Here is a 57,671-nt window from a genome sequence, read left to right on the forward strand (position 1 = left end):
AAAAAATAGGTGACGGACGATAGAACTTATAGCCCCTCTTTTCACAAGCCTTAGTCATGGCTTCTCTCAAAGCTCCGTTGGACGCAACCCCGCCTGCAATAGCAATCTTATCCATGTGATAATCTTTGGCAGCAAGCATTGTGTGCTCCACAAGTACGTCTACCACGGACTTCTGGAAAGAAGCCGCAAGGTCAGCACGATTGATCTCTTCGCCCTTCATCTGGGCATTGTTAATATAGTTCAATACAGCAGATTTCACGCCACTGAAACTAAAATCATAAGGACAATCTCCTAATTTTCCTTTCGGGAAAACAATGGCGTCCGGATTTCCCTCTCTTGCCAATTTATCTACCTTTGGTCCACCTGGATAACCTAATCCGATTGCACGGGCAACTTTATCAAAAGCTTCTCCCGCTGCATCATCTCTGGTGCGTCCCAGGATTTCAAATTCTCCATAGTCTTTTACGATTACAAGATGTGTGTGTCCGCCGGACACGATCAGACAAAGAAACGGCGGTTCCAGGTCCGGGTGTTCAATATAGTTGGCAGAAACATGTCCTTCTATATGATGCACTCCAACAAGAGGGAGCTTCTTCGCATATGCAATGGCCTTTGCCTCAGCTACGCCCACAAGAAGAGCCCCTACCAGTCCAGGACCGTAAGTAACGCCAATTGCATCCAGATCATCCAGGGTCACATTTGCCTCGGAAAGTGCCTCTTCGATCACCTGATTAATCTTCTCAATATGTTTACGTGAAGCGATTTCCGGCACAACACCTCCATACAGAGTGTGAAGCGCAATCTGGGAAGAAATCACATTTGATAATATAGTCCTGCCGTTTTTTACTACAGAAGCCGCAGTTTCATCACAGGAACTTTCTATTGCAAGAATGAATGTATCTTTCATTTTTTAATCCTCTTCGAAATTCATTTCCATTGTTTTTCCGTCTTTGCCTGGATAAGCTTTTGGGAAAATATCCCGCACCATGTCCATATATTCATCTGGACGGATCAGAGACGGACTGTAATGAGTCAGCCACATTTCTCCTACATCAGCCTGCTTGGCCAGAGTAGCAGCTTCACGGAACGTCATGTGCTTATAGCCTTTTGCCTTCTCCAGCTTGTCATCCTCGCCGTACATCCCTTCGCAGATAAAAAGGTCTGAGCCAGACGCATTTTTCATAATTGACTCGGTGGGTCTGGTATCTGTAGTGTAAGTAACCTTCAGTCCCTTTCGAGCAGGTCCCAGAACCATATCCGGAGTATATGTCACATCATCGGCTTCAATAGTCTGGCCTTTCTGCAGAGGATTCCAGTATTTCAGCGGGATTCCCTGCTCACGGGCACGCTCCGGGGAAAATTTCCCCTGACGGAGTATCTCCAGTGAATATCCATAACAGAGTACATTGTGGTTTACCTTAAAAGCCGTGATCCGATAACCATTGATCTCAAATACCTGTTCAGGTCCGTTAATCTCGATAAATTTCAGTTCAAAGGGAAGCTCCGGTGCGATCACACGAAGTGCGTTTACTACCCGCTCAAGACCTTTCGGACCAATCAAGGTAAGCGGTTCGGTGCGCTCTGCATTCCCCATTGTAAGAAGAAGGCCAGGAAGTCCGCTGATGTGATCTCCGTGATAATGGGTAAAACAGATCACGTCAACAGGCTTAAAGCTCCATCCTTTTTCCTTAATTGCCACCTGAGTTCCTTCGCCGCAGTCAATAAGAAGACTGTGGCCGTTATACCGGGTCATCAGAGCAGTAAGCCATCTTCTTGGAAGTGGCATCATACCTCCGGTTCCCAGCAGACAAACATCTAACATATATTAAAATATCCTCTTTTCTTTATTCTCCAAAACGTGTTTTCCAAATGCCTTCCGAAGCAAACTTATAACAGCATTTTTCAAACATGTTCCAGGAAAGTTTAACACAAGCAGTTTCCTAAAACAAGAGTCAGGTCTTCCCAATATGGAAAATCATTCAGAAATTATTAAGATGAAGCTGCTTGACAAACCGCTTACAATGTGCTTTCATAATTTGAACTTAACATTTGTTGCTGTTTTTAAGCTCAGCAACAGAAAGGAATTATTATGATTTTCTGCAGCAAGCCTCAAAAATTCACCTGGCGAAACGCCATTACTCTGCTGCTTCTTCTGACAGCTGGCAGCATTCTCATCTTACTTCTGATACCTTCCGGTTCCTGGTTTGGCTCCGAGACAGACTGGTATTCCCAGCATGTAACCATTGCTGATTATATGAGAAAAAATTTTTATGCAACAGGAAGCCTGTTTCCGGACTTCACCGGACTTGGAGGCGGAACCAATTTCTTTTCCCTCTCCTACTACGGATTTATGCGCCCGGATGTACTGATTTCCTATCTTTTTCCCCATGTGGAAATGGAATGGTTTATTCAGGGATATGCAATATTTGAAATCCTGCTTGGAGGCGGACTTCTTTATTACTGGCTGCACAGGAAGGGTTTTTCGGATTTTACCAGCTTTGCATGCGGCTTTTTTTATCTTAGTGCAAACTGTTTTTTCCAGGCGCACAGGCAGATCATGTTTGTGAATTATCTGCCATTTCTTTTACTGGCTTTCCTCTGCCTGGACCGGATTTTTGAGCACCAGGAACAGGACGTGTACCACATTCGTCCTCATATCGGACTGATTCTTTCCCTGTTTTTCTGCATTTTGCATAGCTTTTACTTTTTCCCATCCAGCTTCCTGGCATGCATCCTTTATATCGGACATCTGCTGCCGGATCATCTGAAAACTGTACCTGCCAGGATGCAGAAGAAACGGAAATGCAAAATATGGTGGAACTATATTGTGGACGTGTCTTTTGCCGTATCCATGAATCTCTTTCTCCTGCTTCCCACTGGTCTTGCCATCCTTGGAAATAAAAAGGATACCGGTGATTCCACTTCCCTGTTAAAAATCCTGGGAGTGAACCCCACACTGGACAGCATCCTTTACAGCCCTTACGGCTGCGGACTCACTCTTTTTTGTCTGTATGCATTGTTTCTGTGCATACGGGAAAAGAAAACCCGCAAGCTGGCAATTGCTGTTTTTACACTGCTGTTTTTTGACATTTTTTACTGGATTTTAAACGCCACTTTATATGTAAGGCCCAAATGCCTGATCCCATTTCTGCCTTTGATTCTTTACCTGACTGCACAGGCTCTTGAAGGACTCAGACAGAAAAAAATACGGCACAGTCTGCCACTGGCTTTGCTTTGTGCAATTCCGGTTATCGTACAGCTTATTTTCTTTTTACATAATCAGCAGGTCCGGCACCTGGTCACAGCTGATCTTGTGCTGCTTCTTGTCTGTGCTTCCCTTGGCGCTTTTCTGGAAGAAAAAGAGATCATGATACCATTCAGCTGCTGGTGGATAAATCTTGGAGGACTTGTACTTTTGCTTGCGATTCCTTCTATGCTTTATCTGACAAAAGGGCAGGAAGAGCATTACGCCACCGTTGCCGACGAGTCCAGAGACTATTTTTCCAGAGAGGATCTGGAGGCGTGCTGCGAAAATCCGCAGGCACGGTTCGATGTGATCGAACACCCATCCAACAATTCAAACTACGTGACCACCGGGGATCAGAATAAAAGTACCTTGTATTCTTCTATTTCTAACAGCACTTACAATACATTGGTGTACGATATCCTGCAAATGCCCATCAGCATCCGCAACCGTGTTGCCATGACAGCTGATGTAAATCCTTTTCAGGAATATCTGATGGGCGTCCGATATATTCAGACAAAAGCAGATAAAGTTCCCGCGGGCTATAAGACCCTTCTGGAAAAAGACGGGCATATACTGGCAGAAAACAGCAATGTGCTGCCTATTGCTTATGGAAGTACGGCTCTGATGACAGAAAGTGAATATGATAAGCTTTCTTATCCGCAGACACTGGATACCATTACTAATCGCACAATAGTGCCGGATTCTCCTGACAATTCAGAGAATGCCAGTGATCTTTCTGCCGCTTTTTTGCCATACGCTTCTCAAATGAAGGAATATTCCTTGCCAGCCGATTTTCTTGATCACAAGACTTCAAAAAAAAGTGAAACCGTCCGCCGGGAACTGCCGGAAACACTGCCGGCATCCACTATTCTGCTGCTCTCTTTTGACGTAAAATACAATGGGGAAAAGGATATGTCCATTACCATAAATGGCATACGAAACCGGCTTTCCGGCTCTGAGGCTCCTTATCCCAACAATAATGATACCTTTTATTATATGATTTCTTCTAATGAGGATATGGATGCTCTGGACATTATGTTTTCCAAAGGAGAATATAAGCTCACAAATATAAAAGCCTACACCCTTCCATTAAGCCTGCTTTTCCATCCGGGGCTGGTAGCTTTTCAGGAAAAAGAAGTTTCCGGGAAAGAGATTCTAAACGGTAGTATTGATATGCCCAAGGATGGATATTTCGTAACATCCTATACATTCTCCAAAGGATACATTGTTTGTGTGGATGGGAAAGAAGTTGCACCGGTACAGGTTAACAAGGCGTTTCTTGGTTTTCCGTTACAAAAAGGGGCGCATGAAATCCAGATTGAATTCCATGCGCCCGGTAAGTCACTTGGGGCTGCACTCAGCCTTGTGGCATTTGTGCTTTTGATTTTCTACAATACAGCGTATGGGCTCAGGCATAAAATCATGCGATAGACCATGCCTGAAGCATGTTTGAAAAAGTCTTTCTGCAAGATGTGCGTCACATTTTACGAGAATGAGAGGTTCTCACTTATCCACGCGGATGCCTGGTCATAAGCAGAGCATCTTCCACGGGATCCGTATAATATTTCTTGCGGATCCCGTCTTTTGTAAATCCCATTCTTTCATAAAGACGGATGGCAGTCCCGTTGCCTGTACGAACCTCAAGATGGATCGTGGTAACTCCCTGCTGTTCGGCAAGCCGGATCAGACTGTCCATAAGGAAATGCCCAATCCCCTCTTTCTGCCTGTCCGGGCGCACTGCAACATTGGTAATGTCGCCTTCATCCAAAACCATGATCAGGCCACAGTAAGCCAGGATTTCTCCTTTCTCTTCCACTACGAGAAACATGGCATCCTTGCGGGTCAGATAAGTAAAAAATCCCTCTTTCGTCCATGGCGGGGAAAATAATTCGTTTTCAATCTTCATGACCTGATCCAGGTCATCTACCAGCATTTCACGAAGAATCATACTCTGACTTCTCCTTTTCTTCTCAGCTGTTTTTTTCAGAAGCTTTCTCTTCCTGCAGCTTCTGGGCGCGCTCACGCTCTGCCTGGGAAACTCTCAGGTATTCCGGAACATGCTCCATAGCAGTCACTATTTTTCCCTCTTTCACATAAATCTCGCCAAGGGCTGCCACTGCAGCTGCTCTTTGCTTATTCACATGGGCAGGGGCAAAAGAATATGGAACCTTCAGGTTCTCCTGGATCATTTTTCCAAAGACAGGCACGCCATCGCCAAGGAATACTACCTCTTCCCCTCTCGCATTCAATTTCTCAATCATCTCAGCCATTGGAACTGCCATCTGAGCTTCTACCGTTACTAGCTTATGCTCCTGAAAGCGGTAAATTCCTGTATAAACCTGACTTCTTCTTGCATCCATAATCGGACAGATCAATGCTCTGGAATCATACAAATTATATGCCAGTGCATCCACAGTGGGAATTTCCACCAGAGGCTTTTTCAACGCAAGACCAAGTCCCTTGGCTGTAGCAGAACCGATACGAAGTCCTGTAAAAGAGCCTGGTCCGGCTGCCACTGCAATGGCATCAATGGTATCCAGATCCAGCTCTGTCATCTTCACCAGCTCGTCCAGCATAGGAAGAAGTGTCTGGGAATGTGTCTTTTTATAATTAACTGTATATTCTGCAATCAGGTTCTCGTCCTCCACTATTGCAACAGAAGCGACGATTCCTGAGCTGTCAAGACCTAAAATCTTCATTTTTTCTCCTTACTCTCCCCACTTTTGGAGATTTTCTAATTTTTCTGCCACTTAATCTGCTCTGGTAATCCGGTTACTGTGATCTTACGATAATCAAACCCTTTTTCCAGATTTTTCTCAATGGTAATCTCAATGATCTGCTCTGGCAGGATTTCTTCAATCAGATTGGCCCACTCGATGAGGCAAATTCCATTTCCGTAGAAATAGTCATCATAGCCGATCTCTTCCATCTCCTCAATGTCCCCGATCCGGTACACATCAAAGTGATAAAATGGCATACGACCGCTTTCATATTCCTGAATAATGGTAAAAGTCGGACTGTTTACAGGCTCTGTGATTCCCAGTCCTTCTGCCACTCCCTGGGTAAAAACGGTCTTACCTACCCCAAGATCTCCTACCAGTGTGTATACCTGCCCGGGAAGAGCATTTTCCCCGATCCATTTGCCGAAAGCGAAGGTCTCTTCTGGGCTGAATGTTTCTTTTATCATAACTTTACAACTCCTTTTTACTTGCAGAATTGCTCTTTGCATATTATAATAGAACGAATAACGAAATACAATACTTTTTGAAAAAGGAGATCAAACTATGGCAAATCCAGTTGTTACCATTACTATGGATAACGGAGATGTGATCAAAGCAGAGTTATATCCGGAGATTGCACCAAATACTGTAAATAACTTTATCAGCCTTGTTAAAAAGGGATTTTATGACGGACTTATTTTCCACCGTGTTATCAACGGCTTCATGATCCAGGGCGGCTGCCCGGACGGAACCGGAATGGGCGGTCCTGGATACAGCATCAAGGGTGAATTTGCTCAGAACGGTGTGAAGAATGAGTTAAAACATACCGAGGGCGTTCTTTCCATGGCAAGAGCCATGCATCCGGATTCAGCAGGAAGCCAGTTCTTCATCATGCACAAAAATGCTCCACACCTTGATGGTGCTTACGCTGCTTTTGGTAAAGTGACCGAGGGCATGGATGTGGTAAACCAGATTGCTGAGACCGACACTGACTACAGCGACAGACCACTTGACGAACAGAAGATCAAATCCATGACAGTTGACACCTTCGGCGTAGATTATCCAGAGCCAGAGAAGTGCTGATCCTTCATGCTCTGCAGGCAGACTGATCCAGAGCATGTTTAAAAAGCTTTCAAAAGAACTTTATCCCCTGCATCTGTGGAATGTTTATTTTCACAGATGCAGGGGGTTTTGTTCTCTTTTAATGGTCAAACACCTTTATTTTGCCTTCCACATCTGCGAAATAAAGCTCCTTCTCTTTCTCCATCTTTATACGTCCGCTGGTGGCTTCTGTGATCACCTTCTGGATTCTTCCAATCTGGTCATTTGGCACAAGAAGATGCATGATCACCTTGTCTGTGTACTCCGTGTCAAGGACCGGAAGCTGATTCTCTGCTGCAATATACTGCAGCTTGCCGATAGCCGTGTAATCTGCAGTCAGTGCCAATGAAATCCCATGGTGCTTCTCTATCACCGTACTCTCCCCCAGGCCAGCCTGCACTGCTCCGGAATAGGCTCGCACAAGTCCGCCGGTACCAAGGAGCACACCGCCAAAATATCTGGTCACAACTACCGCCACATTATAAATATCTTCCCCCAAGATCACATCCAGCATAGGCCGTCCTGCAGTTCCTGACGGCTCCCCGTCATCGCTGCACCTTGTAAACTCCCGATGTTCTCCAATAGAATAAGCATAGCAATTATGTCTGGCATCCCAGTATTTCTTCTTCATTTCCTCTATGAAAGCAAGAGCGTCCTCCTCTTTTTCCACCAGGCGCACCGTCGCAATAAACCGGGATTTCTTCTCCGTAATCTCCCCCTCGCCTCCTGCATAGATGGTCTTATAATTTTCCCGCATACGGAAACCTCCAAAAACTCATAATAAAATAAAGATAACAGCTTGTTCTTCCTCATTTGCTATAGTGTAACATGAATTGGCTTTTCTTTCCAGTCTTGTAAAAGGATGCTGTTCACCTTACTATTCACTGATACCGTTCCGCGAGGTGTTTTTTGTGAACAAAGTTCACAGAAATATTCGATTTTAGGGTTTATTTACGAACCTGGATTTGATATAATAGAACGGATTATAAAGGAGGTTTATCATGAACTACGGAAAAAAATCGGCCTCTAAGAAACGGAATTCTCTTATTTCCCGCTCGTCCATGATGGGAAAAAGGGCACATGTTTCGTTTATCAGAGTCCTTTTCATCGGCCTGATCGCCCTGTGCGTTGCAGTGTCCAGTCTTGGAATTGGTTCCATTCGTGGAATACTTGCAAATACGCCGGACGTAAATGAAGTGGATATCATGCCTCTTGGTTATGCCACTTTCCTCTATGACTGCAATGGTAATCAGATTCGTAAGCTGGCAGCACCTAATGCCAACCGACTTCCGGTTTCCATTGACCAGATTCCGGAGGATCTGCAGCATGCAGTAGTGGCTATCGAGGATGAGCGTTTTTATGAGCATAATGGAATTGATGTAAGAGGTATTCTTCGTGCTGGTGTGAAAGCACTTACTACCGGAAGCTTTTCCGAGGGTGCAAGTACCATTACCCAGCAGCTTCTGAAGAACAACGTTTTCACCAACTGGACCAACGAATCTACACAGGTGGAGCGATTTACACGTAAGCTTCAGGAGCAGTTCCTTGCCGTTGAGATTGAGAAAAAGATCAGCGACAAGAACGTGATCCTTGAGAATTACCTGAATACCATCAACCTTGGTGCAGGTGCATACGGTGTACAGGCTGCTGCCCGTCAGTATTTTAATAAAGATGTGTGGGATCTGAATCTTTCCGAGTGTGCAACTCTGGCAGGTATCACCCAGGCTCCTACCAAATACAACCCTATCGAGAATCCCAAGGAAAATGCAAAGAGACGTAAAGAGGTTCTTGACCATATGCTGGATCAGGGTTACATCACTCAGGAGCAGTATGACGATGCTATTAATGATGACGTTTACACCCGCATTCAGGAGGCACAGGCTTCTAATACACAGTCTTCAAGCAAGACATACTCTTACTTTGAGGACGAGGTTACCAAGCAGGTTATCAATGATCTGATGAATATCAAGGGATACACCAAGACACAGGCACAGAACCTTCTGTATAGCGGTGGTCTGAAGATCATGACTACCCAGGATCCGGACATTCAGAACATTGTGGATGAGGAATATTCCGATCCATCCAACTATCCGGATTACGTACAGTACGCACTTGATTATGCCCTTACCGTGAAACAGCCGGATGGACAGGAAGTAAACTACAGCAAGGAAATGATGAAGCTTTACTTCCAGAATGAGGATCCGTCTTTTGATCTTTTGTTTGATTCCCAGGACGAGGGACAGACTTATGTAGACCGTTATAAAGCGAATATTCTTGCAGACGGAAGCACGGTTGTTGCAGAGCGTGTAAGCTTTGCCCCCCAGCCTCAGTCAGCAATGACGATTATCGACCAGCATACCGGATATGTGAAGGCGATCATTGGCGGACGTGGAACCAAGACTGCCAGCCTTACCCTGAACCGTGCTACAGACAGTACCCGTCAGCCAGGTTCTACATTTAAGATCGTATCCACCTATGCTGCGGCCCTTAATGAGAAAGGCATGACACTGGCTACCACTTACGAAGACCAGCCAATCACCTATGACAACGGTGCACCAGTCAATAATGCAAGCGGCAGCTTTAATGGTACCACTACGATCCGTACAGCGATCCGTAATTCTGTCAATACCGTTGCCGTTCAGTGTTTTGAGGATGTAACCCCTGAGCTTGGCCTGAAATACCTGGACAACTTTGGATTTACCACACTGGCACATGGTACAGAAGCGGATACCGATGCCAATGGCAATGTTTATACAGATGCCAACCTGCCTACAGCAATTGGCGGTCTGACCTACGGTGTTAAGAACGTAGAGCTTTGTGCCGCATACGCAGCCATTGCGAACGGCGGTAATTATATCAAACCGGTTTACTACACCAAGATTCTTGATCACAACGGAAACGTACTGATTGAGAACAACTCTGTAGGACGCTCCGTCATTAAGGAAACAACAGCTTATCTTCTTACAAGCGCCCTTGAGGATGTAGTTCAGAATGGTACCGGTACAGCCTGCCAGCTTGATAATATGGCAGTTGCAGGTAAGACAGGTACTACAGACGCATACAATGATCTCTGGTTCGTAGGATATACACCATATTACACATGTGCAGTATGGTCCGGTTACGACGGCAACCAGAAGATACCGGAAGGTGACGCACGTAATTTCCACAAGACATTATGGCGTAAGGTCATGAACCGGATCCATCAGGGAATGGAATACAAAGATTTCGAAGTTCCGGATGGTATTGAACAGATCAGTATCTGTGCTGATACAGGACTTCTTCCGAGAGTTGGCTGCCCGGTTACAGAGGAGTACTTTGATGTAGGAACCATGCCTACAGAGTACTGTGACCAGCATTTCTACGAATATGACGAAAGTCAGGATGAAGATATGGAAATCAGCGATGAAAATGCCACTCCGACTCCAGATCCGGAAAATCCGGACGGCACAGACAATGCAGATGGCAGTGGCGGTGACGGCACTGGCGGCGATGGTACTGGTGGTGACGGTATTGGCGGTGACGGTACTGGCGGTGACGGTACCGGCGGCGGTGATATCCAGTATCCAGATGAAAGCGGCGGAGATTCTGGTAATGATGATATTTATTATTACTAAAAAGCTTTCAGCTGACAACCAGTAATAAACAATTAGAGAACTGCAGTTTTCGTTTCCGGAAAGCTGCAGTTTTTTTCTGCCAAAATAATAGCTGTTCAATGCCGGAAGCGATAAACTATATATACAAAGAAACGCCTTGCACAGAGTCTGCTGGATTCAGCAATCCTCTGCACAAGGCGTTTCCTGATTTTATGTATTATGAAATTCTCTGGATGATCTGAAATCAGTCTTTGATCACCATACGGGCTGCGCCATAGATACCGGCATCATTTCCAAGGCTTGCAAGAATGATCGGAGTACTCTTGCAGGATGGAAATGCATATTTCTGATAGTACTTCTGGATACAGTCTGTAAGAGGTTTACCTGCTTTGGATACACCGCCTCCAATTACAATTGCTTCCGGGTCTGTTACACATGCAAACACGGCAAGTGTGCTTCCCAGAATGTCGCCTACCTTCTCCATAGTCTTAACAGCCAGAGCATCGCCCTCCTTGTAGAAGTCAAGAACATTCTTAGCAGAAAGCTTCTCTACATGACGCATCTTGCTGTCCTCCTTGCTCTCCTCCAGAATGTCATTTGCCACACGTACAATTCCGGTTGCAGATGCATACTGCTCCAGACATCCGTGATTACCGCAGTTACAGGGGCGAACTTCATTGTGATTGACACATGCATGTCCAATCTCTCCACCGGCACCGTGATAACCTGCGATGATCTTGCTGTCGATGATGATGCCGCCGCCAACACCGGTTCCAAGTGTTACCAGGATTACGTTCTTGGCCCCCTCTGCAGCACCCTTCCATGCCTCACCAAGAGCTGCGATATTGGCATCATTGGCTGCCTTTGCCGGAAGACCTGTAAGTGCGCTTAATTCGCTTGCTACGGCCTTAAAGCCCCAGTGCAGGTTAACTGCCATAGGAACTTCACCATTCTCATTAACAGGTCCTGGAATGCCGATTCCAACACCGTCTACATTATCCTTTGTGATTCCTCTCTCATCCAGCTTCGTCTTGATTGCATCTGCAACATCCGGCAGGATTGAAGAACCGTTATTCTCCAGTCTTGTTGGAATCTCCCACTGCTCAACCAAAGTTCCATTCGTAAGAAACAGACCGCATTTTACAGAAGTTCCTCCTACGTCAATACCAAAACAATACATACCCATTGTAAATTTCCATCCTTTCTGATCTATGAATTACTATTCTATGCATTACTGTTCTATGCATTACTGTTCTATGCATTACTGTTCTATGCATTACCGTTCTATGCATTACTGTGCCTTAAAGCCTATTAAAAAAGTATTCCCGCAATCTGCACACTCTGATTTTTATTCTTCTCTTTTTTTGGCAATATTCGCCTGAACACGCTTGTACAGCTCCTCAGCTGCATTGTAGCCCATCTTCTTCTGTCTGTGGTTAACGGCTGCAGACTCAACAATAACAGCCAGATTACGTCCTGGACGAATCGGAAGGGAATGGCATACGATCTTGTTTCCAAGATACTCCGTATACTCCTCATGAAGTCCCAGACGGTCGTACTCCTTGTCACGGTCCCACTCTTCCAGCTTGATAACAAGATCGACAGACTGGGTATCCTTAACACTCTCAACACCAAACAGGGTCTTCACATCAATAATACCAATACCACGAAGCTCAATAAAGTGACGTGTGATATCCGGTGCGGAACCAACTAAAGTAACATCGCTCACCTTGCGAAGCTCAACAACGTCATCACTGACAAGACGGTGACCACGCTTGATCAGCTCAAGGGCTGCCTCGCTCTTACCAATACCGCTCTCGCCTGTGATCAGGACACCCTCGCCATAAACATCCACAAGCACACCGTGAATGGAAATACAGGGAGCCAGCTGGACGCCAAGCCAACGGATGATCTCTGCCATCAGACTGGACGTAGTTCTCTCTGTCACAAATGTAGGTACATTATATTTGTATGCAAGATCGATCATATCCTGTGACGGTCTTGTCATAGTGCTGAAGATGACACATGGGATCTTGCTGGAGATAAAACGCTCGTACTTGAATGTGCGCTCCTCATCGCTTAACTGCATCAGATAAGTATACTCTACATATCCGATGATCTGAACACGCTCGTTTGCAAAATGCTCCAGATATCCTGTAAGCTGCAAAGCCGGACGATTTATTTCTGCTGTCTTCACATAAATCTCTGTAAGGTCAATATCAGGCGTCAGGTTGGTCAGATTCAGTTCCTGCGCCAGCTTGGTAAGCTGTACACCCTTCATGCTTTTATCTCCTTTTTCTCTAATGAAGTCCTTCCCGCATAAGCAGTTCCCTGCAGTTACAAGATTCCTCATAATAGGTGAAAACTGTTATGCAGTCTGTGCAGGTTTCTTTGCACTGCACATAGAAATTATATACATTGCCAAAAATCCACACTTATCTGTATTATACACAATTTTTTCTGTAACTTCAATGTCGAATCTTGTTAAAACTGTTACTGTTCGCTCTATTCACAGTAACACGCTTCGCGATGCACAGAAATCATGCATTCGTATGATTTGGCGCTCTATGAAAAAACTGATAGACAGCCTCCGCGCTCTGTACATTCATAGACTCTGTCTGACTTAATTCTTCCACAGAAGCATCCCGGATATTCTCAACAGACCGGAATCTTCTCATAAGAGCCTTTCGCCTGGTCTCGCCAATTCCCGGAATATCATCCAGAACGGAATGTACCTGTTCTTTGCTTCTAAGGGAGCGGTGATACTCAATGGCAAAACGGTGAGCCTCATCCTGGATCCTGGTTACCAGATGGAAACCCTCACCAGAAGTATCAATGGGAATTTCAACATTATTGAAATACACCCCTCTGGTTCGGTGGTTGTCATCCTTTACCATACCACATACCGGAATATCAATTCCAAGCTCTCCAAGAACCTTCCGTGCAATGTTTACCTGGCCACGTCCGCCATCCATAAGGATCAGATCCGGAAGAATGGAAAAGCTGTCGTATTCGCCCTTGGATTCATGGGTAAAACGCCTTGTAAGCACCTCTTCCATGCTGGCGTAATCGTTAGGTCCCTGCACCCATTTGATCTTGAATTTTCGATAATCGCTTCGCTTCGGCTTGCCCTTTTCGTAAACCACCATGGAACCAACGGACTCAAACCCACTGATATTGGATATATCGTAGGCCTCCATACGCACAATATCCTTAAGCCCCAGCCAGTCCTCAATCTCCTTCACCGCGCCGATCGTACGTCCTTCTTCACGCTTGATCCGTTCTCTGTCTTTGGAAAGGACCATCCAGGCGTTTTCCTTGGCAAGCTCCACCAGCTTCTCCTTTGTTCCCTTTTTCGGTACACGGATGTGAACACGCTGTTTACGCCTTGCCGTCAGCCAGTCTTCAATGATTTCCCCATCTTCTATCTCCGTCTGCATCATGATTTCCGCCGGAATAAAAGGCGTTCCTGCATAAAACTGCTTCAGAAAGCTTGACAAAACCTGTGCTTTGGTATCGCCTCTTGCCACACGGAGAAAAAAGTGATCTCTGCCGATCAGCCTGCCGCCACGCATAAAAAACACCTGCACAACTGCATCCTGCTCCCGGAGATCTTCACTTTCATCCATGGCAACTGCAATAATATCCCTGTCCTCTTCCCCATAGGTAGTAATCTTCTGTCGTTCTCCGATCCGCCGGATACTATTGATTAAATCACGATATCCTGCAGCATCCTCAAAACGCATATCCTCTGAAGCAGCCATCATTTTTTCAGTCAGCTGATCAATGGTCTCCTGGAAATTTCCATTGAGAAAATGAAGTACCTGTCCAATGTTCTGCTTATACACTTCCTCACTTACATTTCCCTGGCAGGGGGCCGTACACTGCTTCATATGATAATACAGACATGGACGGTCTTTGCCGCAGTCACGGGGCAGATTACGGTTGCAGGACCGTACCATATAAATCTTGCGGACCAGCTCGATCACGTCCTTCACAGCTGTGGAGCTGGTATAGGGTCCGAAATATTTCGCCTTGTCCTTTTTCATGGTGCGGGAAAAAAGAACTCTGGGATAGGGCTCATTTACCGTCACTTTAATGAATGGATAAGTCTTATCATCCTTCAACATGGTGTTGTATTTCGGGCGGTGCTCCTTGATCAGGTTGCACTCCAGTACCAGCGCCTCCAATTCAGAATCGGTGACAATATACTCAAATCTGGTAATGTGAGTGACCATCTGCTCAATCTTTGCGCCTTTATTGCGGCTGCTCTGGAAATACTGGCGGACACGGTTCTTCAGACTGACCGCCTTTCCCACATAAATGATCTCATCTTTTTCCCCATGCATAATGTAGACACCAGGCTTACCGGGCAGCTTTTTTAATTCTTCTTCAATCAGGAACATAAAAACTCTCCTTTGTTGAAAAGAACCGGGAAAACATGTCTCCCGGTTCTGATGTTTTATCCTATATTATCTGTATCGTCCAATTGCAGGAACGGCAATAGCAGATTCCGCTGTCTCTGTGTCCGCATTTGCCTCATCCGTCTTATCCTCTGCTTTCACAGCCTCATCCAGCGCCTTCAGCCCTTCTGCATCCAACACATCTGAAACTTCCATTCCCTTCTCCACTGCGCGGAAAATGATCATAAATTCCTTACCGGTAATGGTCTCCTTGCGGATCAGATAAGCAGCGATCTTGTCCAAAGCCTTTCTGTGGCTGCTGATCAGGCGCTTCGCCTCCTCATAAGAAACACGAAGCAGCTCCATAACCTCATGGTCGACTTCTGTAGCTGTATTGTCACCGCAATTAAGCACTGCACGACCATTCAGATACTGATTTTCCTGAGTTGCAAGACCCATCAGACCAAACTTCTTGGACATACCATACTGGGTGATCATAGCACGGGCGACCTTGGTGGCCTGCTCAATATCATTGGAAGCACCAGTTGTCACGCTGTCAAAAACGATCTCTTCAGCAGCACGTCCGCCAAGATATCCGACCAGCATAGCTTCCAGTTCTTTCTGGGTATTCAGATATTTCTCTTCTTCCGGAACCTGCATAACGTAACCAAGTGCGCCCATAGTACGAGGCACAATGGTGATCTTCTGTACCGGCTCGGAGTCCTTCTGAAGGGCACTTACCAGTGCATGTCCTACCTCATGATAGGATACGATACGGCGCTCCTGGGCACTTAAAATACGGTCTTTCTTCTCTTTTCCAACAAGAACCACCTCAACAGACTCCAGAAGATCCTTCTGGGAAACTGCGTGACGGCCATTCTTAACAGCCAGGATGGCGGCCTCATTGACCATATTTGCAAGATCAGAACCAACGGCACCGGACGTGGCAAGGGCAATTGCCTCGAAATCAACGGTATCGTCAAGCCTTACATTCTTCGCATGAACCTTCAGGATATCAATACGTCCTTTCAGATCCGGACGGTCAACGATAACACGGCGGTCAAAACGTCCCGGACGAAGAAGTGCCGGATCCAGTACCTCCGGACGGTTGGTAGCTGCCAGGATCAGAAGTCCCTTGGAAGTATCAAAACCATCCATCTCAGCAAGCAGCTGGTTCAAAGTCTGCTCACGCTCGTCATTACCTCCGCCGTAATGGGAATCACGGCTCTTTCCAATGGCATCAATCTCATCAATAAATACGATACACGGCGCATTCTTCTTGGCTTCCTCAAAAAGATCACGGACACGGGAAGCACCTACACCAACGAACATCTCCACAAATTCTGATCCGGAAAGGGAAAAGAACGGTACATGTGCCTCCCCTGCAACAGCCTTGGCAAGAAGGGTTTTACCTGTACCCGGAGGTCCTACAAGCAGGGCGCCCTTCGGCAGTTTAGCACCAATTTCCACGTATTTGCCTGGATTGTGAAGAAATTCCACAACCTCCTGCAAGGATTCCTTGGCCTCATCCTGTCCGGCAACATCCTTAAATGTGATTCCGGTCTCTTTCTGTACATACGCCTTGGCGCGGCTTTTCCCAACGCCCATCATACCACCGCCGCCTTTGTTCATGCGGCGCATAAAGAACATAAGAAGCACAAACAGAAGCACAGACGGTAAAAGTACGCTAAGCATCATTGCCATAAATTCTCCGAAAGCATCCGGCGGCTCAGATTTAAAAATAATACCGGTTCCTTCCAGACGTTTGGTAAGGGCAGTCTCATCTTCTGTCAGATTGGTGTAATAACTGATTTCCTGATAAGGATTCACCTGCTTCTTCGGCACGATAGTCAGGTTATCAGACTGAAGTGTAACGGATTTCACTTCATCATTATTCACCATATCAATAAACTTATCATACGTAATCTCACTGGAATTATCCTGCAGCATATTGGTAAACAGGCTGAAACACACCAGAGTAACCAAAAGACATATCAGAAAAGCCAGAATGGACTGATGATTTTTCTTATTGCGGTTGGGATCCTGATCTCTTCTTGGATCCCCTTTATCAGGGCGGCGTCCGCCTTGATTGTTATCCAGATTATTATCCATTTCATTCCTCCTTACTATCTTTTCTATTATAAAGATAAAACGCAGATAAATCAACCTGGATATTGTGAAAACCCTCTGAATTTTTGAGAAAAAAAGGTCAAAAAAATTCACATCAGAAAAAAAATAGATACTTTTTTTACGGCGTAAACTGTAGTATACTAGAGCGTGTTTGAAAAAAGCTTTCTGCAGGATGTGCGTACAATTTGCAGGAATGATTTTTCTAATACAGTCCAGGAACATATTTTTTAAGGTAGGTGCAGAACGCATCTGCTGTATCCTTTTTACCTGTAACTTTACAGTAAGAAACAACATAATGGATGAGGAACTAAAAGATTACTATGTGCCGCAAATATTCCGCAAGGTGTTTTGTGAACATAGTAAAGAACAGCCCAGAGAAAGAGGGAGGAAAGACAGAATGAAAAAAATTGGGTTCGATAATGACAAATATCTGAAAATGCAGTCCGAGCACATTCGTGAACGAATCAGCAAATTTGACAACAAACTTTATCTGGAATTTGGAGGCAAGTTATTTGATGACTACCACGCTTCCCGTGTTCTTCCAGGATTTGAGCCGGACAGCAAGCTGCGCATGCTGATGCAGCTTTCCGACCAGGCAGAGATCGTAATCGTAATCGGTGCACCTGATATTGAAAAGAATAAGGTCCGCGGTGACCTTGGCATCACATATGATGAGGACGTGCTCCGTCTGATGAACGAATTTACAAGCAGAGGACTTTATGTAGGAAGCGTCTGCATCACACGTTACTCCGGACAGAACAGTGCTGATGCGTTCAAGAAGCGTCTGGAGAAGCTTGGAATCAAGGTTTATGTCCTTTATAATATCCCAGGTTATCCAAGCAATACTTCCCTGATCGTAAGTGACGAGGGATACGGCAAGAATGACTATATCGAAACCACCCGCCCGCTGGTTGTTATCACAGCGCCTGGACCTGGAAGCGGAAAAATGGCTACCTGTCTTTCCCAGCTTTATCATGAATACAAGAGAGGAATCAGCGCAGGCTATGCCAAGTTCGAGACTTTCCCAATCTGGAATATCCCGCTGAAGCACCCGGTAAACCTGGCTTATGAGGCAGCTACCGCTGATCTGAATGATGTCAACATGATCGACCCATTCCATCTGGAAGCTTATGGTAAGACCACTGTCAACTATAACCGTGACGTAGAGATTTTCCCTGTTGTACAGGCTATGTTTGAGAAAATCATGGGTGAGTGCCCATACAAATCTCCTACAGATATGGGCGTTAATATGGCAGGAAACTGTATTGTGGATGATGAGGTTTGCCAGGAGGCTTCCCGTCAGGAGATCATCCGCAGATATTATAAAAGTATGGATGCGCTTATGTCCGGTACTGGCACAGAGGAGGAGGTTTACAAGATCGAGCTTCTTCTGAAGCAGGCACATGCCACACTGGAGGACCGCAAGGTTGTTCCTGCTGCCCTGGAAAGAGAGAAAGAAACTGGTGCTCCGGCTGCTGCCATGGAGCTGGAGGACGGAAGGATCATCACAGGTAAGACCTCTGATCTGCTTGGTGCTTCCTCCGCCCTTCTTCTGAATGTGTTGAAGGAGCTTGCCGGAATTGATCACCAGAAGCATGTGATCTCCCCGGATGCTATTCACCCTATTCAGGAGCTGAAGACAGATTATCTTGGAAGTAAGAATCCTCGTCTTCATATGGATGAGACCATGATTGCCCTTTCCATCAGTGCTGCTACGAATCCAGAAGCACGTCTTGCCCTGGAGCAGTTTCCGAAGCTGAAAGGCTGCCAGGCACATACTTCTGTTATGCTGTCTTCTGTGGATGTCCTCTCCTTCCGTAAACTGGGCGTGGAGCTGACCTGTGAGCCGAAATTTGAGCAGGGGAAGAAACTGCAGGGATAAGCAGGCATAGATTTTGTTTTGTTGCTACGTAATTAAAAGCTCTGACAAATGATATTAAAAAAATTATCATTTGTCAGAGCTTTTCTTTTGTATCTCATTCCCCACCCATCTTCTTCGCAATCTCTTCAGGAACTTCGATCAGTCCAAATTTCCAGAACAATGGGTAAATATAAGAAATCCCTCTAATATCCCCTAATGCCTTGGGACGTTTCACAATGCCGGATATCTGCCGGCAATTTTGGAATGCCATTTTTATGCTGCTCCAGGACAAGGTTTTGCTGTTTTCCCGGCGGTCGATGAGAAGCTCTTTGTTGTAGGTTCCGTCTTTGCCGATTTTCAGCTTGTACTGGTATGGGAGTCCAGAGGATGTGCGAAATGGGTAGTTTTGGAAGGCTGCAATTGCTGACCAAAGAGTCTCTTCCACACAGTTCTGTCTAAGAGTAGCAAGAACTTTCTGCTGCTCATCTGTCAATTCCAGCTTGTCATATGCCTTTATTTTTCTACCTGTAAATCCGGCTCCGGCTTTGTCCTCATCATTTTGTTCCTTTACTTTATCCCAATTGCCGTTTTCTTTCTCCAGCATTACTTTCAACAACCTTATAATTCCTTTGATTTCCTGCACAATCTGAACACTCAATACATGAAAATCTATTTTCTTTTCCCTGGAACTGTATTTTTCTTCCAGAAGCTTTGCCTTTTCCTCATCATGATCCTTGTATCTGGCTTTCCCGGACATGTAAGCATAAGAGTTGGCAGTTCCCGGATATTCAATATTTTCCTGCAGATAGAAGGGAGATGGATTCTCTTCCAGATCATGCTCCAGGCAATTCAGTTTCTCTATAAACTTTCCGGTAACTTCCGGGTAATGCTCTTTTATATACACAAGATTCTTATGCAGACAAACGGCACTTTTTTCCATCATCTGCCGTTCTTTTGGGTTCTTCAGACAGTCATATTCATAATCCTGAACTTCATGTCCTTCCATGGAACGGATCAACTCACTGTACCAGTACATATGCTGCGCAGAATTGTCCGGAAACATAAAGTAAGTGGAGAATTCATGGTCGATCATCGGCGCCAGCCTCAGAATTTCTCCTTTTTTATTACAAACGAATGCAATATTCTCATAGTGATAATTCTGATCGCCTTTCAGCACAGAAACCAGGATCTGCATGGCAAACTGCTCTGCCAGGTCTTTATAATTCTGGAAATAGGAAGCCTCCAGAATATCCGCATAGTCATAAAACATCATACAGTAATTCTCATACTGGTCTATATCTACCTTTTTATCCGGATACTTCCGAAAGAATTCCAGAAGATTCAAAAGCTGCTCATCTTCATTGTAAATCCTTGGAACCACAGTCCCATAATCATAGTATTTCTGTGTCTCTTCTTCATAACCATGGCAAAACGCCAGCTGATATAAAGGTGCCGATACAAAATATTCATTTATCACATTCGACCAGAACACTTCCGCATAAGCGAACAAAGGCGTAGAAAATGGCTTGGATTTACTCAATGGCTTAAAAATCTGATTTCCACTGTAAACCGGAAAATGTTTCTCTCCCTTTACTACGCCGACTGCTTCCGCGGTCAGATTGCCTATTCTGTCTGCATAATTGAAGTGGACAGTTTCATAATTTATTTTCAAAGGTCTCACATCCTTTTTGTTTAAAAAAATTCAATCTGACAACTTTCTTTTCAGAAAAAGCCTGCCTTCCTTACTCAAACTCCTTCTTCAGCGCATCCTCCATCACATCTACCGGCGCTTCCACGCCTGTCCAGAGGGTGAAATTCAGTGCGGCCTGCTGTACCAGCATTCCAAGACCGGTGATGGTTTTTGCACCATTTTCTGCTGCAGTCTTTAGAAAAATTGTTTCCGCAGGATTAAATATGACATCGCATACACACATTTCCGGTGTGATGCTAGTATAATCAATGTCTGGCTTGTCTGTCACATTTGGAGAAAAACCTATTGAAGTGGCATTGATTAAAATATCTGTATCAGATGGAATTGCCATATTGTTTTTCCAGTTAAGATACTTTGCACTGCTGTCTGTTTTCATCTGAATAAGAGATGCCAGTTCCTCACCTTTTTCAATGCTACGGTTGATAATATTGATATAAGCAGCCCCATTTAATGCACATTCAACAGCTATCGCCCTGGCTGCTCCGCCAGCGCCAAGAATAGTCACATTTTTCTTATCCAGAGTCTCACCAGAATTCTTCAACGCGGTTACAAACCCTTTTCCATCCGTATTCTCACCGAATAGTTTTCCCTCTTTCTGGATAACCGTATTCACTGCTCCGATAATCTCTGCTGCCGGACTCAGTTCATCCAGATAAGGGAGAACCTTGATCTTGTGGGGCATGGTAAGATTGATTCCCTTCATATCAAAAATTTTCACACTGTCCATTGCCTTTCCAAGATCCTCTGGAAGCACTTTAATGGTCAGATAACGGTAATTCAAATTCTTCGCTGCAAATGCAGCCTCCTCAACTACACCAGTAGGATTATCATCCACTGGATCACCGAAAACGCCAGTTAATTCTGCGCGATAATTTTTCATGTTTGAATGCCCCTTTCTATTTTTTTCAAAATCATCCTTAATATCGAATCCAAACCCGCTTTCACAATGCATCCGAATAAATACCACTCACTCCCATAGCCCTGTATTTCTCCCACTGTCCTCGGTAATTCACAGTATCACTATTTCCTGTTTTACAATGATACCATGAAAGCTTTGGAGTCTCAATAATTTTGTAGGCAACGGCAACCATCAAAAATAAAAATCGCCTGAGAAAGACATTAGAATTTCCAAAACACCAAGCCAAACAGGGTAGCAAGCTCGTGTAAGCTTCAGCTACCCTGTAAAAATATAACTAATCCGCAATTTTCATTTTAATTAATCTAAAAACCTGTTCACAAGTCCTTTGCAAACTGATAGCAGCATTTTGCTTATCCATAGCCTCTTCATACGAAACTATGCTTCTAAGAATTGGAAAATATGCATCTATTCCATATTCATTACATGCTTGAGCTCCATCTTTAACACAGCCTGAAAATGCAATAACCGGTTTTTTATATTTTTTTGCAAATCTAGCAACTCCTATTGGAGCTTTTCCCATAACGGTCTGTCCATCCAGACAGCCCTCTCCGGTAATGACTAAATCAGAATTTTTTATATACTCCTCAAGTCTGGTTTTTCTAAGAATAAACTCAGCCCCAGGCATCAACTTGGCGTTCAAAAAAGTAAGGAAACAAAATCCTAAACCACCAGCAGCTCCACATCCCGGATAATTCTCATCTGCTAACGGATTTATTTTTTTTGCAATCTCCACATAATTCTGCATCCAAACATCCATTTGCCTTATTTCAGCGTCTGATGCTCCTTTTTGCCTGGCATACACATAACTGCTACCATTTTTCCCTGTTAATGTATTTCCTACATCACAGATTATACTAAATTCACATTCTTTCAACTCTGGCATAAATTTTTCCACTGTCATATGTTTTAATTGCTTCAATCCATAAGCTCCATACGCAACTTGCAGTCCATTTTCAGCTATGCACTCAGCGCCCAGGGCTTGCAACATACCAAGTCCACCATCATTTGTTGCGCTTCCGCCAACTCCTATCCAGAATTTTCGACAACCTTTTTTTAATGCTACTTTTATTATTTCACCTACGCCATATGTAGTTGTTATTAAGGGATTTAGCTTTTCTTTTGGAATTAGTGTAATTCCAGCTGCCTCAGCAATTTCTATTACTGCCGTTACTCCATCATTTAAAATTCCAAACTCAGCGTTAACCTTTTTTCCTAAAGGACCTGTAACTTCTACACTATGGAGCTTTCCCCCTACTCCATAGATCAAAGCTTTCGTAAATCCCTCTCCTCCATCTGCTAATGGACTAATATGAATTTCTGCATCAGCATAGCAGCTAAGTATCCCATCACGAACTGCACATCCTGCCTCTACCGATGAAAGACTTCCTTTAAATGAATCAATAGCGATCGTAATTTTCATTTTTCTTAAAATGTTATGCTCTTAAATTTGCGGATATGTTCAGTAATAGCAACTTCAACCGGCATTCTCTCAGCACTTGAAGCACCATAAAAACCATGTACTCCTTTCGTATGTGAAAGAATATACTGCGCATCTTCAGGACTTGAAATCGGACCACCATGACACAATACAATCACGTCACTACGTTCAGCCGTAGCAGCATCATGAATGTCCTGTACAACTTTAACTGCTGCATCCAATTCCATAATCGTTTCTGCACCTATAGATCCACCTATAGTGCAACCACAATGAGCTACAATAACATCAGCACCTGCTTTTGTCATTTTTACAGCCTCTTCCGGATTAAAAGCATAAGGAGAAGCAAATAAATCCATTTCATGTGCAATATGAACCATTTCAACTTCTAGATTATAACTCATACCAGTTTCTTCAAAAGTATGGCGCATTCTTCCTTCAAACAAACCTACTGTAGGAAAATTTTGTACTCCTGAGTATCCAATTTCTTTTACGTTTTTTAAGAAATAATGCATATCCTTAAACGGATCTGTACCATTAACACCTGCTAAAACAGGGGTATCCTTTACTACCGGAAGAATTTCCCCAGCCATATCCATTACAATCTGATTTGCATCACCATAAGCTAAAAGACCTGCACTTGAACCTCTTCCTGCCATTCTGTATCGTCCAGAATTATAGACAATAATTAAATCGGTTCCTCCTGCCTCTTCAAATTTTGCACTGATTCCAGTTCCAGCACCTGTACCAATAATAGGTTTTCCCTCACTAATATTTTTACGAAGTCTTCTAATAATTTCTTCTCGCTTAATTGCCATTTTTTTCTCCTCTTATCATTTATTCATTAGTTCCAACAAATTTTCAACTGCTGCTTCTGCGAACAAATCATCATTAAGATTTGCTTCTACACTTTTAATTGGAATACCTTCTTTTACATTTTTCCTGATTGACTCAAATAAAATTTTATCTGTTTTCCAATCACAAAATGGTTGGTTTACGCCATCAAGAATTGAAATTCCCTCTAATGGAAACAAAAACGCAACAGGAGATAAAGATTCGTTTGCCTTTTCCGCTAATATTTTTCCTAATATCTCATTTTCTTTTTCATTGGTTCTCATTAAAGTTACCATTGGATTCCAATTATAAAATTTTCGTTCTGCTATTACATACTTTTCCGGAACTGTATCCATCGTTCCAAAATTGACCATATCAAGACAACCGGGAACAATCAAATGGGGAATATGAGCTTTTCCTGGTCCATCTAGTCTTGTGCTGCCAGCTGATAAGATTCCTCCACAAATTTCATCAGCCCATTCTGTGGTTGTAATATCCAGGCACGCTATGCAATTTCCCTCAACAATAAAATCTTCCATTGCTTTTCCACCAGATCCTGTAGCATGAAAAATCACCGTGGCAAAACCCTTTTCATTTAGAATTTTTGAACATTTTTCTACACACGGAGTGGAATTTCCAAACATAGAAATTGCAATTACTGGTTTATCATTCTGACTTATTATTGGATCTAGTTCTACCATTCCACAAACAGCTCCGGCAGCTCTTGACATAATCATTCTCGAGAAACGATTGATTCCGCATATATCAACAATAGATGGAAAAAGAACTATATCTTTTGTACCCACATACTCCTGTGTATTTCCAGACGCTAATGTACTGATACATACTTTTGGAAATCCCAATGGCAATCCCTGCATCGCCGTAGCTGCCACCGAAGTTCCTCCTCCACCGCCCATGCTGATTATACCTTGGATTATTCCTTTTTTCTGCAAACTCAGGGCAATACTTCTGGCTCCCAGGCTCATGTACTTCATAGCCTCGCCTCGATCACCGCGCGCTCTTATGTCTTTCAACAGCCTCCCACCGCTCTCGGCAACTTCTTCTGAGGTAATATCTACATGAAAATGTCCCTGTGGTTTGAACACACCTACATCCATAGTCATTACAGCCACACCTCTACGAAGCAATTCTTCATATAAATATTGAAATTCATTTCCCTTTGAGTCAAAAGTTCCCAGCATCAAAATCGTTTTTTTCTCAGGTTCCATTGCAGCTCCTATTTTTATATGGGTAATTAATAGTTGTCACTATGACTTGCTCTGTACTCTTCCAAATTATCTTTCGTAACCAAGAGAGGATCTACATAAATTTCTTTTTCCTCTATCTTTTCTCCTGCAATAAGATTTGCCATTGCATCCAAAGCTGCAGTACACTGTGCTTCAGCATTCATGTCAAAGGAACCACTCTGCTCACCAGCTTCAATAGCCTGCAAAGTGTTCTCCTCACAATCGTTTGAATAAATCGGTATTGTTCCTAAAACTCCATTATCTCGCATTACCTGACGCACACCAGTTGCCATACCATCATTCATGCAAACGATTCCATCGATCTTTTCTCCTGATGAAAACCAGGTTTCAGTAAGTGCCATAGCATCTTCTGCATTCCAGTTTCCAGCTCCGTCAAAAACAACATTTATATCTGGATATTCTTCAAGTGCTTTGTCATATCCCTTTCTGATTGCAACAGTCGCACCATGACCTTCAGAACCATTAACAATTGCAAGATTAAAATTGTCACCTAATTCTTCTACTTCCAGTGAGATAGCTTCGTATCCAGTCTCAGCAAGGCTACATGCAACAATACAGTCTACATATGTATTGTCCTCTACCCCCTCATGCAATGTCATTACATATAATCCAGCCTCTTTTGCCTCTTTAAATCCCTGAGTTACGCCTTCGCCTGTGCAATCACAGATAATTCCAACATATTCGCCACTTGAAATCCCCTGTTCAATCTGAGAAAGCTGCTTCCCCTCATCCGAATCGGCTGTTAAATGATCTACTTCAAACCCTTTTTCCTCAGCAAGTTTCACAAAAACCTCTCCCATATAGGACATAAAAGAATTATTGTTGTGAGTCTGTAAAAATAAAATTTTGCCAAGATTATCTGCTGTTTCCCCTTCTGCGCCTACTGAAACACAGCTTCCAATCATTAAACCCACACATAATGCCCCTGCAAGACCTCTCGATAAAGTTTTTTTCATGTTACACTTCCTCCTTTATGATATTTTATTTATTTTTTCGATTTACTTTTCCATCAATATATACAGCTACCAAAATTATTACAGCCTGTAATATTTGCTGAAAATATGTATTTATTCCAAGAATATCCATACCATTTCGAATTACACCAACAATTAATACGCCGATCATGGCACCATACATAGAACCGACCCCACCTGATAAAGAAACGCCTCCAATCACGGCTGCTGAAATTACAGTCATTTCATAACCGTCCGCTGAGTTCGCATTACCAGATGAAATACGAGATGCCATCAGAAACCCGCAAATTCCAGAACATAATCCGCTAAGAACATAAACAGAACACTCAACCAGCTTAGTATTAATCCCAGAATATCTAGCTGCAACTTTATTACCACCAATGGCATAAATACGTCTTCCATATGTAGTAAAATGCAATATAACAATGCCAATCAATACAGCTGCTGCAAAATAAAATACCATATATGGAATTCCATAATTTTCAATTAACTTCTCTTCTGTATATGTCCTTCCAAGAAATCCATTTGAAATATTTACAAAATCAGGATTTAAATTGAAAATTGCTTTTGCATTTGTATACACATATGCTGCCCCTCTGGCCGCCAACATCATACACATTGTCATAATAAATGGTGGAATATTTCCATAAGCAATGCATATACCGTTTATCAACCCACATCCCAATCCAATAAAAACTGCAATAGCAATTGGAACAATAAGTGGTGTTTCCAAATAATCACCTGAGCAGTAATGAGCAGCAAAAACAGCTGCAAATGCAACTATAGATCCGACAGACAAATCAATTCCACCTGTTATTAAAACAAATGTCATACCAACACATAAAATACTATACATACTTACCTGTTTCACAATAAGCAGCATATTATTAACTGTAAAAAAAGCACTGGACAAACACGACCATAAAATAACCAATGCGATCAAAACAAACACAATACCTAATTTTGAAACAAAGCCCGGAATTTTTAATTTTTTTACATTCTTATCATCCACTTTTATTTACCTCATTATCTTTTATTGTTCACCCACAATTACAGACATAACTTTCTCTTGCGTAGCTTCTGCAACATCCATTTCGCCTGCAATCTCTCCGTTTCTCATTACTAAGACCCTGTCACAGATTCCAAGCAATTCCGGCATTTCTGAGGATATCATTATGATTGCTTTTCCCTCTTTAGCCAGTTTCTGAATAAGCTGGTAAATTTCGTATTTTGCACCCACATCAATTCCTCTTGTAGGTTCATCAAGAAAAACAATCTCCGGCTCAGTCAATAACCATTTTCCCACTACAATTTTCTGTTGATTTCCTCCTGATAATGAGCCTGCTTCCTGTTCTGATCCAGTCGCTTTAATATGCATTTTATCCATCATCAACCTAGTATAATTATATTCTGCTTTAGAATCCGATAATGCTCCATGAAACTTTGATGTCTTATTCAATATAGTAGTACACATATTTGACCGAATGGTTGCACCCAGATTCAAACCACATCTGGCTCTGTCCTCTGGTACTAAAGCGATATGGTTTTGAATCGCAGATTTAGGACTATAAATATCAACCTTTTTACCATTCAAAAATATTTCTCCTGATTGGTATTTATCAATTCCAAAAATTGAAGTAACAACTTCTGTTCTACCAGCACCAACCATTCCTGCAATTCCAAGTATTTCGCCCTTTTTCAAATGAAAACTTATATTATGAAAAATACCTTGACGTTTTAAATTTCTCACTTCCAACACAGGCTCTCCAATTTTCTTTTCTACAGTAGGATAAATATTATCAATCTTTCTTCCTACCATCTCACTTATCATGACATCCCGATCAACTAACTCTATTGGATGCGTACTAATCATCTGACCATCTCTTAAAACACTAATCACATCAGCAATTTCAAACAATTCATCCAGTTTATGACTGATATATATAATTGCAACCCCCTGTTTCTTTAATTTTGCAATCATATCAAACAGAATTCTTACCTCAGAATCTGTCAGTGCTGATGTCGGTTCATCCATGATTACAATCTGTGATTGATATGACACGGCCTTTGCAATCTCCAAAAGTTGCATTTCAGATACGGTCAAATTTTTTACAGGAGTATCTATATTCAGTGAAATATTTAGTTTTTTTAACTGTGCTTTTGCTTTTTCTCGAAGCTCTTTTTTTTTCAGAAAGTGTAATTTATGTGGTTCTCTACCTATATACATATTTTCAGCAACTGTAAGATTCGGAAAAGGCGACATTTCCTGAAAAATCATTGATATTCCATTTGAAAGTGCCTGATGGGAATCTGTAAAATGAACTTCTTTCCCATTCAGTTCTATAGTACCAGCATCAGAGTCATATTCTCCCATAAGTATCTTCATAAAAGTCGATTTTCCTGCGCCATTTTCCCCAACCAAGGCTGTTACTTTACCTGCTTCGGCTATAAAATCGATAGAATGAAGAACCTCAACACCACCAAAACTTTTCTTAAGTCCACATACTTTCAATAATGGCTTGTCCATTTTAGCTCCTTTCATTTTTATAGCATTCCTTTTTCTATTGTCATATTAGCATAATTTTATTTTGTTGTCAACTTTTTATTAGCCTAATTTTATTTATAATTATGTTATTTATTATGTTTTGTTTTTAAAAATCCCTGTGGTAAAAACCACAGGGTAACTGAATCATTGAACTTTTTAAATTTTTCTTGCTGTTTCACCTTGACTAAACTGTGGGATTATAGAAATTCTTCTAACCGGAATCCATGGATTTTCCATTTTTTCCATTAGATAATGTACTGCAAGTCTTCCATATTCTCTTTTGCTAAAACCTATACTGGTAAGAGGAATCGTTTCTGTCTCATCAAGATCACTATTATATCCAGTTACTGAAATGTCTTTAGGGACCTCCAGTCCCAAACGGTTTAAGGTAAAAATCAGAGACTGTGCCTTTGCATCTGAACTACACATGATCAAAGTAGGTAAACTACCTTCTTCTTTCATCCGCTTTAGATCCTCATACACTTGTTCAGATTCTATTGAATCACTCTGATCCCAAACTTTAATCAATTCCACACCATATTCACTAATAGCCTCCTTGACACCAGCAAATCTTTTCTTAGTTGAAGGTCTTTCAGCACTTCCTAAGTATGCAATTCTCTTATGCCCCATTTTAAGCATTCGTTCACATAAGGCATATGCTCCCTCACGATCTGCAAAATACATTGTATCGTATGGGAATAAATTATATGGAGGATATGTCAGCACCAGATTGGGGCGATTATACTTCTGAAGCATATCAATATATTCCAAACTCTTATGTCCTGCAAAAATAACTCCAGCAGCCCCATCCAGTTCTCTTTCTGCTACGCCATTTTCCGATTGATCTGTCACCTTCAAATGTAATGAATATCCTCGCAATGTCAAGTCACTTTCCACGCCTAAAATTACTTTCATCCAAAACGTAGTATCCTTGGCATCAATCTTTGGAATTACAAAAAGAACATATTTCTTTTCATTTCCAGAGGGACTTCCTTTCTTTACATAGCCCAGCCTTTCACATGCTTCCAATACAACTTTTCTGGTTTCCTCACTAATCCCACTTTTTCCAGCAATTGCTCTTGAAACTGAAAATTTCGATAAATTTGTTGCCGCAGCAATATCATCCAGTGTAACTTTTTTCGCCATATTGTCTCTCCCTATCAAATATATTCCTGATTATTTTTATTCATTATATAATATTAGGCTAATTTTTGCAATATATACAGATATTTATTTGTTTTTTACCAAGCAATTATTGTCAGTCTATCTTCATATGAATTTATCCCTGAATTTTTCTAATTTACAGAATAAAATTTAAAAGATATATATTTTTCATAATCCTTTTCAATTTTATTTTCATATTCTTATTTTCCCTAGAACTTGCACTACAAAACGAACCAAGAAAAGAGCTAAAAACGGATCACTCCATTTCCAGCCCCTTCTCTCAGTTACATATGCAACAAAACAAAACTTTCAAAATACGTCTTGCCTCGTCTCCAAACTATGATTGCAAAATTCCGGCAGCGCGAAGATTTGCCAGAAGTGTATTTAACTGTGTCACAGCATCCTCTGTACCAGTAGCATCTGCTACTGCCGCTGCCGGAGTTGGCGCTGGGCCAGTAGGACCAATCGGGCCGTCTGCTCCGACAGGACCGGTTGGGCCTGTCGCTCCGGCGGGTCCGGTTGAGCCTGTTGCTCCGGCTGGACCGGTTGGACCTGCTTCTCCAGCGGGACCGGCGGGGCCTGTTGCTCCGGCTGGACCGGTTGGGCCTGTTGCTCCGGCGGAACCGGTTGGACCGACTTCTCCGACAGGACCGGTTGGGCCTGTCGCTCCGGCTGGACCGGTTGGGCCTGTTGCTCCGGCGGGGCCGGTTGGGCCTGTCGCTCCGGCTGGGCCGGTTGAGCCTGTCGCTCCGGCTGGGCCGGTTGGGCCGGTTGAGCCTGTCGCTCCGGCAGGGCCGGCTTCCCCGGCTGGGCCCATAACTCCTGGCATGCCAGGCTCTCCCTGCGGACCCATAGGACCTGCAGGGTCTACTGCTCCCTGGCATCCTCTTGGTCCCATAGGACCAGTCACACCGGGACACCCTCTTGGACCAATAGGTCCCATAGGACCGGTTGCACCACGAGGCCCTGTGGCTCCCTGTCCCGGACAACCGCAATCGCAGCCGCAGCGATTATTGTTTCCAAAACAGGATGTACAGGTAATATCACCGGAAGCTTCCTTTTCAGAAGAATTTTTCTGATTATGACGATCAAAAAACATACACATTCTCCCATAACAGCTTAGATATTCACTATCAATATATGAAATACTAACAATACAGGTGAATTTTCCCTCTCACTCCATCCCCCAAACATCCCTAAAATACTTCTCATTCCCAATAACCGCCTGATGCAGAGGCTTCAATACTCTTGCCTTTTTATGAAATTCAAACGCCTCCCTGTGCCTTCCCGCTTTATCCAGACATACACACATCTGTATCGCAGGTATAAAATCATGACTGTCTGCAATATAAAAACCGCCGTTTTTCTTTTTCCGTGGCGCAAGAAGAGCCTGCTGATACCAGTATGCTGCCGTCACATACTCCCTTTTTTCCATAAACAATCTTCCTATCTCACAACAGATCTCCGCTCTCGGAACATCCATCGTAAAGCTGTAAAAAAGTATATCTAAAGCAGCTGCATTCTCTCCCATTGCCTGATAACAGCAGGAAAGAACCAGACAGCTGTTCAGTTTATTCTCTATCCAGCCATCTGGTTCTTCCAGAAATTTTTTTAAAATTAAAATTGCATACTCATATTGCTTATGATAAAAAAGCTCCCGCCCATAATAAAAGAAATGTCTCGGTTCCATTTTTTCACCGGAATCAATCATCTGCTCATATATATGCAGATTGCGAAAAGACTCTCCAGCCTTTATTTTTCGATGCTCAATCACCACATCCGAATATAAAATATTCCCCGCAGGAACAACCGTTTCGTGGACGCGCCCCTGCCATCTGAAATTCCGGGAAGTCTTCATAATACGCTCTCTGTAATAAGAAAACGTAACATGCTCCCATTCATCAAATCCCACTGCATAATCCATCATAACCACATCCGTATCTGAATCCATGCTCTCTTTCAACCTGAGCAGCTTCTCCTGATTTTCCGGCGTAATGACATCATCTGCATCCAGCCACATCCAATAATCCGTATCTGCTTTTTCCGTAATAAAATTGCGGGCAGCAGAGAAATCATCTTTCCATAAAAAATCATAAACCTCATCGGTAAACTCCCTGGCAATCTCCTTCGTTTTATCCACCGATCCGGTATCGCAAATATAGATTTTGTCCACAAGCTTGCTCATCGGCGTGAGGATTCTGCGAAGTACAGCCTCCTCATTTTTTACGATCATACACAGGCCAATTGATATCATGCCAAATATCCTTTTTTCAATAGCCTATGCAGGACAAATTACTTTTATTCCCATTTGCATCTTCCGGATATCCGCATTTTTTTCAGCAATAACGCTTTCCTTACGGATTACCTGTCATTTGTGTCAGTGACAACGTCTCCAAAATCTGGGAAAATAAAAATACAAAACATTCCACATAGAAAAGAGGTGCTGAATATGAGAAAAAAAATATGGAAAATACTACCTCTTGTGACCGGACTTGTGCTTCTGACTGCCGGTAGCGCTCTCACCGTTCACGGAGAAAGTGACAACACCATTGACGTAACCCTGTTCAAGCTTAACCTTCCAGATGACTGGAGCTATGATCCGAATGATATCAGCGATTATGAAAATACCTGCTCTGTCAGCGTATTCGAAGGTGCAGACAAGGACAGCTCACAAAATGATTTCACCATTAAAGCAAATGAAGAATCAAGCTACTCTTTCCGCAAATATCTGCAGACCTCCGATATCGATCTTCATGACTATGCAGACGGCACTATTGAAAAAACAACCATTGGCGATGTGGATTATATACGAACCACAGACAATTTTGACAGAATTTACTACATTTATCGTCACGAGCCATCCGGTGTGACCTACAAAGTTATCATTTCCGGAGAAGAAAATGATTCTGTCAAAAACGTTTTTAACAATCTGGAACTGAAATTAGAGGACACCGGCAATGTGGAAGCACCTTACCCCTGGGATGGAACTCCATTCACACCGGCTCCGCAGAGTATAGCTGTTGGAGATTATACCGTCACTCCGGAGTATATTCCATTTAGTGTTTCCCAGAACGGATTTGAGATCATGCGTCACCAGTTTGCAATATCTGGAGACCGGATGTATCATCAGCTGAATAATACTCTGGAAACTTACGAATATACTGGAAGCACCCTGAATCTTCTTTCTTCTGATACAATGGACGAGCAGGGAATGGATCTTTTTACAGACACGGACGGAAAACTTTATATTTCCCGTAACGGTGGAAAAGGAATCGTTATGAAAGACGGGCAGACCATATTGGAGACCGGCACAAGCGGTTACCTGTCTGTACACCCATCCGGTGCCTGGGGCATTACCAGCTACCTTGGCTATGATACGGAAAAAGTAACCTTCCAGGACGGCAGCGTGCTTACAGAGCCCTGGATCTTAACCTCCATGAATGATGACGAGGCACGAACCGGTATTTTTAAATTTGTCAGCCTGGTTGAGATCAGCAATGATCATATTATGGTATACGGACGTCTTGCAGGAGATGACACCCCATCGAAAATAGCAGTTTATGATCTGGAGAGCAACCAGCAGCTGCTTCTTGGCGGTGACCAGCAGGAGGATCCTGCTTATTTCGGAAGTCTCACGGGAATAGCTGAGACAGCGAATGGCTATATTGCAGCAGATGGAAATATGCGAGAATTCTACTTCTGGTCAAAGGACGGAACTCTCCTCGCCGAAGTAGACTGCTACGATATGTTTGGAACCAGATACCCCTGGATTGAAGATATGAAAGTTGCAGAGGATGGTTCTGTGATGGTTCTTATGACACAGGACCGTGCCGACGACTCTGCAAGCGAATTAATGGTATTCCGACTTACAGGTTTCTGATACATTCCCCTCACGAAAGGGCAGGTTGTGGAGAACATCCACACCTGCCCTTTTTAGTTATTTTCATTCGGCACTGTTCTGGCAAAATCAATCTTTTTCGTACTTCTCAATCAGGCACTGGTGTTCCTTACTTTTTTTATCATAATTGATTCCAACAAGAAGAATATCACCTGTATAATTCAAGATCGAAGAAGGATACTTTTTTGTCTTAATTTGTGTTAATGCAGTCTGCGCATTCTGGTTCCACTTCAATTCCACAAGCAATGCCGGATAATCATTTTTGTACTCTGGCTTTGGGATAAATACAAAGTCAGCAAATCCCCGTCCTGTAGGAAATTCACGGATTGGCTTAAAATAGTATTGCATTGCGCTTAAGTAGGCAATTGTAAGCACACTGCTCAAGGAATTCTCATTATTATACTGAATTACTGACACATGCTCGTTATGGATTTTTTCAATCTCTTCTGCAACCGCCTCACCATCCATATCCAATGTAGCATCCAGCAGATTTTCCGAATTCAGCTGCAATATCAGCATTTCATTCCACTTTTTACTCTCAACAGCCGTCGTCAGCTCCTGCCGTATCTCCTCATTTGGTACAAAAGCAGTCTTCCTGTTCTCATTATAACCAAGGTATCCTAAATGGATCATATAAGTCAATACATCATCTTTACTTTTAATATCTTCCGTATCATTTTGAAAAGCTGCCACATTCACCTTGACTTCGGCTCCGGAAAGCATCTCAATAACAGCTGTTTTCAGTCCATCATAGTTCATGTTAATCAAAGGCACAATCACATCATAGGATGCTGTTTCTGACCAGTAACTTCTGTATTCCCCCCTTAGCATTACGCTGACAACTGCTCTGGGATTATAAACCTGGTAATCCTTCAGAAGATAGCCATCGTACCATCGCTTCACTTCAGCAAAGTCCTGCTGATATTTTTCTGACAGCTTTTTCACTTCAGCTTCTGTAAAACCAATATACGGAGCCAGATTACTTGCGCTCAGCATTGTAAACTCATCAAAATTATTTAATGCCGACTGAGTTTTTTCCTTTTTAATTGGAAGAATACCAGTAAGATATGCAAGTTGAATATATTTTGTTGGTTCTGTTCCTTTGAACATTGTCCTGAGAAAATTAATATACTCTTCCTGTACCCTTTTATTAACGTCCTTGTCACGAATAAGGACATCCCATTCATCAATGATGACAATAAATTTTTTTCCAGTTGCACCATTAATACGAGACAACACTTCTGGCAAAGATTCCGTCTTCTCTTTCAATACACCTGGATAGTATTCCGCAAGCTCCGCAATCGTCTTTTCCGAAATATAAGAAACCACCCTTTCAGGTCCACCAGCTGGCTCTATACACCATTGGATATCAAGATGTATTACATCATATTGGTTCAAGTGCTTCTTAAAATCTGCACTTTCACTAATTTCCAATCCGGCGAACATTTCTTCTGAATTACAGCCTCTGCTGTAATAAGCTGTAAGCATATTCGCTGTAATAGATTTTCCAAACCTTCTCGGACGGCTATTGCAAATATAGGCCTGCAATGTATTCAAAACTTTATTCGTATACTTAATAAGTCCGCTTTTATCAACATATATCTCGGAATTCAATGCTACCTGAAAAGCCAAATTATCTGGATTCACTAATATTCCCATCACACACACTCCCTATATAAAAAAGCTTCCACAGTATCACTATTTTCTACCAATAATGATATCATGAAAACTTTTGGGTCTCAATAATTTTGTGAAAAACAACGTTTACAAATCAATTGTCCATTTCTTACTTGTAAAGGTCTTCCAGCGTTATCAGCCGAACTTCACCTCGCTCTTGTGCCTGAAGAAGTCCCTCTGTGAATCCACCTTTCGAGAAAATATAGTAGTGATAGTTGTTACCTTTTCCGAAAACTGAGGCATAATCCCGAAATATCATTTTGTCCACCTCTTTACTCATGGAGTTCCAGCGGCAGTCCATCCGGGTCGTGGAAGAATGTCATCTTCTTACCGGTATAATCATCCACACGGATTGACTCACATTCAATCCCAACTTCTGCCAGCTCCCTCACCGTCTGCTCTACGCTGTCTACGCAGAACGCAAGATGACGCATCCCACAGGCTTCTGGACGGTTCACACGCTTCGGTGGATTTTCTTCAGCGAAAATCTCCAGCTCTGTGTGTTCATTGACACGAAGATCCAGCTTCCAGTCCTTACGCTCTGGGCGATAGTTTTCTCTGATAACAGAGAAGCCCAGCTTGTTCACGTAGAAATCCTTTGCGGATTCATAGTCAGATACGATGATTGCAATATGATGTATTTTTGATAAATTCATTTTTCCTTCACTCTGTTTCTTTTATTTTTGTTATAAACTATATAGCAGCCTTCAAAATATACCGTGAGAACTCCCCTTGAAGTTCAGTTTGTCCACACGGGCAATGGTGTTATTTCAGTTTTTCGAGGATCTCGTCTGCGCTCACGCCGCTGGCCAGCAGTTTTTTCAGCACGTCCTCCGCTTCAGCCTTCTTTGCTTCTTCGGTGGCTTTCTGATCGGCGGCAGCTTTCTTGGCTTCCAGTTTACTTAATTCCCTTTCGGCTTTCTTCAAAACTGCTTTCTTGGTTCTAAGTGTGTTCTTCTGCTCCTCAATCTCTTTCTGGATTAATTCGATTTCGCTGTTGAGGGTTGCAATCTGTTCTTGCTTTTCCGTTATTTGAGATGCATAGTCATTGGTAGTTTTGGGGCGGTCTTTGCTGCCTTTCGTTCTGGGCATCGTGGATAACCTCTTTCCTTTTAAAATTCAAACTGTTTTAATTCTTCTAACGGTTCTTTACTTGTATCAATACACATATCATCTTTCAGCCAGTCTGCTTTCGTATATCCTGTTCCCGTTACTTCATATACCTCACCTTTTCGACCTACAGGCTTAACCCATCCCCATGTAATAAGCAGATCCAACGCTTCTTGCCATCTAGCAGATTCTCTCTGTGAATTATCCGCCATAAACTGTTTCCCATCAGTTGAGACCTGAACTGCTGAACCTAACGTAGCAAGTCTGAATATTTGTCCATTTCCCTCGGCTGCATATACTAAAAGAAACGCTGGTTCAACTGGAATGCGACCGACGTCATCTTGTCCTACTGTTGGCATGTGTTGTTGGTCAGACTCATCTGTATTTTTACATTCTTTTGCCCTAGCTTCCGTAATAGTAGATATTCTATCTAAAAAACCGTCTCGCTGTCTTTCCCATGTTGCTTCAGACATTGGACGAAGATTAAACTCTTTTGTAAGTTCATCCTTAAACTCACTTAATCTAAATTTTAATGTCCTGTTGTCCGAATCATCTAATTTAATTGCAATTTGTGTCTTATCAATACATCCGTCCAGCTGATTGAATTGAAATCCCGGCAATAGAACACCTGTCCATTTGTGTTTCATTGCCCATGCAGCTCCCATTTCATTTAATGATGCTGTACTACTATAATAATCCTTTGAAAAAGCATAAATCACATGAAGGTCACTATTCTGAAATTCATTAACAAGCCACTCATACACCTTATTGCCAAGTGGAATACAATACGGAGGAACTGACGAACAAATTATCTCTTCATCTCTTAAACCCAGAATTTCAAGCAGTCCCACAAATACCTCAACATAATCAGCATCTTTACTACTGTGTGATATAAATAATTTATGTGGTCTATCCATCTTACTTCCCTCCCCAACTGATTCAGATAGTGTTTTTCCTAATACTGTTAATTTAGCTTCTAGTTGAGCAAATGTTGAATCATCACTAAAGTTTTTTCCCATTTTTGAAAAAAGATGAATTATGTCTTGAACTGTTTTGCTCTGTGGAAGTTTTTCAAGTTCCGCCTCAATTTCTGCTTTCCACAGTAAATATTTTTCATCGTTATGAATCGTTTGATATGGAGTCTGCATAGCAGGCTTTCCGGCTGGCTTTCCCAAAGATATGTACTCCGTTTTAAATCGTTTTTTTATATCTGGAGCCTGCTCAATAAGCCTAATCAAATTTTCATTTGTCAACCATTTTTTCCTCCTTCACTTAATCATTAACTTCTTGAATATTACGATGCCCCGGAATAATCATATCATACCTAAAAATAAGCGCTTACGATGTTCTACCGTTTCAAAACATCTCTTTTCTTCAATTATCCAGTTGCATTTTCTACTACGAAAACACCTGATCGATACCCATCCTTCTCACATAATCACTCCACTCATAAATATCCTCGATATCATACAAAGCATTCATATCATCATCTGTTGCTTTCTTTAACGCCAGAGTCATCAAAGCATATTCATTTTCCAACAAAGTGTCAAATACTCCTTGATCGTCTGTATTGATTGAAACACAGAGGTTCTCACCAGTGTTTGTAGCTTTTAGCTTTCGGGAATTAAACCTTAAAATTGGATGCTCTTCGTATTTCTTTATTGTTCCAATTAAATAATTCGAAGAGGGATTTGTTTCAATTCCAATTCCCTTGCAGGCAAGTTCAGCAATCATTTTATCCTGCATGATACGGACTAATTTAATATATTCTTTCGTCACCTTAAATTCGGTCACTTCGTTGCCCTTTTCTCGAACCTTTTTATTAAAATGATAGTAATAGTACAAATCCCTATATCGTTTATTTCTTCTGAGGTTATTATCCACACGTGGGTTGAAACGAAATCTATCAAAATAGACCAATTCCGTCGTTTCCAAAGCTGCATTAAATTCCTTTTCTTCTAATCTATAGCACTGAGGATTATCTCCCCTCAGTTTCCAGCTTTGATAATATTCATGTATGGATGGACAGGAACCATTTCCAACGTTGTTCTCATAAATTTCCTTATACAATAATGTATATTTCTCAATCAAATTTGTTTTTAATTTTTCGTCTAATGAACAGCCCAATTCACCAGACCTACAATATAGCCAGACAATATCATCCAAAAGAATCTGTTTTGAAAGAGCAACTTTATATCCCTTCATTGCATAGTATTTTTCAGGAGATATTCCAAGAGCCAATGCATGACCCAACCTGCTGCCCCTTCGATAATTGCAAAACAGCAAAACCTCATCAATGGCTCGTAAGCCATCTATAATATCAAAGAAATCCTCACCAACATGATAGGTCATCTGAAGATTTTGTACATCCTCACAATTATGAAAACGAGAGGCATTTTCAACCTTTACTCTTTTTGCTGTCAAATAACGGTATATCTGTCCAAACACTTCGGGACGGCATGCAATTTCACTAGAACATGCATCAATTCCCTTAATATGTTGATTAATCTCTCCATTTTTGTCCAACATCGCCACTATACTTCTTGCCTGGCGTGCTGCCATTTTGCGTACATTGTTATTTCGAGGCACTCCATCCTTAAATGGTCTATCAAACAATTTAGGGAAATGCAAAACATAGATCAGCTTATCATATCCATCATTTACTGGTTCTGACTTTACAATGCGCTTATACTTTTTCAGATTTTTAATCAACTTAGCAGAAGTATTTTTCGGACAAATTCTTGCCTCCAATGAAAGCATATTTTTCTTCGTTAAAGATTCATTCAACGCTAATCGCACTAATTCGTCTTCATATGGCTTATGCCCTTCAATAAAAAACTCTTTTCGGTCCTGATAATCTGAAAAATTACCAAATCCAATCTTTTTATTGCTCTGGATCAATTCACCTCTGAAATCCGTGCGCATAATTAAGTACGCATAGAATATATTTTTTTGAAATCTGTCAAATTTTCCTGTTAAAACACATCTGTAACAGCAATATAAAAATTTACGTTCCCCTGCCAATAGCCGACACACATTGTCATTATACTTCATCATTTCATTTTCAAGAGCATAGTCTAAAACCGCACCATTAATTTTCGTTCCATAAAGATTTCCAGCCATATCGATCAAGTTCTGAATATCACTTGTTATTTCCCGTAACGATATTCCGTTTTCAACTTTTTTAATCAATGCTTCAGCGGTTCCAAACATGTAAGAATTTTCTTTTATTAGAAAAAATAAATATCCCCTATATAAAGCAGCTCTCAGACATTCTGTATAAAAGTCCTCTTTTATGCCTCTTTTGTCAAAGCTGTCGTTTCGCTGCATCTGCATTGTTCTGGTTATTTTCTTAAACTCAGCATTTCTACTTGAAATATGATTCATCAAACATAACCAGTTTAATTCAAAAATTTTTGTAGAACCATTCAGATGAAAATGATTTTCAGCCACTCCTTGTTCCAAAATATTATGTAATCTGCTGTTGTCACTTCTAATAATCGGAAGCCAGGCAAAATATTGGGTATTATATCCCTTTTTCCAGTCATCATATGCCAGATATGCACATGTGAAAAAGTCCTGCCCCATCAGCAATGAAATTTCCCGCCAGCGCAGCAATTGATCGAATTTACATTTAATCTCGTTTCCGTCCAAACGCAGCATTTTATTAGCCACAGAAAACACCAGTTGAAACACTCCAATGTCTTCACTTATATCGTTTTTCCACAGATCGGTCTGGAATTTCATTTGACTGCACATAAACAAATAATTGTTTCTACGCTCATCATCTGTTGCGCAGGGAAACACATCTGACGAATAACGCATATAAATGTCCTCTTCAATTTTGCTGTAGGAACAGTAATCAACCATTTCCAGCCAGCTTTTTATTACATACATATATGGAATTTTCTGAAATACAATTTCTATATTTCCACGTTCTATGTCCATTATTTTTCCTCGTTGTATCTACTGTATTCTTTGACAATTAGCCTATATTCTTCAGTTAAATCATCTGATAAATCCATCCCAGGATTTTCTAATTCATATTCTACAATTTTTTGATAATAATTTATTATATCATCATAAAATCTATAATTTATTCTTTGATTTTCATTTCTTACGTAGTAGCATTTTATATTATGCAACAGATTTTCAATATTTTTTTTAGCATTTTTAGGGGATTTATTCACTAAATATGTAGATACACTTTGCAATGGTTCGATTTTTACCATTTGCCTATTCAAACGTTCTGTTAGTTTTCTCATTTGTTCTTCTTTTTGTCTCTCTAAATTACTTACAAATTCCTCTATTCTTTTCTGCACAAACCCTCCATATACTTCACTAATATCAAATACCACTTGTTTTCCTTTTGAGTCTTGTAATATTAAACAATTTAACTGCGCTTTAAAATCCTTTTTTATATAATCTTTGCAAAAATGTTCTACGTTTCTAAAAAATTGATCTACAACAGCCTTGGTTCTTTTAAACTCTCTTTTCTCGCCACTTTCCTTAGACTGTTTTCGTTTCTTATCTGCACAATACTCTTGAAAACGCATTATAAAATCTATATTAGAAAAAATGGTTCTAAAGGTTTGAACAATTTCTATGTTCAGTTGTTCAATTCTATCGATAATTGTTTTATACTCTTCTTTACTTACCCCTAATATATCTATATTTATTTTTTTGTATAAACTTTCCAGACTGCAAATACCAATAAGATAATTTTCTAAACAGATTTGTACCTGACTGTTCAATCTATAATTATCAAAAATAATCGGAGTAGTATATGTATATTGAATCTGAGAATGTTGCAACAATTCATTTCCATCACTCTGCATAGAAAATGTATTAGTCAACAAACTTACCAATACCCATGTTATAATTTTATACTCTTTTTCAGTATCATCTATTTCTATTTTTGATACACTCATCCTATTATTATCTGGTATAGGTTGCCTCACTCCAAACAAACGTGCAACTCTTCTATTTATAGCACTATAAACATCCCATGTTGAAAGAGAGAATCTTGATCTGGATATTTTTGTTCTTTTAACCTCGACTTCCGGTAATATACTATCAAACCCCGGTCCCCATATATACCCTCCTAGAAAATCCCCCATATCTTCTAATCGCGTACTTCTTCTTATTTTAGATAATTCAATTGTATATAAAATTTTGAACATATAAGCAAATTTATCATCTTTCTTGTCATACATACTATTTTTGTATCCCCAGAACCAATTCATTACCCAAAAGAAACAATTTGCTCTATCCATAAGAAAATTAGCAGGTAATAGCGGATATCTTTTTTCTGCGTTTTGATAATTTTTATTTAGCATATACGCAGCTTCTGAGTTCAACTGTAAATATGGAACTCTAATTAAATTCTGTACCTCTTTATAATTCACCAACTCACAGTTCTGCGGAATCCATTCTTTCTCAAAGTACTCCGTAAATTTCTCGATGTTTTCAAGATATTCACTGTCATTTTCTGGAACTTTCATATCTCCAAGAAGAATAATCAAATTCACAGTATCCCGCAAATTATCTGGCTGCAGCCAATTCAATTTTTCTTCGTTCAATAAAAAACGCATTCCAGTTTTCATATATATTAAATCCATTAGAGAAGCATTCAATGAATTCGTCATCTTATCCTCATAAATGATTTCTCCATTTTTTTTCTGATAACTAATTTTCGCATTTTCAATATACCTTACATTCGGCAGATAAATCCTTCTGGACTTCGGAATCAATTTGGCAATATAGCGCTCTGCCATATCTTCCACATCAAGTATTGCACCTGCAATTTTTTCCTGATTTTTCAAAACATTACTATAATTTTTGAAATTCTCTTCCTGAACGCAAAGCTGCAATTGTTCCACTTTAAGCGCCATCACTATGACAATATCCGGAATAATTAAATACTTACGTATCTGTTCAGCCATTTTATACGCATTGGCATTGCACATGTCCAGATCATCAATTGCAATCAAAAGTTTTTTGGAAGTATATTGGTTACGAGAATCTTCCGGCATCATATAATCCAGATATAACTTCACTAAATTACTCAGATCCCGTCTTAATCGCAGACTTTCCCCCATCTTTGATATCTTTTCTATGCTTCCCTCATAATCATATTCCTCTTCCAACATTTTGGCAGGATCATTAAGCAAAGAAATATCCTTATATACCTTTTGGAATTCGTTCAATAGCTGTTCCCTTCTGTAATTATCAAATCTTTCAGGCGAAACATCATATTTATCAGAAAATTTCTGGTAAATTGAAGCGATAATAATATCTAGCACATTATGTACATTATCAAAAGCGGATGGATCAATAACAATAGGTTCTGAAAAAACAGTATTTTTGACATTCTCACACTGCGCAAATATAGTAGATTCTTTTTGCTCTTTCTCGTTAACTACTGCATTAATAAAAGTAAACATTGCGCTACTTTTACCCTCGCCACGTTCTCCACAGAAAGCGATAATATTATTCTCCGTTTCCGCTTTCTTCCAATCCGGCTGTTTATCGCTTTCCTCATTTGCCATAATATTCTCCAACATGGCTGCTGCTTCCAGGTATTGATCATAAAAAATGTCATTTATTTCAATCTTGTCTTTGAGGCTTAATTTAAATTCCTGTCCCTTAATTACAGTTAATATTTTTTCGTTTTTCATAGCTCCTATTTTCTCCTTTAGCTTTTTGTATCTTAAACGCCTGTACCTTTATCCATTTTCTCCCTTCGTACTTATATTTCGAGCAAAATATGCCATCTTTTTTTGATTTTCTTAGTTTATTCTATGTATTTTTTACACTATAGTCTTCTATTATATTAGAAAACTTATTTATTTTTACAGTTACTATAGCATTATAGATTATAAAGTTCAATAATATTAGATAAAAAATACTAATTTGCCCATATTTTCTGTGAAATTCCGATAATAAATCCCCTAAATACAAGATTTCACCCAAACGACTATGTGAACTTCCAGAAATTTTCCACCAAAAACTCGCACCACAGCCGTAGCTGTGGTGCATTCCTTGTTTATTCCTTTGTTTCTCTCTCAGTTTCTTCCACATTCAGGAAGTTCATGATCTCCTCATAAGACCGTCCACTCTTTACGATTGCTGACAGGATTTCATCCTTCCTTATCGCATCCCGTTTGTCCAAAAGCTCTTTCAAAACTGCAGTTGCATGGTCATATTTTTTCTTCGCTACGATCACATCAGCCTCTGCTTTTTCAATCTTTTCATCCAGGGCTTCCCTGCTCGTTTTTCTTGTTCTTGCCATCTTTTTCTCCTCTCTACTCCGCCTTTTTTAATTCTTTACTCAACTCGGATGCATAGTATTTTATGTGATTCGCATCCAGACCAAACGCATTTAATATTGTTTTCTGATTAGCTGTTACTGCATGATCCAGTCTGTATACATTATCCAGTTGACGCACCATTTCTATTTTTTCAAGTTCCTTTAAGGCTGCTGGAACTGTCATATAATTCGGTTTCTTTTCCAGGTTTTTTATCTCTTCTTTCAGCTTTATATACATCTTACAGCGCAGTATCATTGCCACAAATTCAACTAATATCTTAGCCCGTGCTGACTCTTCCGAATACACCCGGATGCTCTTATTTCCAAGATAGGATTTATCTCCACGGAAAAGTTTTTCTGATGTATCACGGCTCTTATACAGCTCAATTGCTTCTTTTGCGCTCATCTTTTCCGATGTGATTATACAGAAATATCCAGCCAGATCCAGTTCCCTTTCCACTACACTGCAGCGCTCTTCCGGCAGTACAAATGCCTGTGTTTTTTCATCATAATGAAGATTAAAATACTTCTCAAACCCTGGCCCGAATTCTTTTACTTTATTCTGATATTTCTTAAGGTACAATGTCATCTGGTTGAGCCTGTTTTCAATCCCAGCACGCTCTGCACTTTCTTTGGAAATGCTGTGGTACAGGTGAAAATACCGTTCTTTTTTATCACCCGCATAAAGCCTGTGCTTCACGGTCTTCCCATATACTCCATACTCATAGATGTTATTCACTCGCTTACTTTCAAAAGTTCCCTTATGCTGGAAGTTCACATCCTATATCTCATTCTTAGCTAATCTATTTAATTCCGCGCTAGTTACAAGAGAATCCGGTAATTCAGCCTTGATCATCTCAATAATACGTTCTATTGCACTTCTTACTTCTGGCACAATTGTATTAACATTGCAATATCTCAGCTCTGTATTCTCCCATTTCGAAAACAAAAACCCTTGCCCTAACATTTTTCCTGCTAGCATTCCATTACACTTGATTTTCATTTGTAATGGAGGTATAACCAGCCAGGCAGACTCTATATCTCCAGCCTCCACAATATTCCCTTGTAACATTTTGCCAGATTTCATTTCTACACATATAGGCAAATAATCTCCACCAAACATCCTTCCTAATACAATAGCTTCAAAATAACCATTCCTGTTGTGAAATTCCCTAAACCACTCCTGGATCTGTGTTATTTCTCCACTCAAATCCTTTCTGGCAATCTTATCTACAGTTTCAATATAACCTATAACAAACATATAAAGACTTAACACTGCATATCTGCCTCTAAGCCATGGTGCAAAATGATCTATTGCAAAATTGCCTAATCTCTGAAAGCTCTCATAATAGTGTTTGCTTCTTTCAATATCATCTATTGAAAAACAATACATAGATAATCTTAAATAAATCTCATTTAAAACAGGATGCTCCATTAGCTCTGGCAAAATTTTTTCAACTTCTTGCAACGAAATCTTTATTGTATCCAAATACAATGGTTTATACTCAGAATCTATATTAAACTCCGCCAACCCTTCATCCATAATATTCAAAGCGCATAAAGCAGAATCAGCCAATAATCCATTCTCTTGATAGAGCATTTGTGCACTACGCATATCCTTCAAAAACTCATTCCATTGATATTGATCTGGCTTATATTCCAAAAGCCCAGCCCGTTCTTTTAAGCAATAGCAAATTTCATACACCGCCTCTGATGGCAAACTTGCTCTATACTTTTCCAAATCATATACAGCTTGATTTACAATATACCAGTGTGCAGTTTCTTTTATTTTCTGATTCTTTTCTATTATTCGACCTCTCAGATCTTTAAACATATAATCAATTTCTTTAAAACATCTATATCTTTCAGGCATTGGAAGCTATAAAAATAGTTCTACATCCTTTGATATTTTTTCAATAACCGGCTCAGGATTTAATCTTCCGGTACATACAATACGCGCTGTTGTTGCCTCTAACACGCATCTTTCAATATCTGTTAAGTTCGTATTTACAAGATATTCAAAATCCTGATTTATGATTTCATTCAGCTGCATTTTGTCCGCTTTTTTCTGCCTAAAAAGTTGAATAACAATATTGCGATAACCTATATACTGTTTTGGATCTTCAATATCAATATATTGCTTGACCTCCTCCAGCATGTCGATACACTCTTGAATAGATATATCCAAATTTAATCTGGTCTTATTAAATACATAATTATAGTAAAGATTTAGCCACAAATCTGGAGCTTTCACATTATTTACTCTTCCGAAATCTATTGCCCTTTTAAACCAATCATTTGCCAAGCTATATTCGCCCGCTCCTACATAGCCTGCACCTCTGTTTGAAATAATCTGAAAATGCAAAAATGAATCTGTATCACCATCGCAGTACCCTTCTGCAATTTTCTCTTCTTCAAGTTCGTCTTTGTGATTTCCCCTAAAATTAAAAATAATTGCTTTCGTAAAATGATAAAAAGCCTTATCATTCTCAAATTTTTTTAATTCCTGTTCTGCTCCGCACATATTGCCAAGCATAACACGTAAATATAACCTTCTTTTATCATATTGTCTCTTTTGCCAGGGTGTCAAATTTATCGTTTTTATTTTTTGCAGACGTTCCCATGCTTTAATTATATTTCCATCTGACTCTGTGTTTTTAATCACATACTTTAGCTGCTTGTCATTCTTCATATATGAGTAGATAAAAATCGCTATAGTTACAACTATTACTGTCAGCAATGGCAGCGGGAAAACCTTCCTTATCCGCAACGCACCAAGATACTCATTCCACTGAAAAAATTTAGAATCTATCAATGCAGCAATTGCACACACACAAACAATAAGACACTTCCGAAAATACTTGGGGAGATTATTTTTACGGATAAATCGAATTGCGGACACAGCCACAACAAAAACAAATGCAGCAATAAGCCAATTATCTCCAAAAGTAATTTTAATAATTTCTTCTGTAACTCTATTATTCACAATCACTCCCCCTAATTCTTCCCATTCCAAGTAATACACTTTCTTTCATTATTTATCTTTTGAGTCTTTACGACTACTGCAATTTTCAAAAACAGCATAATATCATCCCACTTAGCATTCACAACTAAGTGAGACTTTTGGAATCAGCCTTATCTGTTCAGTTTTTCTCAATATATTTAATGGTCCCAACTTTTTCGCAAAAATTGGAACCATCAAATACATATTTCACCTATATTCACTTTTAAACTCCTTTTCTTTGTTCTCTTTATGAGCATGGGTGATTTGACTTGCGTCAAACAGGAGTCCCCCTTTTAGTGGAAACACATATTTAACACTATTCTCTGCTCTTTAAAGCAGTTTACTCAAAATCATATACTACGTGCCCTATTTTCTTTTTACAATATTTTCAAGAACTTCAGCAATTGTTTTTAAGCTCCTGGTTATATATTCCTCTGTCTTCGACCTGGCCTGGGATTTAATCTCTGCCATCTCCTTCTTGTATCGCAACAAAGCAATAAAAAACACATAGCCAACACTTGCAACAACTACTAGCATCTGAAACCATGCAGGTAATTTCACTACAATCTTGCCAACTTCTACAACAGCTACTGCTATTGCATCGCATACCTTACCTAAAGGATCACTAAGGGGAACTACTCATACTCACACCTCCTATCTTTAGTGTTGTGCATTTTTACAATTATTATTGTACGCTCTACTTATTTCTTTGTCAAGAGAGTGTTAAAATTTTTTAAATCAGTTTTTTGTATTAATCATTTTCACTAATATAAAAATTTTATCGAAATAATTTAATACATATTTCACAATAACCATTTGATATAAATATATAAATATGATATTATTAAATCACTTAATAATACAACTATTGTATCTAGCATAAATATGGAGAAAAATATGGAGAAATTAATATCACAGCTAAAAGCTCAAAATAAACTCATCAATATTGTCCGCTGTCAGCCGAAGATTTCAAAAACAGCATTATCTGAATACCTGAAAGTCTCCTGGCCTACAGTATCAACCAATATTGAAGCTTTAAAAAAATCCGGCATCTTTGATCCAGACGAGGGACTAGCCATTAATGGGGAATTTGCCTATATGGTAGGTTTATCTGTAGGATCAGCACAAATTAAGTTATCCATCATTGACATGAACTTTTTGCCCATTTCTGCAGATTTTTTTTCCAAATTGATTCAAGACCTAAATCTGTTTGAAGAAGCCAGAAGTTATATGTTGGAAAAAAATAAACCGATTAGTAATTACATCTTTTTCCCAACTCCTGATAACTTATTTGAATTACAACAAAAATTAGATTCTATTATTGCCGATATTATTAAAATAGTAGAAAATCAAGACAGTTATCATATGAATATTATTTCACTTGGAATAGCTTTTACTGGTGCTATAGATAATGTTGGTAAAAAAATTGTCCGGTCGCATAATCTGGAATATCTTTCAGACAGACCCCTAAATACAATTATTTACCCCAACCGTTTAGATTTCTTTGAGCAAAAAGGTATCAATCTTTACATTGATAATAATTCCAATGCCTCTGTCGTAGCAGAAAAATATAATATGTACAATCCAGACAGTACCAATTATAAATATCGAAATAAAAAAAATATGATGATCCTGTATCTCGGTGCAGGCACTGGCGCTGGTCTGATTTTTAACAACGCCTTGTATCATGGTGCTACTAATCTGGCAGGTGAAGTCGGTCATATAGAACTGCCGCCTTATCCTAATCAAAACTTCAAAGCAATAGAGCCATGCTGTTCCTGCGGTAGTTGTGAATGCCTCGATTATAGAATTCGAAATGATGTTTTTGAAATGACCAAAAAAGAATTTTCAGAATTAAGTTCCAAAGAAATTAAGGATTACTTAATTAATCATCCAGAAAAATTTGAGATTTTCACTTATTACATAGGTAAAATTATAAACTTACTGGTTAACCTGTTAAATCCGGATCTTATTATTTTTACAGGAAAATTCAAAGAAGTGGCTGATTATATGTGGCCTTTATTATATAAGCAAATTGCCACTAATAAACTTTCCTACATCGCCAATGCCTGCGAATTTAAAACCTCTAACCTAGGTGCCACCTCCCCGGCCATCGGAATCGCAATTTGCGCATATTTCGATAAAATCGGAGAAGCTATTGACTGGCAGTTTTAATATAATTATTCAAACACCATTACGCGGATAAGATCACCTTGGATCAGCTTTCATCAAAATATTTTATTAACAAATTTTATTACGCGGAGTTTTAAAGATCAATTTGTTCTTCCCGTCAACAGCTACCTAATTCAAATCCGTGTCACACATGCCAAGCAACTGCTCCGCTTCACAGACCTTTCCGTTGAAAAAACAGGCCAGGAATGCGGCATGAACGACGCCAATTATTTTTCCAGGATTTTAAGAAAACAGAAGGGATTGCACCGAGGGAGTATCGGAGAATGTGAGATATGGAGCGACTGCAAAAGTATTTAATAACTCTAAAAAATTCGCGATTCAGTCGTTGCTATAGACTAAGAAAAGCGCTATACTTTAATTAACAAATTATACTCAAAGGAGGCGAATCTCTATGAGTGAAAGACAGCTCGACATTGCTGACATGCAGTGCTGGGTATTCCGTATGGCTCAATCCAAATGGAAAATGTCCTCCAGCAACTGCACTGAACTATTCAGAAAATACGATATCCTTGGTTTTATCGCTGAATGCTACGACATTCTTCATTTAAATGGTTATTCCTGTGTGCTTCACGATGTGGAGACCTTGTTAAAGAATCGAGGTGTAACCTTATGATAGAATTACAGGATGGAATACTTCTATATCACGGCAGTTACATTGGCATCCCAGAGATTGACCTGAACCGCTGTTTTGGTGGACTTGATTTTGGTCGCGGATTTTATCTTACTTCATCTTACGAGCAGGCATACAATTACGTCCATCTTTCCACCAGAAAAGCCATACGCATTGGTAGTGTTCCAGAAAATTTCAATCCTGAAGATGGTCAAATATCTGTCTATAAGTTCCACTATGATCCGAATATACTGGCATACTGTTTTCAGGGAGCAACCATCGAATGGCTCCACTTTGTAGCTGCAAACCGAAAAAAAGATTTGTTTCCACAACTTCTGAAAAAGTATAGCACAATTGATATCATCGGTGGCAAAATTGCAGACGATCAAACAGCTCGTACCTTACAGCGTTATATCAGCGGAGTTGATTTTGGTATTCCTGGAACACCAGAAGCCGATAAAATCACCATAAAAAAATTAATCCCCAATCGCTTAAAAGATCAATTTTGCTTCCGCACCCAGGATGCCATTAACCATCTTGAATTTATAAGGAGTGACCGCTATGGAGACATCAAACTATAACTTCACCGATTCACAAAAAGAAAGCTGTGCTGTTAGTCTTATGCGTGATACCGTCGAAGCTCTCTCTCTGCGCGATAATATTTCGTATGAGGAAGCACTGCTTCGCTTCACCAGTTCAAAGATATATAGCGCACTCTTCGACTACGATACCGGCATTTGGAGAGAAAGTCCGGATTATCTTTTGAATCTTTATGATTATTGCAATTCTCAAAAGACGGCATAGTATCGTCCCACTTGGTCTTCATGACTAAGTGGGATTTTTTAACACCTATTCCCTCATAATATCCCTGATAAAATTATCCGCCTCCACAACCCTTCTCACATTTTTCTCTCTTGAATCACAAATAGTCACCTGACTATTCTCGTATTTCAAACTTACAAAGGATCCATCAGTCCTATAAATAGTCATATGCTCTTCCGGGCGGTTCAGTGTCTCTATAAGATTTTTCATTTTTTTAATTCGCGTATATTCAGAGTCCGTCATAAATAATTCAATCCTCGAAAATGCACGATTTTTCTTTAATGGTGTCTTTCTCCAAGATCCATTTTTATTCAATAAGTGGTCTTCACATTTCTACACTTAAACCACTGTCAATCTTCATCTCATCCTCAAATACCTCTTCTAACATACAAATATTTGCTAAAATCATCCCCCATAATACAATCTGCACCCATATATTATCATTATCTATATACATTTTTAATGATATTTTCCGCTCTTCTTCACTTATCCACATTAAAGAAGCTATAGTGGGCGAGCAGTATTCTGTATCTTTTTTATAATCGTATTTTATCAAAAAATCCCTAATATTCATTGCTATAGGATTCTTTAAATATTTTTCTCCAAATGTGATAAAACAATATTCATATGCCATTTTCAACATAGTTGGAAATGCATACAGCAAATACTGTGATCTCATTTCCTCTGGAAATTCCACAAATTCAACGTGCGGAATTTTATGCTCATTAAAATCAATCCTATTTTCCAGAAGCTCTTTTTCTGTTACTGGATTCATACCATTTTCGTTCAGCTTACTATTCACATATGACGCAAACCCTTTTCTTGGACCTACAATCAATTTTTCTTTATTACATTCTAATACCTGGTGCTTTGCACGAAACCCATTAATTTTTCCCTCTTTGTCGACTTTCAACTCGCCAACAATCGACGTATCTGCATATTTTACTTCGATTCCTTTAAATGGATTGGGAATTCCATTTTTCCCTCTAATTTTGAATTTGTATCTCATATATTTTGTTATACTCTGGTTTAAAAGAGAAGCATCTACCCTCGTCCCAAGGGAGGAATTACAGGAAGTACATACATTCAAACATATATCCTTGTCGCCTTTTCCACCAAGCGCTTCCAAAATAATATGTTCACGATTAAATTCTTTATCCTCTTTCCACTCCATACAAAATATACATTGCTTCATTTTTATCTTCCTCGTATCGTTGATCTTGTGCATGTTTATGTTTCTGGTGCTCGTAAGCACGGCGGCATATTGGACAATACTCTGGAAAATCATTCTTATATATGCCTCCAAATATATCCACTTTCGTCATTTATTCCGTATGCTCTCCAATATACGAATGTACTATTTTTTCAAAATAATCTTTTTCTCCGGTAAACTGCATATTTTCAGTTGCTTGATATTCCCGTAGCACTTCAAAAACACTCTTATATCGTCTAGCCCCATTTTCACTTGTAATGAGCCTACTCACAATATTATCGAATTTAACTCTATCTTTTTTATACGTAGTTAAAAACATTTCTAGTTCTTCTATTGTCATAACATAACAATTTGAATCTTTCTCAAATAACTCTGGTAATGAAGAAATTATCATCTGCGTATTCGAAGGCATACTCTCATATAGCAAAAAAATCTTTATTACTGGTTTATCGCCTTTATATTCTAATTCTGAGTTTTTCAATTGCTTGTATGCTTTTTCTATATTTCTCTTATAAAATATATCAATCAGATCAACATTAGGTGTCTGCTGCTTTGCTCCAATTCCCAACATTCCGGACTTTAATTCAAATATAAATACAGCTTTTTCAAACTCAACATAATAATCTGCACTTTTTTTCTTATTTTCAGGAATTTTATGCCAAAAACCATTTTTGAGATATTCTCCCATCAATTCTTCGAAGTAATCTTCAAACATTTCACCAAACGCATTTACAAAAACTTGCCCCTTCTGGTTATTGTGGTAATAATCCCTAATCAGCCAGTATAGTCCATCAGCTAGCATCATTTGAACCAAATAAATGCTTACCGCAAGCTTTTCTCTTTTCTTCTGAGTAATAACAAATGGTTTACTGTAAAAGATCTGTTTTCCCAATGGCGATTTTCTGACTTGTTCATAGGTTACAGAATAATAATCAATAATCCGCTCTATATTATTCTTTGTTAAAATCCTTTCATCTTTTTTTCTATATACTTTTTCGGGTAAACTCAAAGGAAATGGACAATTGTAACATAACCACAAAACAGCCCACTCCAATGCCAGAGTTTCTTCTACAGTAAATTCAAAAATTTCTTTTGTAATCATATTGGCATCTACAAGCCCATCCCTGTTAATACTAAGTGAACCAATAAGAATGTGATAATTACGATTAAAATTCTGGTATACCCATTCAGGATTTTCATACTTGAACTGCTCATAGCTCATACCCATTACATATTTATGTAAATCCGGCAATCTCGCATTTTTTAGATACTCACTTCCAGAATATTTGTTTTCATATCCTCTATAAAGGTTAACCCCTATTCCAGCCATTTCCTCTGTCATTATATTTTTTCTATAATCATTTGCATTTATAATTGAAAGATATGCCATATTAGGGATATCCCACGCAAGTAACATCACGTTTGTAGTTCTGCGAAAGAAGCCATATTGAAAAGATTCCAAAGGAAACATCATAGAACATCCAAATTTTTTTGAGCTGTGTATGTGCTCTTTATATATTTCAATAGATTTTTGAGAAAAGAAATATATAAAATCTCTAGTTGAATATGTTTTTACAAATGATTCAAAATCTTTCAAAGTCTCCTCCTTATTCCACCTTTTTCAATTCTTTACTCAACTCAGATGCATAGTATTTTATATGATTCACATCCAGACCAAACGCATTTAATATTGTTTTCTGATTAGCTGTTACTGCATGATCCAGCCTGTATATATTATCCAGTTGACGCACCATTTCTATCTTTTCAAGTTCCTTCAACGCTGCCGGAACTGTCATATAATTCGGCTTCTTTTCCAGATTTTTCATCTCCTCTTTCAGCTTCGTATACATCTTACAGCGCAGTATCATCGCCACAAACTCAACAAAGATCTTAGCCCTTTCTGACTCTTCTGAATACACCCGGATGCTCTTATTTCCAAGATAGGATTTATCTCCACGGAATAGTTTCTCTGATGTATCACGGCTCTTATACAGCTCGATTGCTTCCTTTGCACTCATCTTTTCCGATGTGATTATACAGAAATATCCTGCCAGATCCAGTTCCCTTTCCACTACACTGCAGCGCTCTTCCGGCAGTACAAATGCCTGTGTTTTTTCATCATAATGAAGATTAAAATACTTCTCAAACCCTGGCCCGAATTCTTTTACTTTATTCTGATATTTCTTAAGGTACAATGTCATCTGGTTGAGCCTGTTTTCAATCCCAGCACGCTCTGCACTTTCTTTGGAAATGCTGTGGTACAGATGAAAATACCGTTCTTTTTTATCACCCGCATAAAGCCTGTGCTTCACGGTCTTCCCATATACTCCATACTCATAGATGTTATTCACGCGCTTACTTTCAAAAGTTCCCTTGTGTTCCAGAACCAGTTCATTCACCAGTGAAGCCATTCCCTTCACCATGATCACGAAGCTGTACCCGCATTTATCTATATATTGTATGTTTTCACAGCTGAAATAACCCCTGTCCAAAATAAAGCCAATCTTCTTATAGCCATATCCAAAAGCTTTGTCCAACATGAACTGAAGCTGTGAGATATCGTTCAAACTTCCGGGATATTTCTCATAAAATAATGGTTCCTGGTTATGTGTATCATATGCAACCGCATAGTTAAATACAGGCTGTCCCACATCTACTTTCGGATGTCCGAATTCCACCATTTCAATGTCTCCAGCCTGGCAGTTTTTGTTCGTAGAATCGTAGGAAATATATATTTTTTCACGATGGTTTCTGGTCTCATTCCATGAGTTTAAGAACCCAATACTCTGGTCATCTGTTACAGAATTCAGGAAATCTGAGACGGTAGAATCGCTGTATTGTTTCATCCCATTTGTAAAAAGAGGATGGTTATATGTATAGTCTGGATAGTACTGTGCCGCATTGTTTTCTGCAATGATCGAGTATACTGCCAGATCCAGAAATAGACCCAGATCACGCTGTTCAAAATACCCACCAAGGAGCTCGACCATGTTGTATTCTTCTATAATTTTACGCAATACAAAATATGCTCCCACACGCAGGCAGCTGCTTCTGGATGTCCTGTTTTTTTTCTCTGGAAGCTCTGCATCCGGAAAATATTTCAGGAAATTTTGATTCGGCTGCATCAGTTCCGGGTCTGTTTCAGACAGCTTTCCTATTGTTACTCTTTTTGGAAAAGTATATTGCCTGACAGGGTCATAAATCCTGTCATATTCATACTCAACATATACAGCATCCTTCTTTTTCCGACGTGTGATTTTTCCCTGCACAAACGGTATTTTTACTAAAAAGTCCAGATACATTAGGCTCCTCCTTTTAGGCGGTATTCCACCTAAAACAATTGTACCATATATCCCGGTCTCCTGCAAGCAGAACCCGCAGAAAATCGGGATTTTTTCAATTTTTTATTCTCTTAATTTTGTTTAGGTGGAACTTTTTCTGAAAGTTCACACATAAAATCCGGTCGATTGCAAGCAAAATTGCGTGCAAAACGCCGGCTTTTCAATATTTTTTTATTCCTTATCATCCCTAAAATTTGTTTAGGGGAGATTTTTTCGGAAGTTCACATGCAAATAAATCAGCCTTGTATACGCATTTTTCCAACACTTTCTTGAAGCTGTCTTTTACAGTAACATCATCTCTTTACGCCCATAAAAATCTTCAACAACTTCACAAACAGTTTCGGAGACGCTCTGCCTAATATTAGACAAGTCTTTTTTGCTGTTAATTGCCTTCACGAATGCAACCAACTCATATCGGATACCTTCACCATCCAGTTGATAAAAATACCGTTTATTCTGCGTTGAATCCTCATAACGAATTTCAAAATAATCTGTTTTCCACCAAGGTGCTGGAACATATATATAACCTTTTGTTCCAGAGATAATCAGTTCGCCTTCGGATTTTACACCTTTTCCAACTTTCAAAGATGCAACAGCATGATCATAGGAAAAATCAACTTTTGTAAACTGATCATTTCCATTTTTATCAATTAAAGATGAAATATTTTTGGATCGATATTCTGTTCCCAAAATATCAAATATCGGAAGCATTGCAGTTGGTCCCCAACCACAAATACTATTCCAAGAATCTTCAGTCATCGGCCGTAAGCTGGTGCAAACTGCATCAACAGAATATATATCCCCGATTTTTCCTTCTTTTGCTAAAAGTATAAGCCTTGCAAATGCAGTTGCATAGGCTGTCTTTATAGCATCTATTAAAATGCATCCGTTTTTCTTTGCTAAACTAAACAACTCTGTGCATTCACTTTTGGACACAGTAATAGGTGATTCGCAAAGAATATGCTTTTTATATTCTAATGCAGTTTTAATATCCTGATAGTGTTGCTTTGGTGGAGATACAACATATACGGCATCAACTTCATTAAGCATTTGCTTATAGTCGTCAGTAACCAAATGAGTATCACCAAAGAGTTTTGGTGACGACGTACAAATACTTGTCACTTCAATGCCATTCACAAATTGACTTTCTCTAACATATTTTGCTGCAACCGGAGAATCTCCAATAATGCCCAGACGAATTTTTCTCTGTTCTGAACGAATATCTGAACTAGATACACCTTCTGTTCTATCCAAATAAACCACTTTACAGTATTCATTCAGATAATCGAATTTTCCTTTCCAATCAGAACCAACAGTGAAAATATCTATATCATATCGACGAATATCATCAATTTTCTGTCCTTCATATTCTTCAACTATAATTTCATCTGCCAGCCCTGTTGCACGAACTGCTTCAATACGTTCCATTAATGATTGTTGGACATTAATTTTACCTCGTGTTTTGTCAAAATCATCTGCCGTTACACCAACAATTAAATAATCACCCAGTTTTTTCGCTCTTTCAAGCAGCCGAATGTGTCCGTAATGAAGCAAGTCATACGTTCCGTATGTAATTACTTTTACCATTTCTTGCTTCCTCTCACTTTTTACAAAAGTCCTCGCTTCTGTAAATCCTTAAAAGCGTTCACAAGTGTAGTGTTGTCCTCTTTTGTCAAAGCACCAATATGGCCGACACGGAAGATAGTTTCTTTCATTTCTCCACCATTGGGGCAAATCCAAATACCATACTCATCTTTGAGAGTCATAAAAACATCATAAGCCGACACATTCAGCGGATGCAACGGTGTAACTGCATTAGACATCGACTCAGAAACGATTTCAAGGGGTAGTCCCTTAATCTTAGCTCTAAAATCTTGAGCAAGTTCCGCAATTTTCTTTGTTTCTTTCTCAACACCGCCTGCAGCTTCAATTTCTTTCAAACGGGCATTGATTTGACGCAACGTTCCTACCGCTGGCGTAAAAGGTGTCTGTCCTCGCTCGCCATTTTTAAGAGCAGACTTTATATTCAGATACATGCACTTTACATCACGATTCTCTACACGCTTGATTGCTTCATCAGATAAGACAATAACCGACACACCCGGAGGACAAGCCAATGCTTTCTGGGAACCAGTAAGCATTACTTGTACACCCAGTTTGTTCATATCAAAATCGTCTGCAAGGAAGGAGCTAATGGCATCCACGCCCAGAAAAATTCCGTTTTTCTTACAAAACTTACTAATCATCTCAATGTCATAATGGACACCTGTTGAGGTTTCATGCACATTAACGAGGAACCCAGTAAAGCCTTTCCCGTCGTACATATCCAACTGTTCTTTTTTGAGTGCTTTACCTTTCTCCAGCTTGATTTCCTCATACGAGATCTCATGAATTTGGCATAACTCAACAAACCGCTGACCAAAGCTACCGCCATTTACAACCAAAACCTTATCCGTCTTATCAAAGACATTCATAACGGTTGCTTCCATAGCCGCCGTACCAGAACCAGTGATAAACACTACTCTAGCATCATCGCCAGCTTTCGCAAACTTTTTTATTAGCTTTTCATTTTCAAGCATGACAGCA

General features: G+C 40.1%; 49 protein-coding genes (2 of these 49 running past the window's edge). 10 read left to right on the top strand and 39 right to left on the bottom strand.

The window, feature by feature from the left end; all coding sequences use genetic code 11:
* Positions 1-907 carry the 5' portion of a tRNA (adenosine(37)-N6)-threonylcarbamoyltransferase complex transferase subunit TsaD gene (gene tsaD, locus AB5618_RS05080; RefSeq protein ID WP_148463466.1) on the bottom strand. It extends 113 nt beyond the left edge of the window, so 907 of the gene's 1,020 nt are visible here — the first part of the coding sequence; the start codon lies at positions 905-907; its stop codon lies beyond the left edge, outside the window.
* Between the two features lie 3 nt (positions 908-910).
* Entirely contained in the window at positions 911-1,822 is a 912-nt protein-coding gene (locus tag AB5618_RS05085; RefSeq protein WP_148463467.1) for a ribonuclease Z, read from the bottom strand.
* 267 nt (positions 1,823-2,089) lie between these two features.
* On the opposite strand from AB5618_RS05085, the gene AB5618_RS05090 reads away from it, so the two are divergent.
* Positions 2,090-4,678, top strand: a complete 2,589-nt coding sequence (locus AB5618_RS05090) for a YfhO family protein (RefSeq protein ID WP_173769962.1) — start codon at positions 2,090-2,092, stop codon at positions 4,676-4,678.
* Positions 4,679-4,754: 76 nt separating this feature from the next.
* Here AB5618_RS05090 and rimI read toward each other — a convergent pair whose 3' ends face one another.
* The 3 genes from rimI to tsaE are packed head-to-tail and all read right to left on the bottom strand — an operon-like array spanning position 4,755 to position 6,434.
* On the bottom strand, positions 4,755-5,195 hold the full coding sequence (rimI, locus tag AB5618_RS05095; RefSeq protein ID WP_148463469.1) for a ribosomal protein S18-alanine N-acetyltransferase: 441 nt from the start codon (positions 5,193-5,195) through the stop codon (positions 4,755-4,757).
* Positions 5,196-5,217: 22 nt separating this feature from the next.
* Complete coding sequence (gene tsaB, locus AB5618_RS05100; RefSeq protein ID WP_148463470.1) at positions 5,218-5,946, bottom strand: tRNA (adenosine(37)-N6)-threonylcarbamoyltransferase complex dimerization subunit type 1 TsaB; 729 nt, start codon at positions 5,944-5,946, stop codon at positions 5,218-5,220.
* Positions 5,947-5,981: 35 nt separating this feature from the next.
* The gene (gene tsaE / locus AB5618_RS05105; protein WP_173769961.1) at positions 5,982-6,434 is read right to left on the bottom strand and encodes a tRNA (adenosine(37)-N6)-threonylcarbamoyltransferase complex ATPase subunit type 1 TsaE; all 453 of its coding nucleotides are present in this window, start codon (positions 6,432-6,434) and stop codon (positions 5,982-5,984) included.
* Positions 6,435-6,531: 97 nt separating this feature from the next.
* Here tsaE and AB5618_RS05110 point away from each other — a divergent pair, with 97 nt between their 5' ends.
* Positions 6,532-7,050: a peptidylprolyl isomerase gene (locus AB5618_RS05110; protein ID WP_173717322.1), complete on the top strand. Its 519-nt coding sequence runs from the start codon at positions 6,532-6,534 to the stop codon at positions 7,048-7,050.
* Between the two features lie 118 nt (positions 7,051-7,168).
* Here AB5618_RS05110 and AB5618_RS05115 read toward each other — a convergent pair whose 3' ends face one another.
* On the bottom strand, positions 7,169-7,825 hold the full coding sequence (locus AB5618_RS05115) for a YigZ family protein (protein WP_173772209.1): 657 nt from the start codon (positions 7,823-7,825) through the stop codon (positions 7,169-7,171).
* Positions 7,826-8,069: 244 nt separating this feature from the next.
* Between AB5618_RS05115 and AB5618_RS05120 the strand changes: the two genes are divergently transcribed.
* Complete coding sequence (locus tag AB5618_RS05120; RefSeq protein WP_313717918.1) at positions 8,070-10,682, top strand: PBP1A family penicillin-binding protein; 2,613 nt, start codon at positions 8,070-8,072, stop codon at positions 10,680-10,682.
* Between the two features lie 223 nt (positions 10,683-10,905).
* Here the strand turns inward: AB5618_RS05120 and AB5618_RS05125 are convergent, their stop codons facing one another.
* The 4 genes from AB5618_RS05125 to ftsH all read right to left on the bottom strand — a co-directional run bounded on the left by AB5618_RS05125 (position 10,906) and on the right by ftsH (position 17,176).
* Complete coding sequence (locus tag AB5618_RS05125) at positions 10,906-11,847, bottom strand: ROK family glucokinase (RefSeq protein WP_148463473.1); 942 nt, start codon at positions 11,845-11,847, stop codon at positions 10,906-10,908.
* A 162-nt stretch (positions 11,848-12,009) separates the two neighbouring features.
* Positions 12,010-12,942, bottom strand: a complete 933-nt coding sequence (hprK, locus tag AB5618_RS05130; RefSeq protein ID WP_118583906.1) for an HPr(Ser) kinase/phosphatase — start codon at positions 12,940-12,942, stop codon at positions 12,010-12,012.
* Positions 12,943-13,201: 259 nt separating this feature from the next.
* Positions 13,202-15,067 carry an excinuclease ABC subunit UvrC gene (gene uvrC, locus AB5618_RS05135; RefSeq protein WP_195698994.1) on the bottom strand — a complete coding sequence of 622 codons (1,866 nt, stop codon included), beginning with the start codon at positions 15,065-15,067 and terminating at the stop codon, positions 13,202-13,204.
* Positions 15,068-15,133: 66 nt separating this feature from the next.
* Entirely contained in the window at positions 15,134-17,176 is a 2,043-nt protein-coding gene (gene ftsH, locus AB5618_RS05140) for an ATP-dependent zinc metalloprotease FtsH (RefSeq protein ID WP_368366560.1), read from the bottom strand.
* Between the two features lie 415 nt (positions 17,177-17,591).
* Here ftsH and AB5618_RS05145 point away from each other — a divergent pair, with 415 nt between their 5' ends.
* Positions 17,592-19,076: a DUF1846 domain-containing protein gene (locus AB5618_RS05145; protein ID WP_173736085.1), complete on the top strand. Its 1,485-nt coding sequence runs from the start codon at positions 17,592-17,594 to the stop codon at positions 19,074-19,076.
* Positions 19,077-19,170: 94 nt separating this feature from the next.
* Here the strand turns inward: AB5618_RS05145 and AB5618_RS05150 are convergent, their stop codons facing one another.
* The 11 genes from AB5618_RS05150 to AB5618_RS05200 form a co-directional block, all read right to left on the bottom strand.
* A complete protein-coding gene (locus tag AB5618_RS05150) occupies positions 19,171-20,727 on the bottom strand; it encodes a hypothetical protein (protein WP_173736084.1) in 1,557 nt (518 codons plus the stop codon).
* 70 nt (positions 20,728-20,797) lie between these two features.
* Complete coding sequence (gene aroE, locus AB5618_RS05155) at positions 20,798-21,646, bottom strand: shikimate dehydrogenase (protein WP_173736083.1); 849 nt, start codon at positions 21,644-21,646, stop codon at positions 20,798-20,800.
* Positions 21,647-21,959: 313 nt separating this feature from the next.
* On the bottom strand, positions 21,960-23,105 hold the full coding sequence (locus AB5618_RS05160) for a glycerate kinase (protein ID WP_173736081.1): 1,146 nt from the start codon (positions 23,103-23,105) through the stop codon (positions 21,960-21,962).
* Positions 23,106-23,110: 5 nt separating this feature from the next.
* On the bottom strand, positions 23,111-23,938 hold the full coding sequence (locus AB5618_RS05165) for a phosphoenolpyruvate hydrolase family protein (protein WP_173736080.1): 828 nt from the start codon (positions 23,936-23,938) through the stop codon (positions 23,111-23,113).
* 15 nt (positions 23,939-23,953) lie between these two features.
* The gene (locus AB5618_RS05170; protein ID WP_173736079.1) at positions 23,954-25,183 is read right to left on the bottom strand and encodes a Tm-1-like ATP-binding domain-containing protein; all 1,230 of its coding nucleotides are present in this window, start codon (positions 25,181-25,183) and stop codon (positions 23,954-23,956) included.
* Positions 25,184-25,209: 26 nt separating this feature from the next.
* Positions 25,210-26,178 (bottom strand): sugar ABC transporter substrate-binding protein, encoded by a 969-nt coding sequence (locus AB5618_RS05175; RefSeq protein ID WP_173736078.1) that lies wholly within the window; start codon positions 26,176-26,178, stop codon positions 25,210-25,212.
* Positions 26,179-26,203: 25 nt separating this feature from the next.
* Positions 26,204-27,208 (bottom strand): ABC transporter permease, encoded by a 1,005-nt coding sequence (locus tag AB5618_RS05180; RefSeq protein WP_368366561.1) that lies wholly within the window; start codon positions 27,206-27,208, stop codon positions 26,204-26,206.
* A 21-nt stretch (positions 27,209-27,229) separates the two neighbouring features.
* Positions 27,230-28,738, bottom strand: a complete 1,509-nt coding sequence (locus AB5618_RS05185) for a sugar ABC transporter ATP-binding protein (protein ID WP_368366562.1) — start codon at positions 28,736-28,738, stop codon at positions 27,230-27,232.
* A gap of 159 nt (positions 28,739-28,897) precedes the next feature.
* On the bottom strand, positions 28,898-29,887 hold the full coding sequence (locus AB5618_RS05190; RefSeq protein WP_173736076.1) for a LacI family DNA-binding transcriptional regulator: 990 nt from the start codon (positions 29,885-29,887) through the stop codon (positions 28,898-28,900).
* A gap of 355 nt (positions 29,888-30,242) precedes the next feature.
* Positions 30,243-31,004, bottom strand: coding sequence for a hypothetical protein (locus AB5618_RS05195; protein ID WP_368366563.1), 762 nt, complete (start codon positions 31,002-31,004; stop codon positions 30,243-30,245).
* A gap of 75 nt (positions 31,005-31,079) precedes the next feature.
* A complete protein-coding gene (locus AB5618_RS05200) occupies positions 31,080-32,159 on the bottom strand; it encodes a glycosyltransferase (RefSeq protein ID WP_368366564.1) in 1,080 nt (359 codons plus the stop codon).
* A gap of 195 nt (positions 32,160-32,354) precedes the next feature.
* On the opposite strand from AB5618_RS05200, the gene AB5618_RS05205 reads away from it, so the two are divergent.
* A complete protein-coding gene (locus AB5618_RS05205) occupies positions 32,355-33,785 on the top strand; it encodes a hypothetical protein (RefSeq protein ID WP_294432069.1) in 1,431 nt (476 codons plus the stop codon).
* An 87-nt stretch (positions 33,786-33,872) separates the two neighbouring features.
* Here AB5618_RS05205 and AB5618_RS05210 read toward each other — a convergent pair whose 3' ends face one another.
* From AB5618_RS05210 to AB5618_RS05265, 12 genes are all read right to left on the bottom strand, one after another.
* Positions 33,873-35,462, bottom strand: a complete 1,590-nt coding sequence (locus AB5618_RS05210; RefSeq protein ID WP_173717335.1) for an AAA family ATPase — start codon at positions 35,460-35,462, stop codon at positions 33,873-33,875.
* Between the two features lie 127 nt (positions 35,463-35,589).
* Positions 35,590-35,739 carry a hypothetical protein gene (locus AB5618_RS05215; RefSeq protein WP_173736066.1) on the bottom strand — a complete coding sequence of 50 codons (150 nt, stop codon included), beginning with the start codon at positions 35,737-35,739 and terminating at the stop codon, positions 35,590-35,592.
* Positions 35,740-35,752: 13 nt separating this feature from the next.
* Positions 35,753-36,136, bottom strand: coding sequence for a VOC family protein (locus AB5618_RS05220; protein ID WP_148463484.1), 384 nt, complete (start codon positions 36,134-36,136; stop codon positions 35,753-35,755).
* Between the two features lie 109 nt (positions 36,137-36,245).
* Positions 36,246-36,572 (bottom strand): hypothetical protein, encoded by a 327-nt coding sequence (locus AB5618_RS05225; protein WP_148463485.1) that lies wholly within the window; start codon positions 36,570-36,572, stop codon positions 36,246-36,248.
* A 20-nt stretch (positions 36,573-36,592) separates the two neighbouring features.
* Positions 36,593-37,843, bottom strand: coding sequence for a toll/interleukin-1 receptor domain-containing protein (locus AB5618_RS05230; protein ID WP_148463486.1), 1,251 nt, complete (start codon positions 37,841-37,843; stop codon positions 36,593-36,595).
* Between the two features lie 145 nt (positions 37,844-37,988).
* On the bottom strand, positions 37,989-40,487 hold the full coding sequence (locus AB5618_RS05235) for a hypothetical protein (RefSeq protein WP_243271322.1): 2,499 nt from the start codon (positions 40,485-40,487) through the stop codon (positions 37,989-37,991).
* Positions 40,488-40,537: 50 nt separating this feature from the next.
* Positions 40,538-43,270, bottom strand: a complete 2,733-nt coding sequence (locus tag AB5618_RS05240) for a hypothetical protein (protein ID WP_148463488.1) — start codon at positions 43,268-43,270, stop codon at positions 40,538-40,540.
* Positions 43,271-43,638: 368 nt separating this feature from the next.
* Entirely contained in the window at positions 43,639-43,884 is a 246-nt protein-coding gene (locus tag AB5618_RS05245) for a hypothetical protein (protein ID WP_148463489.1), read from the bottom strand.
* A 13-nt stretch (positions 43,885-43,897) separates the two neighbouring features.
* Positions 43,898-44,680, bottom strand: coding sequence for a hypothetical protein (locus AB5618_RS05250; protein ID WP_243271323.1), 783 nt, complete (start codon positions 44,678-44,680; stop codon positions 43,898-43,900).
* 3 nt (positions 44,681-44,683) lie between these two features.
* Positions 44,684-45,736, bottom strand: coding sequence for a hypothetical protein (locus AB5618_RS05255; RefSeq protein WP_173736591.1), 1,053 nt, complete (start codon positions 45,734-45,736; stop codon positions 44,684-44,686).
* Positions 45,737-45,781: 45 nt separating this feature from the next.
* Positions 45,782-46,918 (bottom strand): hypothetical protein, encoded by a 1,137-nt coding sequence (locus AB5618_RS05260; protein WP_148463216.1) that lies wholly within the window; start codon positions 46,916-46,918, stop codon positions 45,782-45,784.
* A 354-nt stretch (positions 46,919-47,272) separates the two neighbouring features.
* Entirely contained in the window at positions 47,273-47,467 is a 195-nt protein-coding gene (locus AB5618_RS05265) for a hypothetical protein (protein ID WP_148463217.1), read from the bottom strand.
* A gap of 336 nt (positions 47,468-47,803) precedes the next feature.
* On the opposite strand from AB5618_RS05265, the gene AB5618_RS05270 reads away from it, so the two are divergent.
* From AB5618_RS05270 to AB5618_RS05290, 5 genes are all read left to right on the top strand, one after another.
* Entirely contained in the window at positions 47,804-49,081 is a 1,278-nt protein-coding gene (locus tag AB5618_RS05270) for an ROK family protein (RefSeq protein WP_173736589.1), read from the top strand.
* A gap of 78 nt (positions 49,082-49,159) precedes the next feature.
* Positions 49,160-49,396, top strand: coding sequence for a helix-turn-helix domain-containing protein (locus tag AB5618_RS05275; RefSeq protein ID WP_368366375.1), 237 nt, complete (start codon positions 49,160-49,162; stop codon positions 49,394-49,396).
* A gap of 94 nt (positions 49,397-49,490) precedes the next feature.
* A complete protein-coding gene (locus AB5618_RS05280; protein ID WP_148463219.1) occupies positions 49,491-49,712 on the top strand; it encodes a DUF3791 domain-containing protein in 222 nt (73 codons plus the stop codon).
* Positions 49,709-50,290 carry a DUF3990 domain-containing protein gene (locus AB5618_RS05285; protein ID WP_173770436.1) on the top strand — a complete coding sequence of 194 codons (582 nt, stop codon included), beginning with the start codon at positions 49,709-49,711 and terminating at the stop codon, positions 50,288-50,290. Before AB5618_RS05280 ends, AB5618_RS05285 begins: the two co-directional genes overlap by 4 nt.
* Complete coding sequence (locus AB5618_RS05290; protein WP_148463221.1) at positions 50,271-50,513, top strand: hypothetical protein; 243 nt, start codon at positions 50,271-50,273, stop codon at positions 50,511-50,513. Before AB5618_RS05285 ends, AB5618_RS05290 begins: the two co-directional genes overlap by 20 nt.
* 45 nt (positions 50,514-50,558) lie before the next feature.
* On the opposite strand, the gene AB5618_RS05295 is transcribed toward AB5618_RS05290, so the two are convergent.
* The 6 genes from AB5618_RS05295 to AB5618_RS05320 all read right to left on the bottom strand — a co-directional run.
* A complete protein-coding gene (locus AB5618_RS05295) occupies positions 50,559-50,741 on the bottom strand; it encodes a hypothetical protein (RefSeq protein ID WP_148463222.1) in 183 nt (60 codons plus the stop codon).
* A 115-nt stretch (positions 50,742-50,856) separates the two neighbouring features.
* Positions 50,857-51,726 (bottom strand): HNH endonuclease, encoded by an 870-nt coding sequence (locus tag AB5618_RS05300; RefSeq protein WP_173770437.1) that lies wholly within the window; start codon positions 51,724-51,726, stop codon positions 50,857-50,859.
* Positions 51,727-51,856: 130 nt separating this feature from the next.
* Complete coding sequence (locus tag AB5618_RS05305) at positions 51,857-53,341, bottom strand: hypothetical protein (RefSeq protein WP_243271324.1); 1,485 nt, start codon at positions 53,339-53,341, stop codon at positions 51,857-51,859.
* A gap of 10 nt (positions 53,342-53,351) precedes the next feature.
* Entirely contained in the window at positions 53,352-55,046 is a 1,695-nt protein-coding gene (locus AB5618_RS05310) for a transposase (protein ID WP_148463223.1), read from the bottom strand.
* 321 nt (positions 55,047-55,367) lie between these two features.
* Entirely contained in the window at positions 55,368-56,672 is a 1,305-nt protein-coding gene (locus AB5618_RS05315; protein ID WP_148463224.1) for a Gfo/Idh/MocA family oxidoreductase, read from the bottom strand.
* Between the two features lie 20 nt (positions 56,673-56,692).
* Positions 56,693-57,671, bottom strand: partial view of an alanine--glyoxylate aminotransferase family protein gene (locus AB5618_RS05320; protein ID WP_148463225.1) — the 3' portion only. The gene runs 95 nt beyond the window's last position; the window shows 979 of its 1,074 coding nt (coding positions 96-1,074); its start codon lies beyond the right edge, outside the window — the gene reads right to left on this strand; the stop codon is at positions 56,693-56,695.

Source organism: Ruminococcus sp. J1101004sp1_RTP21198st1_B9_RTP21198_201120, from assembly GCF_040924245.1.
GTDB lineage: Bacteria > Bacillota > Clostridia > Lachnospirales > Lachnospiraceae > Blautia_A > Blautia_A faecis.

What these genes read in the sequence shown, in the direction of transcription:
- AB5618_RS05085 (WP_148463467.1), bottom strand. Translation starts at nt 1,822, where the DNA reads ATGTTAGATGTTTGTCTGCTGGGAACCGGAGGTATGATGCCACTTCCA.
- AB5618_RS05090 (WP_173769962.1), top strand. Translation starts at nt 2,090, where the DNA reads ATGATTTTCTGCAGCAAGCCTCAAAAATTCACCTGGCGAAACGCCATT.
- rimI (WP_148463469.1), bottom strand. Translation starts at nt 5,195, where the DNA reads ATGATTCTTCGTGAAATGCTGGTAGATGACCTGGATCAGGTCATGAAG.
- tsaB (WP_148463470.1), bottom strand. Translation starts at nt 5,946, where the DNA reads ATGAAGATTTTAGGTCTTGACAGCTCAGGAATCGTCGCTTCTGTTGCA.
- tsaE (WP_173769961.1), bottom strand. Translation starts at nt 6,434, where the DNA reads ATGATAAAAGAAACATTCAGCCCAGAAGAGACCTTCGCTTTCGGCAAA.
- AB5618_RS05110 (WP_173717322.1), top strand. Translation starts at nt 6,532, where the DNA reads ATGGCAAATCCAGTTGTTACCATTACTATGGATAACGGAGATGTGATC.
- AB5618_RS05115 (WP_173772209.1), bottom strand. Translation starts at nt 7,825, where the DNA reads ATGCGGGAAAATTATAAGACCATCTATGCAGGAGGCGAGGGGGAGATT.
- AB5618_RS05120 (WP_313717918.1), top strand. Translation starts at nt 8,070, where the DNA reads ATGAACTACGGAAAAAAATCGGCCTCTAAGAAACGGAATTCTCTTATT.
- AB5618_RS05125 (WP_148463473.1), bottom strand. Translation starts at nt 11,847, where the DNA reads ATGGGTATGTATTGTTTTGGTATTGACGTAGGAGGAACTTCTGTAAAA.
- hprK (WP_118583906.1), bottom strand. Translation starts at nt 12,942, where the DNA reads ATGAAGGGTGTACAGCTTACCAAGCTGGCGCAGGAACTGAATCTGACC.
- uvrC (WP_195698994.1), bottom strand. Translation starts at nt 15,067, where the DNA reads ATGTTCCTGATTGAAGAAGAATTAAAAAAGCTGCCCGGTAAGCCTGGT.
- ftsH (WP_368366560.1), bottom strand. Translation starts at nt 17,176, where the DNA reads ATGGATAATAATCTGGATAACAATCAAGGCGGACGCCGCCCTGATAAA.
- AB5618_RS05145 (WP_173736085.1), top strand. Translation starts at nt 17,592, where the DNA reads ATGAAAAAAATTGGGTTCGATAATGACAAATATCTGAAAATGCAGTCC.
- aroE (WP_173736083.1), bottom strand. Translation starts at nt 21,646, where the DNA reads ATGAAAAATTATCGCGCAGAATTAACTGGCGTTTTCGGTGATCCAGTG.
- AB5618_RS05160 (WP_173736081.1), bottom strand. Translation starts at nt 23,105, where the DNA reads ATGAAAATTACGATCGCTATTGATTCATTTAAAGGAAGTCTTTCATCG.
- AB5618_RS05165 (WP_173736080.1), bottom strand. Translation starts at nt 23,938, where the DNA reads ATGGCAATTAAGCGAGAAGAAATTATTAGAAGACTTCGTAAAAATATT.
- AB5618_RS05170 (WP_173736079.1), bottom strand. Translation starts at nt 25,183, where the DNA reads ATGGAACCTGAGAAAAAAACGATTTTGATGCTGGGAACTTTTGACTCA.
- AB5618_RS05175 (WP_173736078.1), bottom strand. Translation starts at nt 26,178, where the DNA reads ATGAAAAAAACTTTATCGAGAGGTCTTGCAGGGGCATTATGTGTGGGT.
- AB5618_RS05185 (WP_368366562.1), bottom strand. Translation starts at nt 28,738, where the DNA reads ATGAAAGGAGCTAAAATGGACAAGCCATTATTGAAAGTATGTGGACTT.
- AB5618_RS05190 (WP_173736076.1), bottom strand. Translation starts at nt 29,887, where the DNA reads ATGGCGAAAAAAGTTACACTGGATGATATTGCTGCGGCAACAAATTTA.
- AB5618_RS05195 (WP_368366563.1), bottom strand. Translation starts at nt 31,004, where the DNA reads ATGTTTTTTGATCGTCATAATCAGAAAAATTCTTCTGAAAAGGAAGCT.
- AB5618_RS05200 (WP_368366564.1), bottom strand. Translation starts at nt 32,159, where the DNA reads ATGATATCAATTGGCCTGTGTATGATCGTAAAAAATGAGGAGGCTGTA.
- AB5618_RS05205 (WP_294432069.1), top strand. Translation starts at nt 32,355, where the DNA reads ATGAGAAAAAAAATATGGAAAATACTACCTCTTGTGACCGGACTTGTG.
- AB5618_RS05210 (WP_173717335.1), bottom strand. Translation starts at nt 35,462, where the DNA reads ATGGGAATATTAGTGAATCCAGATAATTTGGCTTTTCAGGTAGCATTG.
- AB5618_RS05215 (WP_173736066.1), bottom strand. Translation starts at nt 35,739, where the DNA reads ATGATATTTCGGGATTATGCCTCAGTTTTCGGAAAAGGTAACAACTAT.
- AB5618_RS05220 (WP_148463484.1), bottom strand. Translation starts at nt 36,136, where the DNA reads ATGAATTTATCAAAAATACATCATATTGCAATCATCGTATCTGACTAT.
- AB5618_RS05225 (WP_148463485.1), bottom strand. Translation starts at nt 36,572, where the DNA reads ATGCCCAGAACGAAAGGCAGCAAAGACCGCCCCAAAACTACCAATGAC.
- AB5618_RS05235 (WP_243271322.1), bottom strand. Translation starts at nt 40,487, where the DNA reads ATGTATGTAATAAAAAGCTGGCTGGAAATGGTTGATTACTGTTCCTAC.
- AB5618_RS05240 (WP_148463488.1), bottom strand. Translation starts at nt 43,270, where the DNA reads ATGAAAAACGAAAAAATATTAACTGTAATTAAGGGACAGGAATTTAAA.
- AB5618_RS05245 (WP_148463489.1), bottom strand. Translation starts at nt 43,884, where the DNA reads ATGGCAAGAACAAGAAAAACGAGCAGGGAAGCCCTGGATGAAAAGATT.
- AB5618_RS05255 (WP_173736591.1), bottom strand. Translation starts at nt 45,736, where the DNA reads ATGTTTAAAGATCTGAGAGGTCGAATAATAGAAAAGAATCAGAAAATA.
- AB5618_RS05270 (WP_173736589.1), top strand. Translation starts at nt 47,804, where the DNA reads ATGGAGAAATTAATATCACAGCTAAAAGCTCAAAATAAACTCATCAAT.
- AB5618_RS05280 (WP_148463219.1), top strand. Translation starts at nt 49,491, where the DNA reads ATGAGTGAAAGACAGCTCGACATTGCTGACATGCAGTGCTGGGTATTC.
- AB5618_RS05285 (WP_173770436.1), top strand. Translation starts at nt 49,709, where the DNA reads ATGATAGAATTACAGGATGGAATACTTCTATATCACGGCAGTTACATT.
- AB5618_RS05290 (WP_148463221.1), top strand. Translation starts at nt 50,271, where the DNA reads ATGGAGACATCAAACTATAACTTCACCGATTCACAAAAAGAAAGCTGT.
- AB5618_RS05295 (WP_148463222.1), bottom strand. Translation starts at nt 50,741, where the DNA reads ATGAAAAATCTTATAGAGACACTGAACCGCCCGGAAGAGCATATGACT.
- AB5618_RS05300 (WP_173770437.1), bottom strand. Translation starts at nt 51,726, where the DNA reads ATGAAGCAATGTATATTTTGTATGGAGTGGAAAGAGGATAAAGAATTT.
- AB5618_RS05310 (WP_148463223.1), bottom strand. Translation starts at nt 55,046, where the DNA reads ATGTATCTGGACTTTTTAGTAAAAATACCGTTTGTGCAGGGAAAAATC.
- AB5618_RS05315 (WP_148463224.1), bottom strand. Translation starts at nt 56,672, where the DNA reads ATGGTAAAAGTAATTACATACGGAACGTATGACTTGCTTCATTACGGA.